At 50.6% G+C, this 57,671-nt stretch carries 30 protein-coding genes (2 of these 30 cut by a window edge); 23 read left to right on the top strand and 7 right to left on the bottom strand.

The window, feature by feature from the left end:
• The 9 genes from VNQ80_RS08220 to VNQ80_RS08180 all read left to right on the top strand — a co-directional run.
• A protein-coding gene (locus tag VNQ80_RS08220; protein WP_325637345.1) for a TonB-dependent receptor crosses the window boundary here: on the top strand, window positions 1-2,359 show its 3' portion. The gene continues 788 nt to the left of window position 1, outside the view; 2,359 of the gene's 3,147 nt are visible here — the last part of the coding sequence; its start codon lies beyond the left edge, outside the window; the stop codon is at window positions 2,357-2,359.
• A 3-nt stretch (window positions 2,360-2,362) separates the two neighbouring features.
• The gene (locus tag VNQ80_RS08215; protein ID WP_325637343.1) at window positions 2,363-4,510 is read left to right on the top strand and encodes a RagB/SusD family nutrient uptake outer membrane protein; all 2,148 of its coding nucleotides are present in this window, start codon (window positions 2,363-2,365) and stop codon (window positions 4,508-4,510) included.
• 35 nt (window positions 4,511-4,545) lie between these two features.
• Entirely contained in the window at window positions 4,546-5,709 is a 1,164-nt protein-coding gene (locus tag VNQ80_RS08210) for a DUF4434 domain-containing protein (protein WP_325637341.1), read from the top strand.
• Window positions 5,666-8,473: a glycoside hydrolase family 78 protein gene (locus VNQ80_RS08205; RefSeq protein WP_325637339.1), complete on the top strand. Its 2,808-nt coding sequence runs from the start codon at window positions 5,666-5,668 to the stop codon at window positions 8,471-8,473. Before VNQ80_RS08210 ends, VNQ80_RS08205 begins: the two co-directional genes overlap by 44 nt.
• A 69-nt stretch (window positions 8,474-8,542) precedes the next feature.
• Window positions 8,543-9,700: a DUF4434 domain-containing protein gene (locus VNQ80_RS08200; RefSeq protein WP_325637337.1), complete on the top strand. Its 1,158-nt coding sequence runs from the start codon at window positions 8,543-8,545 to the stop codon at window positions 9,698-9,700.
• A 7-nt stretch (window positions 9,701-9,707) separates the two neighbouring features.
• Entirely contained in the window at window positions 9,708-11,549 is a 1,842-nt protein-coding gene (locus VNQ80_RS08195) for a hypothetical protein (protein WP_325637335.1), read from the top strand.
• 122 nt (window positions 11,550-11,671) lie between these two features.
• Entirely contained in the window at window positions 11,672-14,350 is a 2,679-nt protein-coding gene (locus tag VNQ80_RS08190) for a PQQ-dependent sugar dehydrogenase (RefSeq protein ID WP_325637333.1), read from the top strand.
• Between the two features lie 11 nt (window positions 14,351-14,361).
• Entirely contained in the window at window positions 14,362-15,570 is a 1,209-nt protein-coding gene (locus VNQ80_RS08185; protein ID WP_325637331.1) for a nucleoside permease, read from the top strand.
• Window positions 15,571-15,620: 50 nt separating this feature from the next.
• Window positions 15,621-16,703 carry a Gfo/Idh/MocA family oxidoreductase gene (locus tag VNQ80_RS08180; RefSeq protein WP_325637329.1) on the top strand — a complete coding sequence of 361 codons (1,083 nt, stop codon included), beginning with the start codon at window positions 15,621-15,623 and terminating at the stop codon, window positions 16,701-16,703.
• 24 nt (window positions 16,704-16,727) lie between these two features.
• Here VNQ80_RS08180 and VNQ80_RS08175 read toward each other — a convergent pair whose 3' ends face one another.
• The 4 genes from VNQ80_RS08175 to VNQ80_RS08160 all read right to left on the bottom strand — a co-directional run bounded on the left by VNQ80_RS08175 (window position 16,728) and on the right by VNQ80_RS08160 (window position 24,126).
• Window positions 16,728-18,860 carry a hypothetical protein gene (locus tag VNQ80_RS08175; RefSeq protein WP_325637327.1) on the bottom strand — a complete coding sequence of 711 codons (2,133 nt, stop codon included), beginning with the start codon at window positions 18,858-18,860 and terminating at the stop codon, window positions 16,728-16,730.
• A 140-nt stretch (window positions 18,861-19,000) separates the two neighbouring features.
• On the bottom strand, window positions 19,001-21,373 hold the full coding sequence (locus VNQ80_RS08170) for an ABC transporter permease (protein WP_325637325.1): 2,373 nt from the start codon (window positions 21,371-21,373) through the stop codon (window positions 19,001-19,003).
• A 32-nt stretch (window positions 21,374-21,405) separates the two neighbouring features.
• A complete protein-coding gene (locus VNQ80_RS08165) occupies window positions 21,406-22,659 on the bottom strand; it encodes an efflux RND transporter periplasmic adaptor subunit (RefSeq protein WP_325637323.1) in 1,254 nt (417 codons plus the stop codon).
• A gap of 162 nt (window positions 22,660-22,821) precedes the next feature.
• Window positions 22,822-24,126, bottom strand: a complete 1,305-nt coding sequence (locus tag VNQ80_RS08160; protein ID WP_325637321.1) for a UDP-N-acetylmuramoyl-tripeptide--D-alanyl-D-alanine ligase — start codon at window positions 24,124-24,126, stop codon at window positions 22,822-22,824.
• Between the two features lie 190 nt (window positions 24,127-24,316).
• Between VNQ80_RS08160 and VNQ80_RS08155 the strand changes: the two genes are divergently transcribed.
• The 14 genes from VNQ80_RS08155 to VNQ80_RS08090 all read left to right on the top strand — a co-directional run bounded on the left by VNQ80_RS08155 (window position 24,317) and on the right by VNQ80_RS08090 (window position 52,246).
• Complete coding sequence (locus VNQ80_RS08155; RefSeq protein WP_325637319.1) at window positions 24,317-26,029, top strand: N-acetylmuramoyl-L-alanine amidase; 1,713 nt, start codon at window positions 24,317-24,319, stop codon at window positions 26,027-26,029.
• A gap of 331 nt (window positions 26,030-26,360) precedes the next feature.
• A complete protein-coding gene (locus VNQ80_RS08150) occupies window positions 26,361-27,608 on the top strand; it encodes a DUF1343 domain-containing protein (RefSeq protein ID WP_325637317.1) in 1,248 nt (415 codons plus the stop codon).
• Between the two features lie 49 nt (window positions 27,609-27,657).
• Window positions 27,658-31,152 (top strand): TonB-dependent receptor, encoded by a 3,495-nt coding sequence (locus VNQ80_RS08145; protein ID WP_325637315.1) that lies wholly within the window; start codon window positions 27,658-27,660, stop codon window positions 31,150-31,152.
• Window positions 31,153-31,157: 5 nt separating this feature from the next.
• A complete protein-coding gene (locus VNQ80_RS08140; RefSeq protein ID WP_325637312.1) occupies window positions 31,158-33,011 on the top strand; it encodes a RagB/SusD family nutrient uptake outer membrane protein in 1,854 nt (617 codons plus the stop codon).
• Between the two features lie 75 nt (window positions 33,012-33,086).
• The gene (locus VNQ80_RS08135; protein WP_325637310.1) at window positions 33,087-36,707 is read left to right on the top strand and encodes a glycoside hydrolase family 9 protein; all 3,621 of its coding nucleotides are present in this window, start codon (window positions 33,087-33,089) and stop codon (window positions 36,705-36,707) included.
• A 164-nt stretch (window positions 36,708-36,871) separates the two neighbouring features.
• Window positions 36,872-37,687 carry an N-acetylmuramic acid 6-phosphate etherase gene (gene murQ / locus VNQ80_RS08130; protein WP_325637308.1) on the top strand — a complete coding sequence of 272 codons (816 nt, stop codon included), beginning with the start codon at window positions 36,872-36,874 and terminating at the stop codon, window positions 37,685-37,687.
• A gap of 421 nt (window positions 37,688-38,108) precedes the next feature.
• Window positions 38,109-41,141, top strand: coding sequence for a TonB-dependent receptor (locus tag VNQ80_RS08125; RefSeq protein WP_325637306.1), 3,033 nt, complete (start codon window positions 38,109-38,111; stop codon window positions 41,139-41,141).
• 18 nt (window positions 41,142-41,159) lie between these two features.
• Window positions 41,160-42,860 carry a RagB/SusD family nutrient uptake outer membrane protein gene (locus tag VNQ80_RS08120; RefSeq protein ID WP_325637304.1) on the top strand — a complete coding sequence of 567 codons (1,701 nt, stop codon included), beginning with the start codon at window positions 41,160-41,162 and terminating at the stop codon, window positions 42,858-42,860.
• 12 nt (window positions 42,861-42,872) lie between these two features.
• The gene (locus VNQ80_RS08115) at window positions 42,873-44,840 is read left to right on the top strand and encodes a hypothetical protein (protein WP_325637302.1); all 1,968 of its coding nucleotides are present in this window, start codon (window positions 42,873-42,875) and stop codon (window positions 44,838-44,840) included.
• Window positions 44,841-44,845: 5 nt separating this feature from the next.
• Window positions 44,846-47,137: a DUF6259 domain-containing protein gene (locus VNQ80_RS08110; protein WP_325637301.1), complete on the top strand. Its 2,292-nt coding sequence runs from the start codon at window positions 44,846-44,848 to the stop codon at window positions 47,135-47,137.
• A 273-nt stretch (window positions 47,138-47,410) separates the two neighbouring features.
• Entirely contained in the window at window positions 47,411-48,637 is a 1,227-nt protein-coding gene (locus tag VNQ80_RS08105; RefSeq protein WP_325637299.1) for a DUF1343 domain-containing protein, read from the top strand.
• Window positions 48,638-48,644: 7 nt separating this feature from the next.
• The gene (locus tag VNQ80_RS08100) at window positions 48,645-49,895 is read left to right on the top strand and encodes a DUF1343 domain-containing protein (RefSeq protein WP_325637297.1); all 1,251 of its coding nucleotides are present in this window, start codon (window positions 48,645-48,647) and stop codon (window positions 49,893-49,895) included.
• Between the two features lie 41 nt (window positions 49,896-49,936).
• Window positions 49,937-50,752, top strand: coding sequence for an N-acetylmuramic acid 6-phosphate etherase (gene murQ / locus VNQ80_RS08095; protein WP_325637295.1), 816 nt, complete (start codon window positions 49,937-49,939; stop codon window positions 50,750-50,752).
• Between the two features lie 12 nt (window positions 50,753-50,764).
• The gene (locus VNQ80_RS08090) at window positions 50,765-52,246 is read left to right on the top strand and encodes a sodium:solute symporter (RefSeq protein WP_325637293.1); all 1,482 of its coding nucleotides are present in this window, start codon (window positions 50,765-50,767) and stop codon (window positions 52,244-52,246) included.
• Window positions 52,247-52,293: 47 nt separating this feature from the next.
• Here VNQ80_RS08090 and VNQ80_RS08085 read toward each other — a convergent pair whose 3' ends face one another.
• The 3 genes from VNQ80_RS08085 to VNQ80_RS08075 form a co-directional block, all read right to left on the bottom strand.
• Window positions 52,294-53,838, bottom strand: coding sequence for a SusD/RagB family nutrient-binding outer membrane lipoprotein (locus VNQ80_RS08085; RefSeq protein ID WP_325637291.1), 1,545 nt, complete (start codon window positions 53,836-53,838; stop codon window positions 52,294-52,296).
• A gap of 20 nt (window positions 53,839-53,858) precedes the next feature.
• On the bottom strand, window positions 53,859-57,053 hold the full coding sequence (locus VNQ80_RS08080) for a SusC/RagA family TonB-linked outer membrane protein (RefSeq protein ID WP_325637289.1): 3,195 nt from the start codon (window positions 57,051-57,053) through the stop codon (window positions 53,859-53,861).
• Window positions 57,054-57,347: 294 nt separating this feature from the next.
• Window positions 57,348-57,671, bottom strand: the 3' portion of a protein-coding gene (locus VNQ80_RS08075) for an Rrf2 family transcriptional regulator (RefSeq protein WP_325637287.1). Its footprint extends 114 nt past the window's final position; only the last 324 of its 438 coding nucleotides appear in the window; its start codon lies off the right edge, out of view; it ends in the stop codon at window positions 57,348-57,350.

The following is a 57,671-nucleotide window of genomic DNA, read 5'->3' as shown; positions in this document are numbered from 1 at the left end:
CAGTTTTACCACCGAGGTAAGCGCGCAGGATTTTCCTCGATTTCCATCGCTCGTCAGTTCATATGATTACGCACGAACTAGAAACTTGATGCAGAGAAACGACGGAATGGGGGATGCCTTTTCCGAAGAAATATTGGAGCACTATCGGTTGGGTGACGATCCAGTCCGCTTCCCAAACACGGACTGGAAAGGTATTTTGTTACGTGACTACTCAACACAGCAACGCTATAACTTCAATGTCTCGGGCGCTGGCCAGCGCGTCAATTATTTCGTGAACGCAGGGTATTTAAACCAGGGTGGGATGTTTAACACCGAAGAAGATTTGAGTTATAATCCTTCATTTAAATTAGACCGGTACAATTTCCGATCGAATGTGGATATCCGATTGACGAAATCGTTGAAGGCCATGTTAAATTTGGGTGGGTATCTGGAAAAGCAGAATATGCCCGCGGGAATCTACAATGACTTAGATTTTCTGTCCGATGTTTCTCCGGCCTTACACATCCTGGCACAACTAACGGTTGACCAAAACGCGACCGTGCCGGGACCGCTTACTCCCGAAGGAGAGGTTGTTACTTGGCAGGGAGGGTTTTATCCACCATATGGTTCACTGAATCGATCGGGGTATGTCCAACAAACCAGAAACAACATCATGGCAACTTTTGGGTTGGAGCAAGATTTGAATTGGTTTGTCGAGGGATTGTCTGCAAAAGCTTGGATGTCTTTTGATTCGAAGACCACAAATAACATGATGGCTAACCGGGAGTATCTGAAATTAGTGCAAATAATTGAGCCTACAGCAGACGGAGGCTATACAGTCCGTTTCCAGAATATGGGTGACAGTAAAACAACGCCGCTATCCCTGTCTGGTGCGCGGTATTTTACAACGTTATCGAATTTTCAGGGTTACCTGAACTATGCTAATTCGGTAGGAAAACATAATTTCACAGGGTTATTGATGTATCAACAGCAAAAAAACATCATCGACGCACAGCTTCCTTATAATCTTCGTGGCATATCCAATCGCATTACGTATGGATATGATTCAAGGTACTTCGCCGAGTTCAATATGGGATATAACGGGTCGGAACAGTTCAAAAAGGGCCGTCGGTTTGGCTTCTTTCCCGCATTCTCCGTAGCATGGATGATTTCAAATGAAAGCTTCATGGATGATGTCTCCTTCTTGAATAACTTGAAAGTCCGTGCTTCCTACGGCCGAGTCGGTAATGACCGGATCGGGTCAAGGCGCTTTCTTTACCTGGATGATGTACAGGTTGGCGGTGGCGGCTATTCATCCAGTCTTGGACTTGGGCAACGTGTCACTACCAGGCTGTTAAAGAATGAGGCACTCCAATGGGAGGTTGCTAACAAGGTGAATGTAGGGGTAGACCTAAAAGTTTTCAATGCCATTGATGTCACGGTTGATGTTTATCAGGAGCGAAGGGATAACATCCTGCGCAACCGGGGAACGATTCCGGTGCTTAACGGGCTGCCTACATCTGTATTGCCTCCAGTTAACATTGGGGTGGTAGAAAATAAAGGATACGAGATTGAATTGAATTATAAAAAGGCAATAAATTCAGATTTATCTATTTTGGGAAAACTGAATTTAAACTACGCCACCAATCGACAGGTTTTCGCCGACGAACCTTTATTGGATGAGTCGTTTGCTTATCAATACCGTCAAACGGGTTTTCGTATCGGTCAGAATTTCGGATACCTTGTCGATCGTTACTTCACTGATGAGGAAGATATAGCGAATTCACCGAAGCAAAATATCTCGGGTCACGAGCCGCGGCCCGGTGATTTTAAGTATGTGGACGTCAATAATGACAACGTAATTGATGAAAAGGATGTTTCCCCAATTGGGTATTCCAGTGTGCCGGAATATCAATTTGGAGTAGCACTGAATGTTGTCTATAAGGCCGTTGATGTAAGTGTGCTGCTTCAAGGCGTTTCTAACGTCTCGCAGTATTACGGGGGCTGGGGTGTCTTTTCTACTGGGCATAATAATTTTCGCGAGCGTCATCTCGAAAGTTGGACGGAAGAACGTGTCGCTAATGGGGATCCAATTCGGTACCCTAGATTAACCACACAAACGAATCCAAACGAAATCCAAAACTCGTTCTTTATTAATGATGGCAGTTATTTGCGCATAAAGAATGTTGAAGTTGGTTATACGTTTCCGCAGCTATGGTCTAAAAAAATCGGAGCGAAGAATTTGCGTCTATATGCCAATGGTTTGAACCTCGTAACGTGGGATCGGTTGCCGGTAAACGACTTTGATCCGGAGGTAACTTCCATATTTACATATCCGATTACTCGAATGTTTAATTTCGGTGTCAACTTTATTTTTTAAATTATGAAAAAGATTATAATTTGGGGATTTTCATGCTTGTTTTTCCTGTCATGTACTAATGATCCCTTGGATATCACTCCCGACGGGAGAATGTCAATCGATGACGTATTCGCAAGTGAAATACAGGCAGAAGCTTATCTAAACACCGTATACTTGTCGGTACCAACCTACTTTGTTCATTACGCTGGTTGGTCGTGGTTAGCTGGTCTTACCGATGAGGCAAGAGACAGTGAAACAGGAAATCAGCCATCTATGGCATCCTCGTGGGTTATTGGTAGTTTGACGCCTAGCTACAACCCTATAGCGCAACCCGGCAGTTCGGGTAGAGGGCAGGATCGGTATACCACGTTTTGGCAAGGAATTAGGGACGCGAATGTGTTTTTATCTTACATAGATGGCGTCAGTTATGCAAATGAGGAAAAAAAGCAGCGACAGGTCAGCGAGGCAAAACTGCTGAGAGCTTTCTTTTACTTTGAACTCATCAAGCAGTTTGGGCCGATGCCTATTGTGACCGAACCCTTCACTCCTGCTTTTGATTATACACAACTGACGCGCCCTAGTTTTCAGCAATGTATAGACTTCATCGTAGACGAATGTAACCAAGTGATAGCTAGCCCGGATCTTCCCATTAGGATTACGATAGGAAACGAGCGGGGGAGGTTTAGTAAGGCTGTGGCGTTTATACTAAAATCACAATCGTTACTGTACAATGCAAGTCCATTGTGGAATCCAGAGAATTCGATAGAAAAATGGAGCGCTGCTGCGTCCGCCGCAAAAGAAGGACTCGACGCTTTACTAGCTGGCGGACAGTATCGTCTTGCTGATGATTACAGTGATTATTTTCTAAATGCGTCCGACATAAACGTATCTCCCCGAGATCGGGAGACGATTTTCGAAATAAAAGACGGTGATATCCCACTTACAACCACCGGACTGCCCAGCAAAGTCGGTTCGTGGATGATCGGTAGTGTTCCATCACAGGAGCTCGTGGATAGTTATGATATGAAAAGCACGGGGATGCCTGCAATATTGGGATATGAGGACGCGGATCACCTTATTCCTAGCGTTAATACTGATTCAGGATATGATGAGGCGAATCCATATGTTGACCGAGACCCTCGGTTTTATGCGACGGTATGGTACAACGGCGCAGCTTATGACAATATCAACGGCAAAGTCCATGTAGTAGAGACCTTTGTCGGAGGTGCGGATCAACTAATCAAGTCAGCTCCAAATCGGATAAACACGCACACCGGTTATTATTTGCGTAAGTTTATCGACCCATCGTTGGCCATTAACCAAATGTCAGCGGCAAAATTCAAGAAGTACCGTTTGGCTGAATTGTATTTGAATTTTGCTGAAGCCGAAAATGAGGTTAACGGGCCGACAAACGAAGTGTATGAAGCCATCAATACCATTCGTAATCGGGCCGATATGCCTGATCTTCCGGCAGCGTTAGACCGTGAATCGATGCGGAACAGAATACGACGGGAAAGACGTGTGGAATTGGTTTGGGAAGAGCACCGATTCTGGGATGTCAGGAGATGGAAGATCCTCGACCAAACCGACAAGCTCGTTACGGGGATGGAAATCAGGCAGACTGGAGCAGGGAAAGTCAATATATCCAACGCTGGGTTCGAAGATGGTAATCAAGGATGGACGCTACAAGGAGAGGCTACTGTACAAACCGATGACAGCTACGCAGGTAGCGCAGCAATAGCAATGCCGAATGGGGGCCATGTTTTTCGGAAAGTGAACGTGACCCCTAATACGGATTATATGCTGAGTGTCTGGGTAAAGGCAACGGCGGAATGGGGGCTTGTGGGCGTTCGGGAGCATGGCGATAGTGAGACAAACGCTTTGCAGTCCGCTGGTGGCGGTTGGGTGCAGAAGACGGTTCGTTTTACGACGGGACCGACTGCCGAAACAGCGACAATTTTCAGTTGGTGGCCGGGAGGGTCTGCCGGGTTTGTTGATGATTTTGAGCTAACGCGCGTTGCTAATGGCGGCGAAACGTCAGAATTCTCCTATAATCGTTTTGTCGTAGAACGAAGGAACGCTTGGCAGGATAAATTTTTAATTTTTCCGATACCTATTACAGATGCGTCTATCATTCCTGATTTCCGACTTAACCAGAATCCAGGGTGGTAATATCATTTGAGTGTTAAACAGAAAAAATAACAATTATGAAAAATGGGCTATCACTTTTTACGAGTATAGGGCTAGTGGCAATGATCGGAATGGTGATCTGTTGCAGCAACAACGTCGTTCCACCAAATACAGTGGATAAAAAAGATGGTGATAAAGAACGGAGTATCGATGTTTTGCGGATGATTTACGCCATAGCGGAAGAAGAGGAAATGAAGGTAATGGCAGATTTGAATATGGGGGGAGGTATGCTTTACAAGAAACATACCGTAGATGATGTTACAGCCCAATACGCCACCTATATCCCTAAATTCCATAAGAGGTATGGTGAGTATGCTTCATTTTGGGGCTGGTATATCAACAATGAGCTCACGTTACAGCCGCCGCTAGAAACTGAAATTTCGGGATTTTGGCGGGCGATATGGAAGTCTGCCGTCGACGAATGTAAGAAAGTAGCACCGGAAAGTGTCGTAACGATATCGCCGTTCTATATCATGGATAGGGATAAGCATCGGGGTTTCGATTTTCTTGAGCCCATTGAATACGAACAATGGTGGGCGAAGACGTTGTCCCATACCGGAATTGATATTCTGATGCTCCAGGACTCGGGCGCGGAACACCTAAGTTTTTTTTCGTTGGAGGATCGGCGACCTTTTTTCCAAGCATTTAAAAACGCCTGTGACCAGGCGGGAAGCGAATTGTGGCTGAACGTGGAAAGTGGTGAAATTGATGCAGATAGCTGGGATGAAGCTGTAACGATGGAGCAAAGCAAAACACAGGAATGGGTGTACACGCCCACTGAGTGGCTCGCTCAGAAGTTGGAATTAGCCGCGGAATACGGAGAGCGCATCATCAATTGGGGGTATTATCCGTTTATGACCCCCACGGCAAGTGCTGGGCCATTCCTATTTAGTGTAGATGGTATTGAAATACCGACTAACTTACGGGCTGAAAGCTATTCGTCTTACCGACAATATTATGAAGGCATCAAAGATCGTGGCATACAACCCGGTTCGCTGACCAAGCCGCTTATGCGGGGTACGCTATGGTGGCTGCCAGTCATGTATGAAGGATGGTCTGAGGAGGCGATTGAGAAAACAATCAGGGAACAGATAGCGGACCAAAAAGCCCTCGGGTTTGATATGTTATGGATTGTAAATGCCCCCGCTAATATGGAGTGGGCCATCGGGAAAGAAAAGTAAACCGTACCATCAAGACATGCAAGTGGCTTATCACAAGATCGCGTTGTGCTTTTTCTTGGCAGTTGCTCACCATATAGCGGTAGCAGCGAGTATCGGCGTTTCGAATTTAACCGTCGAGTCCATGACTACGGCACTCGGCATCGATGCAAAAAAACCCGGTTTGTCGTGGCAAATCACAGGGAATGAACGGGGCATATATCAATCTGCCTATCAAATACTGGTATCGTCATCCCAGGCGTTACTGGACGATAACATAGGCGATTTATGGGATAGTGGCAAGATTGCCTCATCGCAGTCGCTGGATATCCGGTACGAAGGAAAAGAACTAGTCTCCAGGCAACGGTGCTACTGGAAGGTCCGGGTGTGGGATGATAAAGGCCATACAAGTACATACAGTAAGCCGCACACTTGGGAAATCGGGCTGCTCGACGATTCCGATTGGCAGGCCCAATGGATTAGTGCACCTAAGGTCCAAAACTGGGAAGCATTTGCCGGGAATCGCGAGCGAGGTAAGCTGGATACCTTGATGAATGCGGCTCCCATGTTCAGAAAGGAATTTTCAGTGGGCGCGCACGTTGCTCAAGCACGCCTCTACATCAGCGGCATCGGTTATAATGAAACGTATATCAACGGGCAGAAGGTTGGTGACCATGTCCTTGATCCTGCATTCACCCGCTACGACAAAACGGTATTATATCAAACATACGATGTATCCCATTTATTGAACAATGGGAAAAACGCGCTAGGGGCAATACTTGGAAACGGCTGGTATAATATGCCCACGCGGACAATCTGGGCATTTGATCAGGCGGGGTGGCGAGCTCGACCGGCTCTTTTGGCACAGCTAGAAATCACATACCTGGACGGCACGGTGGATGTGATAAAAAGTGACGGAACATGGGAAACGGGCCGGGGGCCAATTTATTTTAACAGCGTTTTTCAAGGGGAGTATTATGATGCCCGCAGTGCGAAGCCTCACTGGAACCGAGTGGGATTTGAGGACGGTGGATGGTCATCCGCTGAATTGGTCGTGGGGCCGCTAGGGAGATTAAAACCCCAGCTGATGCCACCCATAAGAGAGCTGTCCGAAATTAAACCGATAGCGATGACCGAGCCAATACCGGGGCACCGCGTATATGATCTGGGAAAGAATATTTCCGGCTACGTCCGCTTGAAAATCACCGCTCCGGCTGGGACTGAAGTTGCGATAAAATATGGGGAGCGACTTACCCCTGATGGACTCGTTGATCAGGAGCATATCGGAATGTACGCTTACGACGCTCCTTTTCAGACGGATAAATATATCGCCGCAGGTACGGACGAGGACATTTGGAGCCCTCGGTTTACGTATCACGGTTTCCAATATATGGAAGTCACAGGCCTGTCTGAAGGTGTCGCTGACGCCATCATTACCGCGATGGTGGTACACACGGATTTCAGCCCAGTAGGTTCTTTCAACACGTCCAGCCCGTTGCTGAATACCATACATGCGAATACACAGAATTCCTTCCTCACCAATTTCCACGGCTATCCGGAGGATTGTCCCCATCGGGAAAAGAACGGATGGATGGGTGATGCACACCTCGCGGCTGAGATGGCTTTTTATAATTATGATGTGGCCCACGGCTATACAAAGTGGCTTGCAGACATTGCCGATGAACAGCGACCGTCGGGTGAGGTGCCGGGCATTGTCCCCACTGCTGGATGGGGGTACTTCTTCGGCAATGGCCCCGCGTGGGATTGTTCGCTATTTTTAATTCCTTGGTATACTTACTTATATACCGGAGACGTTTCGATCATTGAAAAGCAGTATCCATCAATTCGGCGTTATATCGACTTCCTTGCTACCAAGGCAAATGAGCACCACATCGTAGCTTGGGGGCTGGGCGACTGGTGCCCGGCAAAGACGGAAACCCCCGCTGAGATTACGTCGACAGCATACTATTTCAAAGGTGCCGAAATCCTCTCGAAAATGGCAACATTACTTGGCGACTCCGACGCTGCGACCCAATATGCGCGATTAGCAGCGGACATTAAAACTTCGTTCAATCGGCAATTTTATCGCGGGAATGGGATTTATGGAAATGGGAGTCAAACCGCACTATCTTGTGCCGTGTATCAGGGATTAGCCGGTGAGTACTTGACCGAAACAGTTGATGCATTGGTTAATTTGGTCAAAAACAACAACTATCACTTGGACTGCGGGATTTTGGGTACCAAATACCTTATTAATGCGTTGTTGGATAATGGCCATGCCGATGTTGCATACCGGATTGTAAGTAAGCGGACTTATCCTAGCTGGGGCTATTGGGTAGAACAAGGGGCCACCACTTTATGGGAACGGTGGGACGGGGAAAATTCGAGAAACCATCCGTTTTTTGGCGATGTGGGTGCTTGGTTTTATAAGGCGCTGGGCGGGTTACGTATTGACGAAGACCGCCCGGGTTTCAAGCACGTGAATTTGAACCCTATTTTTCCGGAGGATCTCGATTGGGTAGACGTACATCATGAATCCCGCTATGGAAACATTAAATCGTCTTGGAAGCGGGAGGGAAAGCATATTCACTGGGAAGTGAAAATCCCGAATAATACGACGGCCACGGTTTTCCTGCCTCTGGGCAGACAAGGAGAAGTGCGAGAGGGTGGGAAAGCGATTCGACAAAGCACAGCTCGCATCAACATTATTCGAGAAACTGACGATATGAAAGTAATAGACCTGACGTCGGGGGAGTATACCTTTACCTTCGTCAGCCATCAAGATTGAATAGCAATTCGAGGTAATAGTACCGTGCGCAGTACGAACAAGATAACCCATTAGCAAAAAATCGAAATAATGAAGAGTATTAAATACACCGTCATCTCCCTGATCGTCTTGTCCATATGTGCGTCCTGTATAACTACAGCAGAAAATAACGAGCCGGATATTTTAGAAATAATATATACGGTTGCCGATAAAAAGGGTATGAGGGTAATAAGTGATTTAAATATGTCGGGCGGCGATTGGTATGGAAAGATCAGTGCTGATAGTTTGGTAACGAAAACCAAAAAGTATGTATCGGCGTATCATGAACAATACGGTCAACACCCCTCTTTTTGGGGATGGTATTTGAACAACGAGATCAATCCGATTAAAGTTACTGAAACGGAAAAATCTGTTTTTTGGCGAAAAGTATGGAAGTCTATAGTTGATGAATGCCATCGTGTCCGACCAGGGAGTATGGTCACTATTTCCCCCTTCTTCTTGCTGGATAAAGACGAACTACGTGGGTACGAGTACCTGGAGCCTTTTGAATATGAGCAATGGTGGTCAGCCACGCTCGAAGAGACCGGTATAGATATCCTGATGCTACAGGATTCAGGAGCAGAGCATCTTTCATTTTACACCTTAGCCGAAAGGGAGCCGTTTTTTGCTGCATTCTCAAGAGCTTGCGAAAGTGCAGGAACTAAATTCTGGTTAAATGTAGAGACCGGGCAGGCAGATGTTAACGATTGGTCTGAGGCGCTGGCTATGGAGAAGGAAAAACATCGACCTAAAAAATGGCGGGTATTTACGGAAATAAACTGGTTATCACAGAAGCTTGAGCTTGCTTCAAAGTACGGTGAGAGCATCGTTAACTGGGGCTATTATCCACTTATGAACCCAACTGAAGAAGTAGTGGGTGCATACTTAAATGATGTGGGTGGTTCGCCAATAGATCACAAAGATCGCTTGGAAGCCTATGAGTCATATAAAACGTATTATGAAACAGTCCCTAATGAAATACAACCCGGTCGTAAGACCAGACCAGTTATGCAGGGCACCTTATGGTACATTCCTTTAAATTATTCAGGCTTGTCAAGAAAGCAGTTGGAAAAGGTGATAGAACAACAAATAGAGCAACAACAAGCGATTGGTTTTGATTTGCTATGGTTGTGTAATACCCCTGCTAATATGGAACGGGCGCTAGCACAACAACGTACCGACGGGGTTCAATATTCCCAGATAAAATAATTCGGCTATGATCACAAGAAGAGCGTTCATTCAGCAATCGGCAATGGCTGGCGTCGCCTTAAGCCTACCAGAATCCTTAGCTGTTTTTACAAATAATGACACTTTTGGTTACCGATCCCCATTCTTCAAAATCCAGCTAGAAAAGAACCGACCCGTATTTACTTTTTTCTCGACAGACAGTCTGGGTGGTGGTATGCTATCGGTCAATACCATTTTAGGAACGAATCCGTCTGAGCAGAACGCCTATGAAGGTCGTATCGAACGGGATAGCATTGCCTATTTTTCAAAAACAAAACGGTCGGATATTCCCCTGTGGAAGTGCAGCGCATTGCCACGGTCGTTTTCGCTGCAGACACAATGGAATGAAAACAACGAATATGCTTTACCTTTTACAATCACTTTTGCGCAGAAAGTGAACTATTGTACGGTACTGGGGATAATGGAAGAAAAAAATGTAATGCAATTTCCCTGCGTATTGCATTTTCCAGGTATGGGAAGTTTTCGTGTATACTGTGATAATCCTTCCGTCACATTGTTGTATGATGCCTACAGGTATACCGGTAATCCTTTTGTAAAGCTTTCTTTTCCCGCGGCTGATGAGCGCTATAAAGAAATCACCTATTCGTTTGAATCGGTTGCTATTTATCCCGAGTTGGATATGATCCGCAATGATACCCGGTTTGATGGGTTCAGGCGCAACTTCATTAATATTTTCCAAATGAATCCGCGGATTTATTCCCTGGCAAATAATTCTGCCAGTGACGCGTGTACCTTTACGCTTTATTTATATGCAGAGATGGCACAGCATACTCCGGAGCTGGTGGAAGGGGTGTCTGCGATGGATTTGGTGCGTACTTCGCTGAACCGGTATTTCGGCGGAATGAAAGGATATGGTGAGGTGGGATACATGAATAAGGCAGGAGGATGGCAGAGTGAGTATGATTCCTGCGATTCGGCTCCCGCTGTGATCATGGCTGCCTGCAACTATATTATGCATACGGGGGATTTGGACTGGGGCCGGGCAAATTATAAGCATATCCGGGATTGGGCGACCAAAATGATCGCTACCGATAGAAATAACGATGGAATCATAGAGTATGGATTATCCGGTAATTCGGGCAGTTGGAATGGTATAAAGCGGCCTGCAAACTGGTGGGACACCATTGGTTTCGGACACGATGATGCGTATTCAAATGCCCTCGCATATCGTTCCTGTGTATTGTTGGCAAAACTCGCACATCTGTTAGAAAAGACAGCGGATGATCAGTATTTCAGCGCTTTTGCCGCCAAGCTTAAGGCGAATTATTTTAACAGCTTTTATAACCCGGAAACTGGAGTGCTGGCAGGATGGAGAAGTGAGGATGGCCGCTTGCATGATTATTATTTTGTTTTTGTAAATAGTGTAGCAATCAGCTATGGGCTTATTGAAGAAAAAAAAGGGGTAGAGATCATGAGACGGATACTTGATAAAATGAAAACGGTAGGATTTACAGATTTTGGGTTAGGGCTGCCTGGGAATTTATTGCCCATTCCAAAGGAAGATTATACAGATACCGACAAGAGGTTTGGGTATGGGGCATTTCAGGTTTACGAAAATGGTGGTGCAACAGGGTGCTATGCCTATTATACGATCCATGCTCTTTATAAATTGGGTATGAAAAGGGAGGCAGAGATGATCTTGATGCCTATGTTGGAAAGCTATAAAAAAGGGAATTTCCAGGGACATTGTCCGGGTAGTGACATGACGAAGGACTGGAAATCATGGGATGGGGAGTGCTGGGGATATGAAGGCTTTCTGGTAGATAATTTCCTTACCTTGCTAGCTGTAATTGATCAAAAAAATAGTTGATGATCATGTGTAACTGCCACCAGCCGAACCGGCGATGATCGGGTACGGGAAGGGTTCTTCCACAGGTTTCCGACGGTTGGTCCGCTAACTCACCTAAAGATTAATTTAAGTAAACAAAAATAATGTCGTTCGAGTTTAAAGCTCCTGCCATTCTTCTCTTAGTAGCATCCGTCTTGATGATTGCTCCCTCTTGCAAAAACAATGGAAAAAATGAATCAACAACCGCTCCCGATAGCACCCGCTATACGCGCACGGTGCTTGCCGAAGGGCTCGATGAGCCGATGCAGATGGTCATCCTCCCGGGCAATGACGTGCTGTTCGTGGAGCGCAAGGGCGGGGTGCGATTATACAAAGATGCTACAAAGGAACTCCGCGCCGTGGCCAATTTCGAGGTGTTCAGCGGTATCGAAGACGGACTGCTGGGGGTTGTTGCCGATCCGGATTACGAGAAGAACCACTGGCTGTATTTCTACTACGCGGTGGCGGGTGAGCAGGCAGTGAGCAGGCTATCGCGGATGGAGTTCCGGAACGATAGCCTACTGCGGTCGACGGAAACGGTGATCTTGGAAATCCCCACGCAGCGTATCTACTGCTGCCATTCAGCGGGATACCTCAAGTTTGATCGGGCAGGTAATCTCTACCTGTCCACGGGCGACAATACCAACGCCGAAGAAACAGCGGGGTATACGCCGGTGGATGAGCGCCCGGGGAGGGAGCTTTCAGACGATCAGGCTACAGCCTCCAACACCAATGACCTCAGGGGGAAAATCCTGCGGATCAAGCCTCTCCCCGGCGGGGGATATGCGATACCGGAAGGTAACCTGTTTCCAAAGGGCACGGCGGGCGCGCGACCGGAAATCTATGTGATGGGCGCACGTAACCCTTATCGCTATAGCATTGACGACGAAACGGGCTATCTGTATTTTGGGGATGTCGGTCCGGATACGGAAATGAAGGCTTCTGATGGAGAGCTGATGAGCTTTGACGAGATCAATCAGGTGCGAGAACCGGGATACTACGGCTGGCCATATTTCCTAGGCAACAACCAGATCTTCGGCAAATACGATTACGCGACGGGGGAACTCGGTCCCGGCAAGGATCCATCGAAGCCGATGAACGAATCGCCCAACAACACCGGATTGAAGGAGCTGCCGCCGGCTAAGCCGGCGATGATTTGGTACGGGAAAAATAACTCAACATACTTTCCGCAGGTGGGCAATGGAGGAGCTACGGCAATGGCGGGGCCTGTCTACTACAGCAAACATTTCAAGAAGGCACCATATAAACTTTCCGATTATTACGATGGGAAGCTTTTCATCTACGAATGGATTCGTGGGTGGGTCATGGCGGTAAGTTTTGATGAAAGCGGAAATTTGAAGGGAATGGAGCCGTTTCTGGAACACTGGAACTTTGATGCACCCGTAGACATGCAATTTGCATCGGATGGGGCCATTTATATGCTGGAGTACGGAACGAACTGGTTCTCCAAGAATACCAATGCTCGCTTGGTTCGGATTGAATATGCGGAGGGAAACCGAAGGCCGGTCGCCTCCATTGAGATGGATAAGCAATATGGAGCGGCACCACTGACGGTAAAACTATCGGCCGGTGGATCCATTGACCATGACGAGGGAGACAAGCTGTCTTTCCGTTGGCGTGTGGAAGGCGAAAACAAGCAGGGTGAGACCGTTTCCCATACGTTTACTAAGCCAGGGATTTACGATGTGGAGTTGACCGTAAGCGATGGAGAGGGCGGTGAAGGAACCACTTCCAATCGGATTTACGTAGGCAATACGCCGCCGGAGGTCCACATCCATACTTCAGCCAATCGCAGTTTTTATTGGGATGGCAGTACACTGGATTATGCGGTGGAGGCAAGTGATAGGGAAGACAGTGTATCCGTAGCGGATGTGTCGCTGGCGTTCGGGTATATACCCAATGGTAAAGATGCCGCATTGGTATTAAGTGGCGGACAGGATCCGAGCAGCCTGCGTTACCTGAAAGGGCAGCAGCTGATTGCCAGCCTGGACTGCAAGTCCTGCCATTCCATCGACAAAGAATCGGTAGGCCCCACTTATCAGGCTGTGGCAGCCCGCTATAGGGGTACCCCGGGGGCGGAGGGGCTACTAGTTAACAAAATAATCGATGGCGGTAGCGGCAACTGGGGAGAGCGGGCAATGTCGCCACACCCCGAATTAGCGGAGGAGGATGCACGGGAAATGGTCCGCTATATCCTGTCACTCGGTGCAGGGCAGCAGCAGTTGGCACCCCAAGGCGTATTACGGCTTGATAGCCATAGTGGGAGAGACGCCGATGGCGTGTACCTGTTTAGTGCCCGTTATACGGACCACGGGGCGAACGGAATCCCACCTTTGAACGGACATGATCACATTCTACTGCGCAACCCGTTGCTTCAAGCGGAAGATTTCGATGCTGGCAATGTGCGGATTGCTACAGTTACTACGGCCTTTATGTCGTATGTGTACGGAATCCAGAATGGAAGTTACCTTTCTTTCCGGGACATTGACCTGACGCATGTGCGACGGATCGGCTATCGGGCGCAGGCCAGCGGTGCTGGAGGTACGATTGAGGTGCATCTGGATAGTATCGGCGGACCGGTGGTTTCCCGTTTGGAAATACCTGCAGGTAATTTCAGCGGTGCTGAAAATGGCTGGAAAGAGGTGATGGGATCGGTGGACGAAACCCATGATGTGCACGACCTCTACGTTGTGTTTGTAAATGGTGATGCGGGAGATAAGGCGCTGTTTAGCATCGATTGGCTGAAATTTTATAACCGTTAGACGGGGCCTTTATGTCGATATCGCTGCGAGCCCGCCTCTCACTAGCCATGTTCCTGGAATTTTTTACCTGGGGCGCGTGGTACGTGACGCTGGGAACCTATCTATTCGAACAACTAGGTGCAAGCGCTGTACAGGTGGGCTCAGCTTATGCCAACTTTTCTATTGCCGCGGCGTTGTCTCCAGTATTTGTGGGGCTCGTGGCCGACCGTTATTTCGCAGCACAACGGGTGCTCGGCGTGCTGCATCTGTTGGGAGCGGGGATATTGGTTATGTTGGCGCGGGCTGACGATTATGGTGCGTTCTGGTGGCTGCTGCTATTGTATTCGCTGCTGTACGCACCCACGATGGCCCTGATGAATTCCGTTACGTTCCGGCAACTCAAAGACGCGGGCAGGGAATTTCCGCTTATCCGGGTGTTTGGTACGGCCGGTTGGATCATTGCCGGACTGTTGTTGGGTTATCTCGGTATCGAAAGCAGTGCTTCCCTGTTTTACATGGCTGCTGGCGCGTCGGCGATACTGGGCTTAGTGAGCTTTACACTTCCCGACACACCTCCGGACCGGACAGGGAACGCAAGCTTAGGTTCCGTGTTGGGGAAGGAGGCGCTGGTGCTATTCAAGCAGCGATCCTTTTTGGTCTTCTTTCTTTCATCGCTAGCAATCTGTATTCCGCTATCTTTTTATTATAGTTTTGCCAATCCCTTCTTGAATGATCTGGGTATCTCGAATGCGGCCGGAAAGATGACTTTAGGACAACTTTCGGAATTTCTATTTTTGCTCGTTATACCTTTTGCTTTCAAGCGCTTTGGTATCAAAGTGATTTTAATCATGGGGATTATCGCATGGATTGTCCGCTATATACTGTTTGCGTTTGGTGATGCCGATAGTGGGATGGGATTGTTGTATTTAGGTATCCTGCTGCATGGGATATGCTACGATTTCTTTTTTGTGTCCGGCCAGATCTATGTGGACCGCGTGGCTGGTGACCGGATCCGTAATTCTGCGCAGGGATTGATTACCTTTGCAACGTATGGAATAGGTATGCTGATTGGTTCGTACATCTCGGGATTGATTACCGAATGGTTTATGTTGCCGGAAGGGTCGGCCATGCAGTTCAATTGGCAAGGGGTTTGGCTGGTTCCGGCGGGTATCGCTGCCGTGGTGCTGGTTGTATTCTTGGTCTCGTTCCGAGACCAACCGGTGAAGGAGCGGGAGGGTTAGCAACAGATGTTGCCAAAAAATGCATAAGAAATAAGCAAAGGAAAAAAGAAATGAAACAAACTGGTAGTAAGGTGCGTGTACTGGTCGTAGGTTGTGGCAACATGGGCGCGTCGCACGCGCAGGCCTATCACGATATGGATGGATTTGAGATCTGCGGGCTGGTTGCCAGGGGCGTCAGCAAGGAGCAGTTAAACGAGCGGTTGGGAGGTGGCTATCCATGCTACAGCGACTATACCACGGCGTTGCAGGCTGCCAAGCCTGATGCGGTATGCATCTCGACGTATCCAGACACCCACGAGGAATACGCTATTATGGCGATGGAGCACGGCTGCCATGTATTCATCGAGAAGCCATTGGCAGACACGGTCGAGGGAGCAGAACGGGTGGCTGAAGCCGCGAGGCGTACGGGCAAGAAGTTGGTGGTAGGCTATATCCTACGCTACCACCCATCTTGGCAGCACTTCGTGAAATTGGGCGGACAATTGGGTAAGCCGCTGGTGATGCGGATGAACCTCAACCAGCAGAGCCATGGCCGGATGTGGGATGTGCACCGCAACCTGATGAAAAGCTTGAGCCCCATTGTCGATTGTGGGGTGCACTACATCGATGTGATGTGCCAGATGACCGGGAGCAAACCCGTTCAGGTCAATGCTATCGGTGCCAGACTAACGGACGATATTCCGGAAGACAATTATAACTACGGGCAACTGCAAATCCGATTCGAAGATGGTTCTGTGGGGTGGTACGAGGCTGGGTGGGGACCAATGATCAGTGAAACTGCCTTTTTCATTAAAGATGTGATTGGCCCGAAGGGCTCGGTTTCCATCGTAGCAAAGGAGGCCGGTGCAATAGGCCATTCCGACAATGTCTCGGCCCACACCAAAACAGAGTCGTTGCGGGTACACCATGCGGCAATCGATGGTAACAACGATTTTGTGAAAGCCGATGAGTGGATAGACCTTGCTGATGAACCAGACCACCAGGAACTATGCAACCGTGAACAACGGTTTTTCCTTGAAGCTATACACACGGACCTGGACTTGGAGGAGCTGACCCGACATGCTATCGATAGTCTGCGGATAGCCATAGCCTGCGACGAGTCGGTAAAAACAGGCAAACCGGTATACCTCTGATACCGTGTTTGCCGATTTATAACATCACTTCTTCTGCTGCTCGTCCAATATGGCGTATATATTGACGGCTATCGGGTCGGGCATGATAAACATTCCGCCATAATTTCCCGTGATACTGTTGTGGGTGTCTGGGTACGTGTAGTCAAATGCCCCTTTTTGGTAGTCTTCAAAGGTGGAAGGCACGTTATGTGGCCGCCAGCTGTCGTCGGTATGTACCACCATCCATTCAATAGCGGCCACGGTAATCCCTTTGTGGAATTGCCGCCAATCAATCTCAGGGTCCACATCGCCCCACTGGATCCCGCGCTCGGTGAGGTCACGGAATACGGAGAGCACTTCCCATTGTACGTGGTCGCGAACCCAATTCGCGAAATACCAGTCGCTCGAAGACAGTACCGGCTTCGTATTGTACATCATACTGTGGTGGCTCATCGGTTGCCATAAGTGTGTAAATGGGATGATGGATCGCATCCAATAGATAGCCTTTTCTTTATAACGTTCATCATCAAAAACCTTATACCCCTCATAATAGGCCACCGCGGCATGCCCGGCTGCTAGCAAATTCGCGGCATGCAATGGCGTCTCCCAGAAGTCGCCACCTTCGGGTCGCATCATATCCATGGCATATTCCAGCGCTTTCCGTGCGGCATCCCGATAAACATCGTCGCCGGTCGTTTCGGCGATATCGAGCAGGTTTAAAGCGGGTAAGATGACGATGTCTAAAGCGGTGTCAAATTCCCGTCCCATGGGCTCCACGAAAGACGTCGCCACAATGAAATCGTCTTTTCGATAATGCCGTCCATGGGGATCGAAATAGAACGATCCATCTTCACGTTGGATTTCCAGCAACTCATCGCCATGTTTGCGCTGCGCGTCCAGGCGATCCTGCTCGCTACCCGGCTGCTTACGTTGCTGGTAACACCAATCCATTTTGGCCCGTAGTTCTTTTGCCAATTTACTGCCTTTATGTTGGTTTACATAGCGCTCAAGAAAGCCGGGTACACCCGTGCCGATCTGGTTTTTCTGAGGGATGCCGAAGCCCTTCCCTTCATGCCAGAAATGGGTATTGTATGCATTTGCGATGAGGTCCAAGGTTTCCTCGAAGCCCCACTTTGGTGCGGGTGGTTCGGGAAGCTCATTCCGCTTTACCCAATCGGTCACTACATCCAGGCTGTTTCCCTCACTCAGCCAGATTTCAGCGTCGAAATTAATTTGTTGCCCAACCCGTAACTCAAGCGGTAGCGATGAATACACTTCATTTTCGTGGCCCTCCACGGTCGCGTCCGGTATCATCAAGCCCATCAGGTTGTTGTTCATGCGGTCTACGAAATTGGGTGTCGCAAATACCGGTTGCGGGATGTGGGACCGATAGTTGAACCAACGGGTTACTATTTGAGTCGGTTTCCACGACAATCCAATACCTGTACCTTCATGGCTCAGCGCCATCAAGGGAATGGTTACTTGATTCGGGTGCGGAGCCACGCGAAGGGCCCAGGGGTCCTTGAAATAATCGGTTCCACTGGACCATTCATTATCGATGGTCCACTCCACACCGGGAAATATAGAGTCGTCTTTTTCTATCCCGAAAGATCCTTCACCGACCTTAAGCCATGGCCCACGGATGTATTGTGCGTAGTAATTTCCGGTGGCGGTCAACCTGTGTTTTACCTGCACCACGGGTTTGTCGGCAGCCAATGTAATGGTTACCTCGCCCACCAATGCCGGCTCGGTAAATGGGTATTTCATCCATTCCTCGAACGACGTGCCCTGCAATTTTTCGCGCACTACAATCGATCTCACTTCAAAATGGATGGATTCGCCCTCCGGCCCGGATGTCCGCCGGAAAGTGTCTGCGGTAAGTCGCATGGGGATGTCCTGATCCCGGAGCATGATCTCCCCCAAATGGTCCAGTACAGCCATCGTTTTACCGGATGCGGTTGATAGCTCGCCCCAGGCCCATCCATCTATCCGTTTAAAGATTTTCAACGTGGCGAAAGCGTTTTCCAATACCGTTGATTCGCCGGTATAGCTCGTCCGCTTATAGGTAGGTTCCGCATCATTTTGGGCGGCGGCCTGTTGGGCCTTCAGGGAAAAAACGATGAAAACGAAAAATGCAGCGGCGATGAGTAAGGCGGAATTGCTTGTACCTTTTTCCATGGTTAAATCTTTTAGTGTTTAATCGATAGCATGGAGGTGTCCGATACCTCCGTCTGTTCGAGGAAGCTCAAACTTAGTCCAACAAACGGGTTATGGCAACCTGTACCATCCCGTTTTCGCAGTGGGGAGCACCAAATTCCTTATTCGTTCCGGAGGCTATTTACGGGATTCGCCACCGCGGCTTTTATTGCTTGATAACTGATTGTCAGTAGCGATATGAAAATGGATAACACGCCGGCCAGTACGAATACCCACCATGCGATATCTACGCGATACGTATAGCCGGATAACCATTTGCTCATCGCATACCATGCTATGGGAGACGCAATTAAGAATGAAATCAGCACGAGTTTCAAAAAGTCCTTGGACAATAGGGCTGTTACGTTAAACACCGAAGCACCGAGCACCTTCCGCACCCCTACTTCCTTGATCCGGCTTTCCGCCGTGAAGGTAGCCAGCCCGAACAAGCCCAAGCAGGAAATGAAAATGGTCAAGCCTGCAAACAATGCGGCCAGCGTGCCCACCCGTTGTTCTTCCTGGAATTTGCGGGCATAGACCTCGTCTACAAAATGGTAGCTAAACGGGTATTGCGGGTTATGTGCTTTGAATATCTGCTCGGTCAGCATGAGATTATGCTGCGTAGTGTTGGCCGGGTTTAACCTGAGGTGCATGGTGGTAAACCAAGATGCCGGTCCGAAAACTACTAACTGTTGTACGTTGTCATAGGGCGATTCATAGATAAAATCCTTCACCACGCCCACCACGCGCCAGTCTTCGCCATCGGCCTTCAGGATGGTGTTCAACGGGTCTTCGAGGTGCATCATCTTCACAGCCGTTTCGTTGAGCACAATGGATAACGAGTCGCCAGGGTAGTTGTATATATCGATATCCCTGCCCATCTTTAAGGTGGCGCCCATTGTTTTGACAAAGTTGGCATCAGCGGCCATCCGGATAAAATCGATGCGTTTGTCTTCTTCGGTGCTGCCCGTCCAGCTCCAGCCCCAGCTGTCGCTGTAACGGGTGGTGATGGGGCTCATCGACTTGGTTACTGCTATGACCGCTCCCTTGCTGATCAACTCGTCGCGGATAAGCGGGTACTTGTTTTGGATGTCGCCTTCCATCGCGATGTACACCAGATCATTGCGGTTGTAACCACTGTCTCTCGACTGGGCATGTTTGATTTGCTGCGATACGATAATGGTGCTGATGATGAGAATGGTGGCAAAGCTGAACTGTACCACTACGAGCACCTTGCGGGGGCTTACGGCCGCACCACTACGCTTGAAAAGGCCTTTCAGCACGCTGACGGGTTTGAAAGCCGATAGGTAGAATGCCGGATAGCTGCCAGCAAGAAGGCCGCAGATGGCGATGAAGGCGAGCGACAAAAGCCAGAACACCGGGTTGCCGAAGGCGATATGCAGCGACTTGCCCACGAGGTTGCCAAAGGCGGGCAGGGCCAATACGACGGCAATCAACGCGAAAATGAAAGCAATGCACGCCAAGAGGATACTTTCGCCAAGGAACTGGCCAACCAGCAGTCGCTTTTGTGCGCCGACTACCTTGCGGATGCCCACTTCTTTCGCCCTTTTTTCACTCCGGGCCGTGCTGAGGTTCATGAAATTGATGCAGGCGATGACGAGGATCAATGCGGCGATGACAGCGAACAGTCGAACCATTTCAATGCGCCCACCGGTATAGTGGCCGTTTTCTTGTTTGGAGTATAGCCAGGCTTCCGTAATTGGTTGGGTAAATACCTCACGCTTACTATATAAGGGGTTGTCGGCGAGGTGGTCTTTGGTGATGGTTTTGATTTTTTGGTCAAAAGCGGGATGCGATACGCCCTCTTTCAGCAAAACGTAGGTTTGCAGGGTATTGTTTGACCAGGAGCTATCGCGCCAGCCGAGGTTGACGCTGTAGTTCCACGGCAGCAGGTAATCGAAGTCGAACCGGGTATTGCTGGGTAGGTCGGCCATGACACCCGTTACGGTAAACTGGTCGTTACTGTCTATTTTGATGATTTGGCCCATGGCATCGGCATCGCCGAACAGTGAGGTGGCCAGTTTTTCGGTTAAGATAATGTTGTGGGGTTCATTTAAAGCCGTAATGGGGTCGCCCTGTTTAAGCGGGAAGCTGAACATGGTGAGGAACCCCGGATCGGTAAAGGCACCCGAGTGCTTTTGCTTGTTGTCACCGACGGAAAATAAGAAGGTGTTGCCGGCATCAACCCGTACGGCGTCTTCCACTTCGGGATAGTCTTGCTTGAGGGAGGATGCCATGATATTTGGCGTCCAGTTCCACGCATTGACCATGCCTTCGTTGACATCCCGGTTGTTTGCGATGTAGATGCGATGTTTCTTTTCGTGGAATTGATCATGGCTTACCTCGTTCGCTATCCAGATGAGGATGAGCATGCACGAGGCCATGCCCACGCTCAACCCGAGGATATTGATGAAGGAGTATACTTTGTTCCGTACGAGGTTGCGCCAGGCAATTTTCAGATAGTTCTTTATCATTGTTGCTATCGTTATGGGTGTTGAGCGCGCAATCAGTTGCTTATATTGAGCTCTTGCACCCGATCATACGTTTCATAGCTTGAAGTCACTACTTTATCGCCCGGTTCCAGTCCGCTGATGACTTCATAATAGTCCGGATTTTGGCGGCCGAGCTGTACATCCACGCGGTAGGCTGTTTTTCCATCTTCGGTAAGTTTAAATACCCAGTTGCCCCCGGTTTGCTGATAGAAGCCGCCTTTGGCAAGCAGGATAGCCTTTGTTTCGTCACTGAGGGCGAGACGGATTTGCAGCGTCTGGCCGCGGCGGATGCCTTCGGGTACCTCGTTTATGAACTCCATATCCACCTGGAAGCGCCCGCTAGTCACTTGAGTATACACTTTCTTGATGACGAGTTTATAGCTTTTTCCCGCGAAGGTGAATTCCCCTTCAAGGTCGGGATAGATACGGGAAATATAGTGCTCGTCAATATCGGCCCGCACCTTGAAACCGGTGAGTACATCGATCTGGCCGAGGCGTTCACCAGGGTTTTTACTTTGCCCGATTTCTGCGTCGAACGAAGTGAGCTGCCCCTCAACCGGGGCCCTCAAAATAAGGTCGCCCACCTTACGCCGCATCAATTCGAGTGCAGACATCCCGCTGGCATACAATTGTTTGTTTTGTTCGAGTGTTTGGGCGCTGCGGATAGAGTCCTGTGCAATGTTTTCGCGGGTGAGCTTGATGCGCTCCACCTGATAATCGTAATTGTTTTTCGCCTGCAGGTATTCCTGTTTGCCCACGGCCTTCTTTTTATAGAGGGTTTCATTGAGATCGTAGACCCGCTTAGCTTCTTTCAGCGCATTTTCTGCATCCGCCATCTGGTTGCGGTTAGCGATGGATGTTTGCTGTGCGGCCGTCTGGGCGATCTGCATCTGGGTGAGGTTGTTGTATACCTGCGTTTCCTGCGTAACCAAACTCAATTCGAGGTCTGTATTGGAGAGCCGCATGATGGGGTCTCCCTTTTTGAGCCTGGCACCATCTTCCACAAACTTCTCTTCCACCCGGCCACCAACTGATGCGTCAAGAAAGATGCTGGTGATCGGCAATACGGTGCCATTCACTGGAATAAATTCGCGGAAAGAATCTTCCCTTACTTCGGCTATGGTGATTCGCTCGGCATTCACGTTGAGCCGGGCGTTGCCGGAGGTAAAGTAATAGCTGGCAAATATAAGTGCTAAGATAGCCGCCCCACCGGCTACTAACGTAATACGTTTACTGTTCCATCGTTTTTTGGGTAGTGCTCTATCCATTTTCTTTTCTAGACCATGACTTGCCGCCCACCACTGGGCACTGGCCATTACCTATATAATGACGTGCCAAAAATATAACTGGCTTTTACGCAGGTTTTTGTGATGTATTACAAAATCAAACTGTTCGATATCGAACACTTAATGTGCGGTAGCGGACAGCGTTTACAGTGCATCGACCAGTTTTTCGAAGGCCATCCCACGCGATGCTTTCAAAAGCACCAATGCGTTTTGAATAGGCTGCTGCGTGAGGGCATCCTTCGCCGCCGCAGTGGTTTCATAAAATTCGGCCCCGGCTTGCTGCCGGTGCTCGTAAAACGCTTTCCCCACGAATAGTGTACGAACTGCTTGTACCAAAAGGGCCGCTTCCACCACTTTGCGGTGTTCTTCATGCGTGTCGTCGCCCATTTCAAACATATCGCCGAGTACAACGACTTTCTGGTCTGCATGCAATGTGCGCAGATTTTCAAGTGCGGCCGCCATGCTGCTGGCATTGGCGTTGTAATAATCGCAGATGAGGGTGTTGTGTTCTGTCTTGGTGAGTTGTGACCGGTTGTTGGTGGGTGTGTATTCGCTTATTCCGCGATTGATGTATTCCGGTGGTACGCCAAAATGTCGGGCAATGGAGATGGCCGCAAGGATATTTTCGGTGTTGTAAGCGCCCGTCAGTTGGGTATGGACGGCGTGATGGCCATCACTGTCGGGTGTGGTCCATTGGATATGCAATAATGGGTCCGCTGAAATCAGTTCGCCCGAAACGCTGTTTTCCGGTGAAAAGCCGTAGGTAACCAGTTGTTGCCCCGACCGGGCTGCTGCCATTTCGCGGAGCGTGGGATTGTCATTTTGCAGGAACAGCGTACCCCTTTGTGCCGCTAGGAAATCATACAGTTCACCTTTTGCTTTCTTGACGCCCTCGAAGTTTCCAAACCCTTCCAAATGCGCTCGGCCGACATTCGTGATGAGTCCATGCGTGGGGCGGGCAATCTCGCAGAGGAACGCGATTTCGCCCACATGGTTGGCCCCCATCTCGATAATCGCGATTTCCGTCTGCGGGGAAATTGAAAGGACGGATAATGGCACGCCGATGTGGTTGTTCAGGTTGCCCTTGGTGGCATACGTATGGAATTGCTGCGACAATACGGCCTGGATTAGTTCTTTGGTTGTTGTTTTGCCATTGGTGCCGGTAATGCCAATTACCGGTATCTGGAGCTGGCTGCGATGATAGCGAGCTAACGCTTGGAGCGCAATAAGTACATCGGAGACATACAGATAGCGTTCGTCACCGTCGGCCTGTGGCTCATCGACGATGGCATAGCTGGCGCCCTTTTCGAGCGCTTGCGCTGCAAATCGATTGCCATTGAAGCGCTCGCCTTTCAAGGCAAAAAAGAGACTGTTGGGTTGTATATTGCGGGTATCTGTGCTGATAGCCGGATATTTACGGAAATAAGGATACAATGACGCAGCTTCCATTATGCAAGTTTAGGGAAAAAGTTTGGGTTAAGAAATTCGACTGTTTTGCTTATCCTTGCTTTACTAAAAGTAAACCAACTTAATACAAATGGGAAAGACTACTGGTATGTTAGCTATTTTCGGGTACCCTATACGGTTTAAAAATAGATTGAAGCGATGCGCCGGCGCATTTTGCGTATGCATTTTATTTATGGACAGCATAGGTTTGTCTGCTGCGCATGGGCAACAACAGCCGCGGTTGAAGGTGACTTCGCCAATGAAAGACAGTAGTGTTGTAGCCGATACGCCGGCATATTTCCGTGGAATTGCCGATCCTTCGGGGGCCTTGTTCCTCAATGGTGTCGAAGTGCCGGTTTACAACACAGGCGTGTTTGCTGCGCCATTGCCGTTACAGGAAGGGGCCAACGAATTCCAAGTATGGCATGTGTCGGGTGCCGACACCTTGCGCAAACGGATGGTGGTGGTCTTTGAAAAGCCGGCTCCGCTACAACCTACGGCGGGTTTTTCCATTGAATATGTTCGGATATTGCCCGGGGGAGATTGTTGGTTACAACCCGGCGACCCTTTGCAGGTGGAGATGAAAGCAACGCCGGGCATGGAAGCTACTTTTTACAAAGGTATTCCCCTTTTTGAAGTTGACACAACAGCGGTGGGTGTGGCCGGTATCTACCGTGGCGAATACATCGTCAACCCGTCGGATAGCCTTGCCGATTCATCAGTGTCGTTTTACCTTCGCGACAAATCCAACCAAAAAACGGTTACCGCAGCCAGTACCCAACGGATTACAGTACTGAACCAGCCGCATGTATTAACGGGGCTCACCACGAGCGGCCACGCGCCATTGTACTATGGGCTCGGGTCCGACCGGCTGGGAGGGGCCAAAATGGGCTTTCTTGATAGTTTGGTCAAGCTGGAGATAACCGGCCGGACGAACGACATGTACCGGGTGCGGCTTTCTGAGCAGGCACAGGCTTACATTCCCGTGGATAATGTGCGCCTGCAGCAGGGTGCATATTTCCGCCCTTATTCGCTGACAGGAAGCTGGTCGGTAACGTCAGACAGCACGTTTGACTTTGTGCGCATCGGTTTGGACGAGCGGCTCCCTTACACCCATGTGGTGCAGCAACACCCCACCCGCATTGTGGTCGATATTTACGGGGCCGTTTCAAACAGCAACTGGATCACACAGAAAGAAGGCCTTGTGGCTATCGAGAACGTGTGGTATGAGCAAATAAATAAAGAAGTCTTCCGCGTATTCATCGAATTGAAGGACAAGCAGCTGTGGGGATATCAGGTAGGTTATGAAGGCAACCGACTGGTTATCCGGGTGAAGCCACAGCCCAGTACGCTCGACTTGCAGGGTTTTACCATCGCTGTGGATGCCGGCCACGGGGGCAGCAACCGGGGAGCGTCGGGCATGACGGGTGTGGTGGAGAAAGACCTCAACCTGGCGATGGCGTTGAAGCTGAAAGCCGCGTTTGAACGGGCAGGCAGTGCGGTGATCATGACCCGTACGCGCGACCAGTCGGTCAATAATAGCTACCGGTTGCGCAGGTTCCGGGAATCAGACGCGGATCTGTTGATCAGTATCCATTGCAATTCTTCCCGCAATCCGATGGTACAAGGTGTCTCCACCTACTACCGCCACCATGCTTATCGCCCACTGTCGCAATATATCCTCACAGAAATGCGGAAACTTGGGCTTGCCGATTTCGGCAATGTGGGCGGATTTAATTTCACGCTGAACGCGCCTACTGAATTACCTACGGCACTGGTGGAGGTGGGGTTCCTTTCCAATCCGGCCGATGAAGAGCGGTTGCTTGACCCGCAATTCCACGATGAGGTGGCCGGAAGTATTGTGGATGGCGTGAGCCGATTTCTAAGCGAGGTAAGTAGTCGGTAAACGATGGTGCGCGGTCAGCATCTTTGGTGACAACCTTGGCTGGGTTTGATAATGAAAGCTGGATTAAAGCCTGTATTCCGTATTGGATGCAGGCTTTTTTGTAGTATCTGAAATCTGTATATATGCGCATAAAGTCGCAATTCTACGATTAGTAATAATGTCTTATATTTTTTATTCAGTTGTAAAACAATTGCTTGGAAATAGGTGTTAAACTGTAAATGTTGTCTGTTTGCATGTTTATTTAAAAAAACATGCAAAAACATGCAATTATTTAAAATATATTACTTAACATTGTATATCCAATTTTAGTATAAACCTTATTACGCGGAATATGAATTTTCTTTCGGCTACTGAGAACAGCGTAAAATATTGGCGGTTTTTCGCTTTGGTGTTGCTTCCCCTGGTATCTGCATGGTCATGTGGTGGCAATGCGCAACACCGCGATAGCGATGCTGCTGATAGCATTCAGGAACTCACGATACGTACCGGTGCCGAGCAGCTCGACCGGTATTTGCCTTTGCTTGCCGATAAGAAGGTAGGGATGATGGGCAATCAGACCTCGGTAGTGGGCGGGCGCCACCTTGTGGATGTGCTGCTGGAAGAAGGTGTGGACCTTCAGTTTGCCTTTGCGCCCGAACATGGTTTTCGGGGCGATATTGAACGGGGCGAGAAGGTTGCCAATGACATCGATCAGCAAACGGGCTTGCCATTGCACTCATTATATGGCAAGAATGAAAAGGCTGACTCCATCGTTGCGTCCGTCGATGTGATGTTGTTTGACCTTCAAGATGTGGGAGCGCGGTTTTATACTTACATTACATCGATGCATCGTGTGATGCAGCTGTGCGTGAGCAACGGAACAAAATTGATTGTGTTGGACCGTCCAAATCCCAACGGCGACCAAGTGGATGGACCGGTTCGTAAAGACGATAAATTCAAATCGAATGTAAGCTACCACAAGATCGCAATGATCCATGGACTTACCGTGGGTGAATTGGCCAAAATGATCAATGGCGAAGGGTGGCTCGATGATGGTGCCCAGTGTGACCTGGAGGTCGTCCCCGTGCAAAATTACGACCACAGCACGCCTTATGAGCTGCCGGTTATTCCGTCGCCCAGTCTGCCAAACCAACTATCGGTGCGCCTATATATGTCGTTATGCCTGTTTGAAGGAACAGACATCAGCGTGGGCCGTGGTACGGATTGGCCCTTCCAAGTACTGGGCTACCCCGATCCAGTGTTCGGCGAGTTCACATTCACGCCCGGCACACGCCCCGGCATGGCCGCACATGTAGAGCAGCAGGGCAAGGAATGCTATGGGCTGGACTTTCGCGGGCTAGACCCCCAAGAGCAGATCTTTACGCTCAAGTACCTGATCGATTTCTACGAGAAGGCGCCGTTTAAGGATACGTTTTTCTCGCGTCCGGAGTTTTTCGACAAGTTAGCGGGCACGGACGAACTGCGCAAGCAGATCATTGCTGGGCAAACCGAAACGGAAATCCGGGATTCCTGGGCAGCCGACTTAGCCGCATACAAAGCCATGCGTAAGCACTATTTATTATACCCGGATTTCGAATAACTTTTTCATACCTAATTATATCGCATTAACTAACTAAACGCTTAAGAAAATGAGAAAATCAGTACGATTCTCGATGATGATTGCGTTGAGCGTGATGCTTTGGGCCTTCGGTTCAACCGGAGCGAAAGCGATGCTCGACCGTTCGGGAGCAACGGACGCAATGCCAGCAAGCCCATCTGATGCGGCGATGCAGCAGACGGTTAGGGGAACGGTAACGGGACCGGAAGGGCCGTTGCCGGGTGTCAGTGTTACGGTAGTCGGCAGCCAAGCAGCCACAAGTACCGACGAAAATGGTGATTTTTCGATTTCCGCCGCCATGGGCAGTACACTGCGCTTTTCCATGATTGGCTTTGCATCGCAAGATGTGGAAGTGACTTCCACCGCCATTACGGTGACCCTGCAGGCTGCCGATCGCAGCATTGATGAAGTGGTTGTTGTGGGCTATGGCACACAACGACGGGGCAACCTTACCGGTGCGGTATCCACCATCAGTGCTAAGGAAAACCTGGAGGCGCGTCCGATTGCAGATGTGGGCCGAGCTATCCAAGGAGCAGCGCCGGGATTAAGCATCACGATTCCCAGCGGGGAAGTCGGTTCAGACCCCGTTATCCGCATCCGTGGCCAATTTGCGTCTTTCGAAGGCGGTGCGGCACCTTTAATCCTATTGGATAATGTGGAGATTCCGAGTATCCAAGTGATCAATCCGAATGATGTGGAGTCAATCACTGTGCTAAAGGACGCTGCCGCATCGTCGATCTATGGTGCAAAGGCTGCCTTTGGTGTGATTTTGATTACCACGAAAACAGGTGCCGGAAGCGACCGGATAAACGTCAACTATACGAATAACTTCGCTTTCCAGAATCCGTGGAAGCGGTTTGAGATGGCCGATGTAAATTCCTTGCGGTATACGGTTGAAGCATTTGAACGCGTCGGCGGCCCGCAGTATGCGGGTGCCTTCTATCGGGTGGACCGCGACAGCTACGAAGAAGCGGTCCGATGGAAAGAAAAGTACGGCAACACCATCGGCCCGGGCGATCCCACCGTATTCGGTCGCGACTGGTACGTTGATCCGGGCGACCCGACGTTGAAATACGGTTACCGTACCTATGATCCCTACGAATACATGATCCGTGAGTGGGCACCCACACAGCAACATAACCTGTCGGTGGGTGGAACGACAGGAAAAACGTCGTTCAATATCGGGCTTGCCGCTATCGATCAAAGCGGTATGCTTAAACCCGCGAAGGAAGATAGCTTCAGCCGGTATAACGGGTCGCTGCGGGTCACTAGCGATGTCAGTAAGTATGTCACCGTGAGAGGTGGAGCCATTTTCACACGCCGCAACAAGCAATATCCCTATGCCACCAACTCAACAACGGCCGACCCATGGTTATACCTTTACCGCTGGGCGCCAACGTACCCCTTAGGCAACGACGAATATGGCAACCCCATCCGTAGCCCGGAGAGCGAAGTCCGCGCCGCCAATACGGCGAGCCTGTTGCGCAATTACATCAACCTCAATGCAGGAACGACCGTAAACATCACCGACAATTGGAAAGTTGACCTGGACTACAGTTTCTCCAACGAGGAGTTCCTTTGGAACCGACCGGGCACCAAGTATACAGCCGCAGACTCGTGGTCGGCAGCTGCCCAACGCTTCGATGAAGCAGGCAATCCGGTCTACGTAGATGCCACGGGGGCAGTAGTGCCAGCTACTGCACCAGACGCGATGCTTGCATACGACCTGAATTACCGGCGGTATACCTCCGATGGAAGCAATCCGGATCATTTTAGCCGCGAAGCGGCCAACCAATATAAGCATACAGTCAATGTGGTTACCACATACGACCTGAACCTTGATGGCGGCCACGATTTCGGCTTCCTATTGGGATTAAACCGGGTAACCGACGATATCCAATCACAATGGTCGCACCGCACAAACCTAATTGACATTGTCAATCCACAGTTCGCTTATGCCATCGGTACGCAGACCAGCGGTGGGGATGCCTTTTGGGAAGCCCAGTTGGGTTACTTTGGCCGGGTGAACTATGCCTATAAAAACAGGTACCTGCTGGAAGCAAACCTGCGGTACGATGGTTCTTCGAAATTCCCCACGGATCTGAAGTGGCGTTGGTTTCCCTCGTTTTCTGCGGGATGGGTGCTCAGTGAGGAAGCCTTTATGGAAGGTACGCAGTCCTGGCTCGACCTCGCCAAGTTCCGTGGGTCGTGGGGCTCGATCGGCGATCAGACGGTTCCCAACTCGCTGTACGTTGCGACGATGGATCCAAGCCAAACCACATGGATCGATGCAACCGGGGAGCGCACCTATTTTGTGGGTACTCCGGCAGCAGTTTCGGCATCGATTACTTGGCAGGATATCACCACCCTTAACCTGGGTATAGATACCCGTTTCTTTAGTAATCGATTGGGGTTGACTTTTGACTGGTACCAGCGAGATACCGAAAATATGATTGTTCCCGGTGCCGGGGTACCGACAACCTTCGGCACAGGCGCACCGAAAGGCAACTTCGGGTCCCTGCGCACGCAGGGTTGGGAGCTGGCGGTCGACTTTAACCACCGGTTTGATAACGGATTGGGTGTCAGCTTCAGGGGTAACATATCAGACGCCAAATCCACGATCATGAAGTACGGAACAACGCAAAGTGTAAACAGCTGGTATGTCGGTCGAACCTACGGCGACATTTGGGGTTACCGGACGGATAGGCTGTATCAAGAGGATGACTTCGAATTGGATGAGAATGACAACCTCATTGAGATCACATTGACAGAGGCGGAGAGTGTGCGCAACGCGGGTGAAAAAGCCTGGAAGCTGAAACCGGGGCCAAATGGTGAGAAGCCAGTCTACCAGAATTACTTGGAAAACAGTGCGAATTTCCGGTTTGGCCCAGGCGACGTCAAGTTTGTTGACGTGAACGGCGACGGTGAACTTGATGCAGGGAGCAATCTGATCGACGACCATGGCGACCGCGAAATTATCGGTAATTTCACCCCACGCTATGAATATGGGTTGCGCTTGGGTGCCGATTATAAAGGCGTCGACTTTTCGGTATTCCTACAGGGCGTAGGGAGCCGGCAGATGTGGGGCGATGGTTTTTTGGTCATACCAGGCTACAACTCGTCAGACGGGGCCATGCCCGCCGCGATTGCCGACAATTATTGGAACGAAGACAACCTGAATGCGTTCTATCCACGGGCATACAATAATCTGGGGAGTGGAAACGCAAACAACATGCAAATACAAGACCGCTACCTTTTGGACATGTCGTACCTTCGTGTGAAGAACATCACGCTGGGTTATTCACTGCCAGCGAACTTATTAACCCCGATCCACGTGTCGTCGTTCCGGGTGTATGCATCGCTGGAAAATATCCTTACGTTCGACAACCTGAATGGCTTGCCCATAGACCCCGAGGAGATCTCCGGTTATTCGATATGGAATTCCACGAATTATAATTTGGGCAGGTCCGGCGTGGGGACACCCACATTCAAAAGTGTATCATTTGGTGTACAACTCAACTTTTAGAAAACATGAAACGCAATCTCATTATATCCGGTGCAATTGGTGTGCTAGCAACAGGCCTGTTGGTTTCTTCCTGTAATAAACAAGTCCTGGATCGTCCGCAGCTAACCAGCTTCGTAGACGATGAATTCTGGCGGAATGAGACGGACATCCGTTTGTTTGCCAACGGCTTTTATAGTCATTATTTTGTAGGATACAATAATACCTGGGGCGTTGATTATGCGCCTGTGAGGGGATACACATTTTCGGATGACCTGACCAGCGTAGGCGTTCAGAGCCATTTCGAAAACAGCGTGCCCACGAGCCGCGGTTCAACCAGCGAAAGCACGAACGGTACTTGGATGACGCAGTATGGCGGGCCGACATGGAACTTCGCATGGGTGCGCAAGGCAAATATTTTCATTGACCGGCTGCAGAATGTAGCACAGTCAAATCTTGATCCCGAGGCTTATAACCACTGGCTTGCTGTCGCCCGCTTTTTTCGCGGAAGTGAATACAGCCGATTGGTTAGTGTGTTTGGGGATATTCCGTATTACGACGAGGTCATCAGCGATTCGGACTGGGACCAATTGTATAAGGACCGTGATGACAGGGGGCTCGTGATGGATAATGTGTATGATGATTTCCAGTTTGTATTGAGCAATATCCGTGTAAATGACGGCACGAATGTGCTTGACAGGAATGTTGCCGCCGCATTTATCTCCCGCTTCATGTTGTTTGAGGGGACGTTTCAGCATTACCACGGGTTGGACGCTGCTCGTGCCACAAAGTATTTGGAACTTGCTAGGGATGCCGCAGAGATCGTAATGAACAGCGGAGATTTCAGTTTTTCGAGCGACTTCAAAAGCTTGTTTTCATCGGATGACCTCGCTGGAAACGGAGAAGTCATCATGGCACGGTATTACGACGCAGCGTTGTCCATTACACACCACATCACCTCCTATAACAACGGAACCGAGACGATGCCCGGAAATGCGAACCTGGTGTTGATTAAATCGTTTATCTGTAACGATGGCAACGTGTGGCAGAACTCGTCGGTTGCTGATGCCGATGATTTTTCGGCAAGCCAGCTTGCCATTACCCGCGATCCACGCTTTGAAGCAACATTTGTCGACAGGCCCATGGCCACGTCATCTACCCTGTTGTACAATTTCAAGCATGCACCGCGGGAAGCGTTGGATTACATCGGTAAGGCCTACCCACCTGAATGGGGTAGCAATACCAACACAACCGACGCCCCGGTGATCCGTTTGGCGGAGGTTGTACTGAATTGGGTGGAGGCAAAGGCCGTGCTGGCAGCGCACTTGGGGGGATCGGCGGTTACGCAAGACGACTTGGACCGATCCGTGAACGCCATTCGCAGCCGTCCGCTAGACGATGCTGCCATTGAAAAAGGGGTAAAGAAAACGGCTCCATTGATGTTATCAGCACTTCCCAGCGATCCCGATCGGGATGCCGATGTGCCTGCGCTGATTTGGGAAATCCGCCGCGAGCGACGCATGGAGTTTTTCTCTGAATTTGCACGGCTACACGATATCAAGCGGTGGAAGAAAATAAATTATATGGATTATAGCACAAATCCGGATTATTTCTTGGGAATTTGGGTTAATTTTCCGGCGGAAATGCCAGCCTACTTGAGCGAGGCCCGGGAAGGTACGCTGCAGGTAAAAAAGGAAGATGGTACTATTGTGACCTACAACGGGTCGAACGGCAGTGAAATGGTCGGTTTCTATGTAGTGACCAATGCCTCCAACCGCAATGCATTCACCGATCGGGTATACATGGCTCCTATCGGCGAAACTCAAATCGTTGAGTATGGGGAGCTAGGTTATACCCTGACCCAAACGACAGGTTGGGACTAACACCGGTGCGTCCGTACCGATTTGATTGATATAATTGGGGTCGCCCTGGTAAGGGCGACCTTATTAAACGAGTACATGACGGTTTATAAACGATTTTACCTATTAAAACCAATAGCGCTATTGAAGGTGCTGGTGCTCTTTACGGCATTGGCCATAAATGCCCAGCCCTTTCAATTTGCGCACGTTACCGATACGCACGTGGGCAGCGCAACCGGCGCGGACGACCTGCGGCGCACGGTAGCCGACATCAATGCCAACTCCAACCTCGACTTCGTCATTCTTTCGGGCGATGTCACCGAATTCGGTTCGGATGAGGAGCTGCGGCTGGCCAAGCAAATCTTGGACAGCCTATCCATCCCGTGGTACGTCATTCCGGGCAACCACGATACCAACTGGTCCGAAAGTGGGGGCAATAGCTTCCGTGAGGTGTTCGGTGGCGAAACGTTCGCTTTCGAGCATAAAGGCTATTTCTTCGTGGGTACCAACTCGGGCCCCAATATGCGCATGAGCCCGGGGCAGGTGCCCCGCGAAAATTTGGTGTGGATGGACTCACTCTTTGCCGCACATCCCGACGTCGATATGCCGCTTATTTATGTAAACCATTATCCGCAAGACTCGTCGCTCAACAACTGGTTCGAGGCGCTCGACCGCGTAAAAACGCGCAATGTACAGCTCTTTTTCTGTGGCCACGGCCACCAGAATCAGCAATATGATTTCGAGGGCATCCCCAGTATCATGGGGCGCTCCAACCTGCGGGCCAAAGACCGCGTAGGTGGTTACAACATCGTTACCGTAGGCAACGGCCAAGCCATCTACCAGGAATGCAATCCGGGCGTAGGTACCCAACCCGCATGGGCAACCATTCCCTTGGTAAACCACAATTTTGCCGCGGAGCGCCGCTATTATGACCGGCCCAGTTACGATGTGAATACGCGGCATGCCGCTGTGCGCGAAGTATGGTCGTTCCAAGATGATAGCGATATCGGTGCCGGGCTGGCAGCCTATAGGCAGCTGGTGATTACCGCCAATACCGCTGGTCAGGTATATGCGCTCGATGCACAGACGGGCCGCAAGGTGTGGACTTTCCAAACGGGCGGCAAGGTATACGCTACCCCCGCAGTATGGAAAAACTATGTGGTAGTGGGCTCTACTGACCGCCATATCTATGGCTTGGATGCCAAGACGGGCAAGCAGCGGTGGCGGTATGTCGCCGAAAAAGCCGTGCTGGGCTCCCCGTTGGTACACAAAGGCGTTGCCTACATCGGTGCTTCCGACGGGGTGTTCCGTGCCATCGATATCAAGTCGGGCCAGCTGCGCTGGTCGTTCGATGCCGTCAAAGGCTACGTGTCCGGCAAACCGCTCCTGTATAACAACACCCTGTATTTTGGTTCGTGGGGCAACGGCTTCTACGCGCTCGACCCGGCCAATGGCCAGCTGAAGTGGGCATGGTCTAACGGCGCTTCCAGCCGCATGCTCTCGCCTGCAGCCTGCTATCCCGTGGGGGCCAATGACCGCGTGTTTATCGTGGCGCCCGATCGGTATATGACCGCATTGGATGCGCGCACCGGCGCAGAAGTGTGGCGCAAGAAAATCGACAGCATCCGTGTCCGCGAATCCATGGGCTTATCCGAAGACGGCAAGCTTGTGTATGTGAAAACGATGGACGGCCAGGTTTTGGGCGTATCCACTACGGCCGATACCATGCAGATCGACTGGAGGTCGGCCCTGCAGCTTCCCTACGAGCTTACGCCCTCGGCCATCACGGCCAATGATGGCCAAGTGTTCGTGCCCAGCCATTCCGGCTTGGTGAGTGGCATCGACGCTGCCAGCGGCAAGGTGTCATGGCAGTATAAACTATCCAATGCCATGGTGAACCCCATGCTTTCGCTCAAGCAACAGCGGCTGATGGCCAGCACCATGGACGGCAAGGTGGTCTGCCTAGCGTATGGCGACCCCGAAAGGCGGGCTTGGATCCGTATCAACCAGCTGGGCTATACGCCCCAGGGCATCAAAGTAGCCGTACTGGGAAGCAAGGGCAAGGCCGGCTACCGTAAGTTCTCGGTTGTAGATGCGCAAACCGGCCACCCCGTATTTACCGGACGTACAGGCAAGAACTTCGGGGCCTACGGGCCGTTCCGTACATCCTACCGGCTTGACTTTTCGGCCCACATCGATACGGGTACCTATTACCTTGAGGTGGATGGCGCGCGGTCGCCAAAATTCCGCATTGCGCCCGATGTGTATGATGGCGCGGCCGACTTCGCCCTGCGCTACATGCGGCAGCAACGCACGCTGTTCAATCCGTTCCTACGGGATAGCTGCCATACGCACGACGGGTTCACGCTGTATGCCGCTAGCGCTGGGCTGCCCGATAGTACGCACATCGATGTGGCCGGCGGCTGGCACGATGCGTCCGACTATTTGCAGTATTCCACCACGTCGGCCAATGCGACCTATCACCTGCTGGCGGCGTATCGCGATTTCCCTGATGTATTCCAAGACCTCAAGCAAGCTAACGGCCTGGATGGCAGTAACAACGTGGCCGACGTGCTCGATGAAGCCAAATGGGGGCTGGACTGGCTGCTGAAAATGCATCCTGAACCCCACCTACTATTCAACCAGATTGCCGACGATAGGGACCATGCCGGTATGCGTATGCCAAGCGAAGACGATTTCTACGGCCGTGGTTACGAACGGCCGGTATACTTTGTGAGCGGCGAGCCGCAGCAACGTGGCAAGTTCATGAACAACACCACGGGCACCAGCTCTACCGCAGCCAAGTTCACGAGCGCTTTCAACTTGGGCAGTGTGATTTTCCAGCAGGTGAACCAACCCTACGCACAGCTACTGCGCCGCAAGGCAACCACGGCCTATGATTTTGCGAACATAAAGCCAGGCGTTACGCAGACAGCCTCGGTGAAATCGCCCTACATCTATGCGGAAGACAATTGGGTGGACGACATGGCGCTGGCAGCTGCCACCCAATGGCGGGCTACCGGTGAGGAGCGCTTTCTGGATGAAGCGCTTAACTATGCGAAACAGGAACCCGTAACGCCCTGGATGGCGAATGACACGGCAGCGCATTACCAGTGGTACCCCTTCATCAACTTGGGGCACCGCGAGTTGGCCAAGCACCTGAAGGGTAGCCAGCGCGACGAGTTGGTCGCTTATTACCGCGAAGGCATCGAGCAGGTATGGGCGCGTGCCGGGCGGAATGCGTTCTACCGCGGGGTGCCCTTCATCTGGTGCAGCAACAATCTTACCACGGCATTTGCCATCCAATGCCAATGGTACCGCGAATTGGCACACGATGATACCTACGCGCAATTGGAGCAGGCCAACTTCGACTGGCTCTTCGGTTGTAACCCGTGGGGCACGAGTATGGTGTATGGCCTGCCGGCATGGGGCGATACGCCCACCGATCCACACTCGGCCTTCACCCGCTTGGAAAGTTTTCCCATAGATGGCGGCTTGGTAGATGGCCCGGTTTATGGCAGCATATTCAACAATCTTATCGGCATCCGGCTTACCAAGCCCGATGCGCATGCGCCGTTCCAGTCGGACCTGGCCGTGTACCACGACGACTATGGCGATTACAGTACCAACGAACCCACGATGGATGGTACAGCTTCGCTGATTTACCTGATGGCAGCCAAAGAACAACAGGCGCGTGAGGAGGCGCGATCGAAAAAGTAGGTGTTTAACGGATAGATGAATTATTTCGATAATTTCTAATCGTTTTTCCTTTACTTTAACGGCATTTTAGTCGCCTAAAGCGAAACAACGGACGAAGGCGAGGCAGGTCGGTTTATGGGCCTATGCTACCGGTAGCCGATCACGATAAAAACAATGAGGGTGAGATGACAAATACGACGGAGAAAGAATCGAATTATCAGAATTTAGACCAGATGACGGTAGGTGAGTTGTTGGTCAACATCAACAACGAAGACCAAACGGTGGCGCTGGCTGTACAACGCGCTATCCCTCAGATTGAGCGCCTCATCGAAGCTACCGTGGCTTCCATGAAAGAGGGCGGACGGCTGTTTTACATCGGTGCCGGTACCAGCGGTCGGCTGGGCATCCTCGACGCTTCGGAGTGCCCTCCTACCTTTGGGGTGCCTTACGATTGGATCATCGGCATCATCGCGGGCGGCGACACGGCCATCCGCAAAGCTGTCGAATTTGCAGAGGACGATGTGGACCAAGCCTGGGTTGACCTGCAGGAGCACGGCATCAATAGTAAAGATGTGGTGGTGGGGATTGCCGCATCCGGCGGAACGCCCTATGTACTGGGAGCTATCAAACGAGCGAATGCTGAGGGGCTCGTTACGGGATGTATCGTCTGCAATGCCGGTACGTCTATCGCCGAGGCTGCCACATACCCCATCGAGGTTATCGTGGGGCCCGAGTTTGTGACCGGCTCTACGCGTATGAAAGCCGGCACGGCACAGAAGCTCGTGCTCAACATGGTCAGTACCACGGTGATGATCCAGTTGGGCCGCGTAAAAGGAAACAAAATGGTCGATATGCAATTGACCAACAACAAGCTATTCAGCCGGGGCATCCGTATCATTATGGAAGAAACTGGCATCGACGCGCAGACCGCGTCAGATTTACTCGAAAAACACGGTAGCGTACGCAAAGCGATCGAACATTCGCGCGTTGCTGACCATTAAAGCGAAGACTGCGTGACACCTACCGTCCTCCTTGGGGAATCAGCCTGCCCTTACGTTCATCCGCCACGCCACCATCCCTATTCAAGCCACTAAATTTTTGTCTTTCCAAGCGGGGATCGTTGGATGAAGGGCATTCATTGCTAAAAATCGAGGCCGGATATCCGGCCAAGGGCTTTTGAATACTTATTCTCGTATATAGACGCACAAAGTCGCAAACCGGCACGAAGTGTACATCCTGTAATCTGCATTTTCTTTCAATAATATATTTAAAGCATTATCATGTAAACGTACGAATCGGTTTGTTTTCGTGTTTGTGTAACAAAAATGCATAAACATGCATTTTGTTCAAAAAAACCCCTATTATTGGGCATGTAATTAAATAAGCTAATAACACTAACTAATTAATTAAAAGCTTAAGAAAATGAGAAAAATATTACTATTCTCGATGACGATTGGGCTAAGTGTCCCTCTTTGGACCTTTGGTTTCAATGGAGGCGCAGCGGCACCTGGTTCTTCGGGGGCGATGAGTGCCGTGCAGCAAACGGTGAGTGGGACGGTTACTGGTGCCGCTGGCGAGCCGCTGGCCGGCGCTAGTGTATCCGTTGTTGGCAGCGAGGTTGCCACCAGCACCAACGAAGCTGGTAATTACAGCATTTCTGCGCAGACGGGTGCAACGCTCCGTTTCACGATGATCGGCTATACATCACAAGATGTCGTGGTCAGCGGCACTACCTTGAATGTCGCATTAGAGGCCAGCGACCAGAGCCTGGAGGAAGTGGTGGTGGTAGGGTATGGTACGATGAGGAGGTCTGACCTCACCGGCGCTATTGCCACTGCCGATATCGAGGCATTCCGGGAGGCGCCCAATACCAACATATTGCAGTCTATCAAAGGAACAGTGCCGGGACTGCAAATCGGGCAAACCAATCAGGCTGGAGCGGAACCGGCCATTGAGATTCGGGGCAGAAATACCATCAATGGCAATACCTCCGTGCTGATTGTCTTGGATGGTATCATTTACAATGGAAGGATGGGCGATGTGAATCCTGCAGATATTGAATCGGTAAACATCCTGAAGGACGCCAGCAGCAAAGCCATTTACGGTGCTCAGGCTGCCAATGGGGTCTTGCTGATCACCACCAAGGGCGGAAAAAAGGGCGACCCCGTAATTAGCTATTCAACAAATCTGGCCACCCAGACACCGACTTCCAATATGCGGCTGCGCAACGCCGAAGAGAGGAAGCAGATTATCAGGGATATCTACTATCAAAATTCGTACTTACCCCCTGACTATACCCAACCAAACCCCGATTGGAACTTTTCAAATACCGAACTCGTTCCGGAAAACGTGAGGGGAATAGATGGCGGCACTGACTACGATTGGTGGAGCGCATTGACAAATCCCGGTTTCCTCACTGATCACGCCTTAACAATAGGTGGGGGTACCGAAAAAACATCCTATTACCTGTCGGGCGGATTTACGAAGCAGAAGGGCTTCCTGATGAATGATAACTATAAAAGAAATTCAGTAAGAATCAACCTGAGCACCGATATTTCCGACTGGCTTACCATCGGGGCAAATACGTTTGGTGCTATTACTGACTATTCGGGCATCTATCCCGATATGGGCGCCATGAAATTGACTAGCCCGTTTGTAACGCCCTATGATGAAAACGGGGATTACATCATCTACCCCACGGGGGCGACTAACGTTATCAATCCATTTATCGCATCGGCGGCAGATAATAAGGATAAGAAAACCCGCGTTAACGGCATCTTCTATGGAATCGTAAAAATCCCGCAGATCCCGGGGTTGCAATACCGGGCGAATCTGGGCAATGATTTCCTGCTAGAAAATTATTACTTCAGCAGCCCGTATGCTGCAGACCTGTCCGGGGCGGTATCAAAAAACCACCAGCAGCGGTATGACTTCACGTTTGACAACATCGTTTCCTACGATAACCGATTTGGCAACCATGGCATATCGGCCACCTTCGTTGCGGGTTACCGGAAAAACCAGTTTGAGTCGACGTTAGCCGAGGGAACCAACCTGTCAAACATATCACTCTTGTACAACAGCCTCGAACAGGCAGAAATCCAACGGATAAATTCCGGAGCTTGGAGTGAAACATTCCTGTACCAGATGGGAAGGATCAATTACAATTACCGGGATACCTATATACTCACCGCTACCTTACGGCAAGATGGATACAGTGGGTTTTCCAGAAATAATAAATCCGCCCTGTTCCCCTCTGTGGGTGCGAGCTGGATGCTATCCAATGAGCCGTTCGTAGCTATTGAAGACCTCGACTACCTGAGATTAAGGGGAACCTACGGCGTGAACGGCAATATGACGTCACGGTATAGCTCACTTGCGCGGGTCACAACAGATGATGACTCCAAGTATGTGTTTGGCGACGGGTCTGGTACGGCCATGGGACAGTCAATGGGGTCGCTTTCCAATGACAACCTCAGCTGGGAGAAAACAAAAGGAGTAAATGTGGGCGTGGACTTTAGTCTTTTCAACAATAGGATCAGCGGTAACGTCGACTACTATAATACGGAAACCACCGATTTATTGTGGAATGTAATCATCCCGGAGATTACCGGGTTTTCTGTCATCTCAAGCAATGTTGGCCGGCTTAAAAATCAAGGCGTCGAAGTGATATTATCTACCACCCCGGTAAGAACGGATCATGTTAAATGGGATGTGAATCTGAACTTCGCCCGCAACACCAACAAAATTATGAGTCTTTTGGGTGAAGATAGAGATAACGATGGTAGGGAAGACGATCTGGTGGGCAGTAATCTCTTTATCGGTAAATCGATTGGTACCGTTTATCATTACCAGATTGGCGGCATTTGGCAGGTTGGCGATGAGGTTATGACGGGTTACCAGCCAGGAAATTACCGCATCGTGGATCAGGATGATGACGGGCGGATTACAGCAGACGACGACCGAGTCTTCCTAGGCCAAACCGAACCAGCGTATTTCTTTGGTATACAAAGCGGGTTGACATATAAAAATTTCACGTTCCGCTTTTTCGTCAATACCATTCAGGGTGGAAAGAACGGCTATCTGGGCGCCAATGTTCCCGCCAATACCGCATCAACGGGGACTTTTGCCAATTTGAATACCTTTAACTATGACTTATGGTCGGTGAGCAACCCAACCGGCAAATATGCCTCGGGATGGAATGTGCCGCAAATCAACCCCACCCCGTATTATTCCCGGAGTTTTGTGAGATTGCAAGACATTTCACTCGCTTATCAGTTTGAGAGTTCGCTGATCAGTAAAATTGGGTTTAAAGACCTCAGACTAAGTGTGAGTGGCAAAAACCTCCTCACCTTTACGAAGTGGGATGGATGGGATCCGGAAACCGGGCAGGGTGTCAATAGCGACGCCTATCCGGTCATGAAATCGCTCAATGTAGGTCTCGAGTTGAGTTTATAATTGCTAGAAAATTCAATCATGAAAAAGATATTAGCTTCAATCTCCTGTATTGTTTTCCTTTCAGTAAGCTTTTCCTGCAAGGATGTTCTAGAGGAAAAACCGTTAGATTTTTATAGCCCGGAAAATAGCTTTGTGAGCTATGAAGATTATCAGCGTGGGTTAACTGATTTATATGCCAAAGTGAGGACCATCTGTTATGCTGGCACAGAATACAAGCCGTATCTCACTGCTACTGATATCGCCCAAGACGGAAGGTATCAGCTTACCGCCCGTTTCGGAGGGCATACCAATTACCTAGTTCCCACCAACAGTGATGTGTTATTGCACTGGAGGAGCTGGTATAAGATTGTCACCAATGCCAACACAATCATTAGCAGGGTCAGCAATTCGAGCCTCACCGACGACGAAAAAATACTCGTCGCCGCTGAAGCCAAATTTTTCAGGGCATTTGCATACCGCTTCCTGGTTTATCTATGGGGTGGCGTGCCGTTGGTGACCGAAGAAATCACCGCGCCCAAGACCGATTTCGTACGGGCATCCAAAACGGACGTGCTCGAGCAGATCATTTCCGATGCAACGGAAGCCGCCAACAATTTACCGTCGATCAACCAGGTGACCGATGGTAAAGTATCTAACTTGGTTGCGCAGCAATTGCTAGCAGAAACCTACATCTCATTGGAAAGATACGATGACGCCATCGCCGCGGCTTCGGCGGTTATCGACGACCCCAATACCGATCTGATGCAGAATCGTTTCGGGAGCATGGCGGCACAGAACCCGCAAGACGAGCTTCTGAAATTCACCCAGCCGGGCGACGTCTACTGGGATCTGTTCCGTGTGGGCAACCAAAACCGCAGTAGCGGCAACCGCGAAGCGCTATGGGTCATCCAGTACGAGTTGGATATTCCCGGTGGGGTGCTGGCTTCCGCAGGCGGTTATGCACACGGACACACATTAGAGCGGGTGGCAGGCCCGGCTTCTTGGTTGACACTTCGAGATCCCGATGGAGAAGAAGGCGTCATCGGTGTCCCAATGTCAGACTATAATACCGGCGGAGCAGGCGTTTCACTAATGATGAATACGGATTTTTTCCTCTATGACCTTTGGGAAAGTGATTGGGATAACGATATACGCAATGCACCACATAATATTGTTCGCGATTTAGTCTACACCAATCCGGCCTCTACATGGTATGGCAAAAGTGCTGTGGAGAACCCTGGTTCAACATTGATTGAGCAGCCTTGGAGGTGGTACCCACACCTCTCTAAAGTGACGACCCCCGGACAACACCCTGACGGCGTATATGAAGACAAGGGCTTGGGTATCATCAAAAATACAGCGGGTGCACTTTACCGCGATCGTTACATGATGCGCCTGGCAGAAACCTATCTGTTGCGTGCAGAGGCCTACCTGGGCAAAGGGGACCAGCAAGGTGCAGCCGACAATATCAATGAAGTGCGGCGGAGGGCCGAAGCCACACCAGTGGAACCGGGAGACGTTACCCTGGATTATATCCTCGACGAGCGTGCGAGGGAGTTGGTCTATGAGGAGCCCCGGCGCATCACGCTGCACCGAACGGGGAAACTTGTCGAACGTGTCCGTAAGTACAACGCGGTGAATAAGGATGAAATCCAAGATTTCCACCAGTTGTGGCCTATCCCTTATTCAGAAATCGAAGCGAATAAAGACGCTCTTCTTGAACAAAACCTAGGGTATTAAGACAACATGAAGATGGTTTATCATATTGCCTGGTTATTCATGGGGTTACTTTGTGTGCGGTGTGACGGCGGTGGTGAGCAGTTGCCACGCGCCGAAGTGAAAGAGCGTGAAGGCGTCCCTACCCTGTTTGTCAACGGTACCCCGTATCCGCCCTACGCGTACATGTCATACCTCGGTGAAGCCCAATTCTATCAGGAGATGGAGCAGGTTGGGTTACATTTATACAACATCCCGGCCTATTTGGGCGATCGTGGTATTAACTCCATTTCGGGCATCAAGCCGTTTCGGTCACCGATTTGGTTGGGCGAGGATGAAATGGATTACTCCAGTATCATTGAGGATTTCGATGAGCTGATCGCCGCAGACTCCAACGCATTGGCCATCATACGGATCCACCTCGATGCACCGGTATGGTGGGAGGACTCGCATCCGGAGCACGCAAGCCTGCAGCCCGATGGTTCTACATTCCGGACCAGTATGTATAGCACGCTGTGGCGGGATGAGGCCAGTGAGGTGCTGGCCCAACTGGTGAAATGGCTGGAGCAATCGCCTTATGCCAAGCATCTTATTGGCATCCATGTAGCGGGAGGTTTTACCGAGGAATGGATGTACCATTTCAAAGATGAATTTTACGATAAAAGCCCTGTAAGGCTTGAAGGTTTCAGGGAATGGTTGCGGAAGCACTATGCAGACGATGTGGAGCGGTTGAGGCAATCGTGGAACCGCAATGACGTGACATTTGAGAGCGCCCAGCTGGGCGACATCAGCGGAAAGGCGAGGGCTGATTATTGGCGTCACCCCGATACGGCAGGCCAGATATTCGACACCTTTGTTTTTCACGGAGAGACCACGGCCAATCATATCGCGCACTTCTGCCGTGTCGTGAAAGACGCGAGTGACGGCCGGTTGCTTACGGGTGCTTTTTACGGGTATCATTACTTTGTAAGTGATCTCCGCCGCGGGCACGGTGCATTGGCTAAGTTGCTCCGGTGTCCCGATCTGGACTACCTGTCGAGCCCAAATGATTATCACCGTGTTATCGGCGAGGATTGGGCTCCATTTGCTGCCATCAAATCTGTGCAATTGCATGGCAAGTTGTGGTTGGCGGAAAATGACACGCGCACGTCCATCACCACCATGCTGCGCGACCGGGCACCGCACGTCCAGCCCGAAGGAACCGCCTATACAGACGGCGTATGGCTGGGCCCTGATACGATGGAAGAGTCGGAAGCATTCCTGTGGAAGAACCTCGGGCGTATGCTGGCCTATGGTTACGGCGGGTGGTGGTTTGATATGTGGGGAGGCTGGTTCAGCGATCCAAAATTGATGAATGTGATTGCATCCGGACAGCGTTTTTTCGAGCGCTACCCCGATGAGGCATTCCCCGCGATGGCCCCTCAGGTGGCAGTGGTTGTCGACGAGAAACTTGGCGCCATGGATGCTTCGTTCGGCGGGCTTACAAGCAGACTAACACATAACCGGTACGCGTTGGGAAAAACCGGGGCACCCTACGATTTTTACTTGCGTGAAGACCTGGATGCGGTTAAAGCGGGAGACTATCAGGTGGTGTGGTATTTGGGGCTGTTGGCATTGACAGACGACGAGCAATCTTATTTGGACGCCGCCGCAGAGCAGGATACCTGGGTGGTGTGGACAGACGGTAGTCAGTCTACGATATATCAACCCGATGGGCAGGTGCACCGTAGGGATGCTAAAATCCAGTGGAGTGCGTCGGAGCTCGGTGAGCTGTTTGAACGGGCGGGTGTGCACCGTTATCTGAAAGGCGGACAGGACGTGTTATATGCCGGAAGAGGGTGGATAAGCCTGCACTCGGCGGAGGGTGGCGACAAATTGGTTAAATTGCCGTTCAATGCCACGGTCATCGATCCGCTGGTTGAAACGGTAGTTGCCAACGGGGATGCTTTCGAAGTGACCATGGAAGCGAAATCAACGAGGCTATTCAAGCTCGTACAAGAGTAGTAATTATGAAGTTTTGTTTGTATCTCGACCACCGAGGCAATATGCTGTCTTTTGCCTTTTTACTGGTCGCAATGTTTGCTGGCCTTTGTGAGGGTCACGCACAGGGCGGGGGAAACGTTGAGCGTTTGACAAACGGCAAATTTAAGCTGGCCTTCAATGGCGCTAGCGGCGAGCTTCAGGAAATGACGTCAGTGAAAGAGAATGCATCATTTTTGGTCAGTGACATCCTCTCCGGCGGGTCGCCTTGGGAGATTGCCATCGATGGAACGGAAAAGCCCCGGAAGATTGATGCCCACGCGGCTTCCGATTTCTCGACTTCGCAAACCGCGGACGGCCTGGAACTGATCTGGACCGGGTTTGAAGGGCTTCCGGATGATTTCCGTGTGACGGCTTCCATCGACTTGATTCCAGATTCGGCGATGTCCGTCTGGCGTATCCGGCTTGACGGTACCAACGGATTGTTGATCCGCAAAGTAACGTTTCCACGTGTCGCCGGTTTAGCGGATCTGGGAGATGAAGAACTAGCAGCGCCCGATTGGATGGGCTCCCTGCTCAAATCGCCGCGTGACGTGATGACGCCGGGTGGGAGCGGGTTCGCGTGGGAGTACCCCGGCCACATGTCGATGCAATTTCTCACCCTGTATAATCCCCATGGTGCGGGTATTTACCTAGCCAGTGATGATACGCTGGCCTATAGCAAGACATTTACGTTGTCGACTGACACCACTGGCATGCTGGTCTACGGCGTGGAAAACTACCCGCCCTATGAAGAGCAGCTGTCTTCTTACGAGCCACCCTATGCATTTTTTATCGGTGGCTTCCAGGGAGATTGGTTTACGGCAGCCCGGCTCTACAAGGGTTGGGCCGAAAAACAGCATTGGAGCAGGGATAGCCGCCTTGCCAACGGAAAGGTGCCCGACTGGGTACAGAATACCAGCTATTGGGTATGGAACAGGGGGCATGCGTCAAATGTACTGCCCCCCGCCACAGCGTTGAGCGAGCGGCTCGGTAGCCGCGTCAGTGTATTGTGGCACTGGTGGCATGGCCAATCCTACGACGACTCGTTCCCCGAGTATTTCCCACCGCGGGACGGCGACGAGGTGTTTAAAGCCGCGGTAAGTGAGGCGCAGCGGCGGGGAGTCAATGCACTGGTGTACATGAACGCCCTGAAGTGGGGACCATCAACCCAAAGTTGGGTGGACGAGGGTGCCGAACGCTTTGCCGCTAAAGACATCAATGGCAATATGCTGAGCCATGTTTATAATATTTTCACTAAAAAAGCATTAACCAACATGTGTGAGGCGACGGATTTCTGGAAACAGAAATATGCTTCACTGGTTGATACCGCAGTTAATCAGTATGGATTGGGTGGAATCTATATGGATCAGATATGCCTCAACAGGAGATGCTATGATCCTACGCACGGCCACACCGTAGGCGGGGGAAATTATTGGATGCAGCATGTGGCACAAAAAGATCAGCTGATACGGGCCAATTTTCCGCAGGGCGGTACGCAGGCGCTGGCCGGTGAGGGCGTAGGCGAGAATTGGCTGCCTCATCTGGATTTGTTTTTGGCGTTGCAAGTGAGTAAAGAGCGCTACGCCGGGATACATCATTGGCAAACGATTCCACTCTTCCAAAGTGTTTACCATGAATATGGAATCACCTTCGGGAATTATTCCTCGTTGCTCACACCGCCTTATGACGAGAAGTGGCCCCAGGACCAGGCTCCCGACGATACTGAGACACCGTTGGACCCCGAGTTCAACAGTCAGTTTCTGATGGAGCAGGCCCGCTCGTTTGTTTGGGGCATGCAACCGATGATCGCTAATTACCAGCCCTTCTTGGATACCATCCGGAAAGATGAAATCGATTTCCTTGAGCGGCTGTCCCGTGTCCGCCAAGCCGGATTGGACTATTTTGTTTTCGGCGAATTCCTGCGGCCGCCGCACCTTGACATTCCAACGGAAAACATCGCGGTGTCCCGGCTTTCGATCTATGCCGGCCGCAGCGGCAATGTCACCCGTTTTGAAAGCGATTTCCCCTCGGTGTATGCATCGGCCTGGCGGTCGGAAGCAGGAAACGCGGCAGTGGCATTGGCCAGTATCAGCGGACAAGATTATCATGTCGACTTCGTAATAGATCCGGCCGAGTATGGGATAGGAGATAGCGGTACGATTTATCTACACGATGAAAAAGGAAAGCGTAAGCTTCGGGAATATCGCGGTAGCCAGTCGGCAATTTCGTTTTCTCTACCACCGCGAGGAATTTGTTTCATTGAGTTCGTTTCTGAGTAACCGCAACGACGACATCCAACACCCGGTAATTGTTATAACTAAACAAATAAAAGAATGAAACCATCATGATTTTCAAAATCACACAGTGGAATGACTAAATCATGATAGCTTCATCACCATTAAAACCGCCGAAGGCAGCATGAATGCCTTTAGAAACAAAAAAGCGATGAATAAACAAATTTAGACAGATGAAACCTGCATAAATTGCCATAAACAAAAGGATATGAATAATTTATGTAAGCTTCATTGCCATTAAAAAACAAATTTATTCGAATGAAAAAAATACAGTTTTTAGGATGGGTCACGGCGAGTTTCTTGCTGCTTCCTTCATGTGGGTCTGGCACTGGCGGCCATGGGCGGCAAGCATCAGCAGATTCGGCTGCGGTTGCCGACAATCCCATCGTAACGGGAGCCGACCGTACGGAAGAATACGTACCTTACTTAATGGGTAAACGTGTAGGATTGGCTATCAATAACACATCGGTCATCGGGGATAAGCTAAGTATGGACAGTCTCATCGCATTGGGTGTCAATGTGGTGAAAGGGTTCGGTCCGGAGCATGGGTTCAGAGGTAATGCGAGTGCTGGAGCTAAGATTGTAGACGAAGTGGACGAGAAAACCGACGTGCCGCTGATATCACTTTTTGGCGGTAAATATAAACCCACAGCGGCCGATCTGGACGGTGTGGACGTGATGGTTTTCGATATGCAAGACGTAGGGGTACGTTTTTATACCTATGTTTCCACACTCCATTACATCATGGAAGCGTGCGCAGAAAATGATATTGAGGTGGTTATCCTCGATCGGCCGAATCCCAATGATGGTTATGTGGATGGTCCGGTGTTAGAGAAAGGGTTTGAATCATTTGTGGGAATGCATCCGATTCCCATCGCCCATGGGTTGACATTCGGGGAGTATGCAGGGATGATCAACGGTCAACGGTGGTTGGCAGATGGTGTGCAGTGCAAGATCAAGGTCATCCCGATGTTGAACTATCACCACGGCAAGCCATATACGCTACCCATCCCCCCTTCGCCCAACCTGAATACCCAACAAGCGATTCTGTTATATCCCGCTACCTGCTTATTTGAAGGTACGGAGATTAGCGAGGGCCGGGGTACGATGTTTGCATTTTCTGTTGTTGGCAGCCCAAAGTTGGAAGGCAAGTTCGACTTTTCGTTCACGCCGGTTTCGATCCCGGGCATGAGCGAGAAGCCCAAGCACCTCGGCGAAACCTGCTACGGCCTAGACCTCCGGGAAGTCGATACCGATTCGTTCAAAACCAGTGGGCGTATCAATTTGTCTTGGTTGAGGGAGCTCTACGAGGCCCATCCTGATAAAGACAACTTTTTCAGAGGTTCGTTCAGTAGACTGGCTGGAAACGACAAATTGGAACAGCAAATCAGAAATGGGATTTCCGATGAAGAAATTCATCAAAGTTGGGAGCCGGCATTGGGTGAGTTTAAGCAGATGAGAGAGCAGTATTTGATCTATGATTAATGTGGGTATGAGACGTGTTGGAATTTGCCTGTTCCTGGCCGTGCTATCGATGGCGTGCGGTACCGCTGATGGAGATCACATAGTCACCTGTGGTGCCGATCGATTGTTCCCTGAGTATTTCCACTTAATCGAGGGTAAGCGCGTAGCCCTGGTTGCCAACCACAGCGGGGTGCTGGCCGATGGTACGCACCTGGCCGATGCACTGCACCAGCATCCGGGCGTGACGTTGGAAGTGCTGTTTGGTATGGAATTTAACGTGCGTTCCAACGATTACTCGATCAAGCGGGACGATGAAAAGACCATCGACCCGGAAACTGGAGTGATTAAATACTCGCTGTATGGGGAGACTCACAAACCCACTAAGGAAATGCTCGGGAATGCGGAGGTCGTGATCTTCGATATACAGGAGGTTGGCCTGCGGTTTTACGAACATGTGAATATCCTGGGTTTCGTCATGGAGGCTGCCGGCGAACATGGACTGGAAGTGATTGTGCTGGATAGGCCAAATCCACTGAATGGTGTTGCCGTCGATGGTTTTGTGACGGATGATGATCACCGCTATACCTTCGGGGCCTATGCGAAAATCCCGGTCAGGCATGGCATGACTATGGGCGAGTTGGCGAGGATGTACATTGGCGAAGGCTTCCTTCGGGATGGTGTGGCACCGGTGTTGCACGTGATTGATATGAAGGGCTGGAAGCGAAACATGTGGTTTGATGATACAGGCTTGGACTGGCGGAAGCCATCCCCCAACTTGTTGACATTGAATTCGGTGATTGCCTATGGGGGTACTTGCCTATTTGAAGGACTTAATGTATCGGAAGGACGGGGAACAGACTGTCCGTTTGAATACATTGGAGCGCCATGGCTGGATAGCCACCAGGTGATTAGGTTGCTGTCGGAGTTGGATTTCAAGGGAGTGGATTTTGAGGCCGTGACGTTCGTGCCCGAACAGAAGAGCCACCTTGGCCGGCCTCCCGAGCTCCATGGAGAGACCTGCAATGGCATATTTGTCCATGTCAAAGACCGTAGCCAATACGCATTGTACCGAGCAGGGATTGCGTTGTTGTGGGCAATCCACGAGGTGCATGGCGATCAGCTTGTTTGGAACGAAGCGGTAATCAAACGCCTGACCGGGACTGACCGATTAATCGAGATGATCAGGGCGGGGAAGCGCCCGGAAGCTATTTTTGAATCTTGGGTGGGCGAAGTTACCACCTTTGTTAACAGCAGAGGAGCATATTTGGCTTACCAGTAAGCTGTTTAATACTTACATTTGCAAACCAATCGTGTTTTTAGATGATGAATACTACGGAGAAAGAATCGAATTACCGCAACCTAGATAAAATGTCGGTCGGAGAAGTATTGTTAAATATCAATAACGAAGACCGTACAGTCGCCGTTGCTATAGAAAAATCGATGCCACAGATTGAACGTTTAATAACGGCTACCGTGGCTTCCATGAAAGCAGGGGGGCGATTGTTTTATATCGGTGCAGGAACGAGTGGTAGGCTCGGTATCTTAGATGCATCAGAATGTCCGCCTACATTTGGGGTGCCGTATGACTGGATCATTGGTATCATTGCAGGGGGGGACAAAGCCATCCGCAAGGCCGTGGAATTTGCCGAAGACGATGAAGAACAAGCATGGCTTGACTTGCAGGATTACCACATCAATTCTAAGGATGTGGTGGTCGGCATTGCTGCCTCTGGTAGTACCCCCTACGTGTGTGGTGGGCTACGGGCTGCCAATGAGATGGGACTGGTTACAGGCTGTGTGGTTTGTAATGCTGACACACCCATAGCAAGTGAGTCCAAGTACCCTATAGAAGTCATTGTCGGGCCCGAGTTTGTCACGGGTTCTACCCGCATGAAAGCAGGTACGGCCCAGAAGCTCGTGCTCAATATGATCAGCACTACGGTGATGATCCAATTAGGGCGTGTAAAAGGAAACAAAATGGTAGATATGCAATTAACAAACAACAAGCTATTCAGCCGGGGTATCCGAATTATCATGGAAGAAACCGGTATCGACGCACAGACCGCATCTGATTTACTCGAAAAATATGGCAGTGTACGTAATGCCATTGAATACTCAAGCGTTGCCGACCATTAAAGCAAAGACTGCATGACACCTATTGTCCTCCTCCTTTTTCTGGTGGTTTATTTCACACTGCTGCTTGGCGTAGCGTACTTCACGTCGCGTAAGTCGGCCGACAACTCCACCTTTTTCGTGGCCAACCGTAGCGCCAAGTGGTACATGGTGGCATTCGGGATGATCGGCACCGCCCTGTCGGGTGTAACGTTTATCTCCGTGCCGGGAGCGGTGGGCAACAGCGACTTCGGTTATTTTCAGTTCATCCTCGGCAACGCGGTGGGGTTTATCATCATCGCTTACGTGCTGCTGCCGCTGTACTACCGGATGAACCTCACCTCCATCTACACTTACTTGGAGGAGCGCCTCGGCCACCGGAGTTATAAAACAGGTGCCATGATCTTCCTGGTGTCGCGCACCATCGGGTCGGCCTTCCGCCTCTATCTGGTGGCCATCATTCTGCAGTGGTTTATCTTCGACGCATGGAATGTACCCTTTGCCGTTACCATCGCATTATGCCTGTTGCTTATCTGGCTATACACCAATAAAGGGGGGCTCAAGACCATCATCATCACCGATATGATGCAAACGTTCTTTTTGGTACTGGCAGTTATCTTGTCGATTTACTTTATGGCCGATAGCCTGGGCTTGGGCCTGCTGGAAACCATCGAGACAGTAAAGGAAAGCACGTATTCCAAGGTTTTCTTTTGGGATGACCTTCTGGGTGACCGCATCCACTTTTGGAAGCATTTCCTTGGTGGTATCTTCGTCACGGTGGCCATGACCGGGCTCGACCAAGACCTGATGCAGAAAAACCTGAGCATGAAAACGATTGGGGAGGCGCAAAAGAATATGCTCACCTTTACGGCCATCTTCGTGGTCATCAATCTCTTTTTCCTTTCAGTGGGAGCGTTGCTGTATATCTATGCCGGCCAAAACGGGATAGACGTGGCCAGTATGCCCACGCCGGATTACCTGTATCCAGAGATTGCCCTCCACCATTTGGCCGTTGTGCCCGGTATCGTGTTTATGATGGGCCTCACCGCCGCTACATTCGCTACGACCGACTCGGCACTGACCGCGCTCACCACCTCATTTTGTGTCGACTTCCTCAATTTCAATAAGAAAGCCGACCCCAACGACCGCGCACTGGTGCGCACGCGCAACCGTGTACACTTCGGGTTCTCTATTGTGATGCTGCTGGTCATCCTGGTGTTCCGGATTATCAACGACGATTCGGTGGTTAATGCCATCTTTACCGCGGCTAGTTACACCTACGGGCCGTTGCTGGGACTCTTTGCGTTCGGCATCCTCACCAAGCTGCCGGTAGCCGACCGGCTGGTGCCGTATATCTGCGTGCTGTCACCACTGCTGTGCTATGTAATCAACACGTATGTGGTGGTGCCATACACGGCCTATGTGGTCGGTTTCGAACTAATTATCTACAACGGATTGCTCACTTATTTGATGTTGTGGGCTAGCTCTTTCGGGATTGCCAAACCGGCAAAGGCCTAAAAGCTACCCGGATTCCGGATAGCTTTTAGGTTCAGATGTAAGGTAACTCACTTATTCCACCACACCTTCGTAGTGATGACATCGTCGCCCTGGTTGGCCAGCGCTTCTTGGTAATTCGCACGGTTTACACTCTGCTCTTTTGCGGGATAGAATAGCCGCTGTGGGATGCCATTGCCAAAAATCGGTTCAAAGCGGTAGGTTGTTGTCCCGTTGGAGGTGGTCCGTTGCCACACAACGTCGCCCGGTTCTACCAGAAACGTCGGGTACCCTGTTCTTCTGATTTCAGCCCATGATTCCAATCCCTGCGTGAAGAGTGCAAAATATTTTTGTGTGAGTACGGTCTCGCGGCTTGCTCCAGGCAGGCCGTCGGCATAGGCTTTGGCCGTAGTGGGGTCGATACCCCATTTTTCGAGTGATGCCTGTACGCCACTGCGGTATGGGGCATCGTTCCAGTTCTCATACTCTGAGATGAGGAAAGCCACTTCTGCATATTCCTGCAGCGTCTCGGCAAAATTGGCAGCGTTTACCACGATGCCCGGCAGGCTGATGTCGGTAGGCCCGTTGATTCCTCCCGCTTCCAGCGGCAGTCCGTATGGTTGGCCAATATACGCGCCATCTTCATTGGGCAGTGCATACACGGTCAGTCGTGGGTCCTCGCTTTCGAAGGGGCCGAGCTCGCCTTTCAGTGCATTTACCAGTACATGGGATATGGCGAAGTCTTTCCGGTTTGCGGTTACCGTGGCACGGTACAGCGGCGCTTCATTGGGTGCACTGGCGGCATACCGGAAAACGGCATTGTGCGCGTTCGAGGTGAACACACCTTGCGCGATGGCCGCCTCGATATGCTGGATGGCCAGCGCGGGTTCTTTCGCCCGTATGCGTGTGGCTAAGCGCAACCGCAACGAATTGGCAAACCGGGCCCATAGCGCATTATCGCCTTTGTAAATGATGTCCGACGCACCAAAGGTGTTTAAGTCTTTGTATTTCCATAATGTATCCGCTGCCTGCTCCAGCTCGTTGAGCAAATCGGTATAGATTTTTTGCTGGGTGGCATATTTGGGCGTATAATTGTCTGGCTCCTGCTGCAGCGCTTCGAAATCCGGATCGTCATTGCCGTAAGATTCATACGGAATGTCGCCAAACACATCCGTGAGCGAGTGGAACGTAAACGCCTTCAGTACACGGCTGATGGCAATCTGATTGGCATTTGTGCCTGCCGTGCCGGCTGAAGCGGTAGCTTTGGTGTCCTCATCGGTGTTGAGCTGTATCACCTTATTCAGGTTATTGAGCGCTTTATACGCGTTAGCCCAATACGTATCCGCATAGCTACGGGGGATATCGTAACGCGACTGGTCGGTGTAGATGTTCTGGCTGTAATATTGCGCGAACAGCAGGGCGCCCCGTAGCGAGAAGTTCTCGTTCCGGATGTTATCCACCAGCTGCTTCTGGGCAGCCAGGATGATGCTTGGCGTGGGCACATTCGCCGGCCGGTTCGGATCGGTGTTGAGCTTCTCAAACTCGCTGTCGCTGCACGCACCCAATGTGACTACTAGAACAGCGGTGTAAAGGATATATTTAATAACGGTATTCATGACCATGTGTATTTATCGGGTTAAAAATTTACAGTAACATTCAGTCCATAGGTAGCCGGTATCGGGATGTTCCCGCCCTCTATGCCTTGCACGTTTCCGCCGCTGTTGGTAAACTCAGGGTCGATGTACTTACTTTTCGTATAGATATTCCAGAGGTTTCTACCGTAAAGGGCAACATCGAGCCCGGAGATACCGATGTTGTTTTTGATGCTGAACTGATAGCCAAGCGTCACCTCCCTGAGTTTGAAAAATGTTGCATCGAAAATGCTGAACGTTGTAGGGCCGTTGTATTCGTTTCGGGCCCAGTCCTGTGCGGATATCCGCGTATCGTTCGGTCGGATGTTGGATGTGGTATACGTACCGTCGGGATGGAAGACCACGTCGGCCTGTACGCCGTCTACGATTACCCCGTTTTCACGTATGCCATTTGCTGCGGTGCGGTCGAGGATACCCGAATACATGCCCACTTTATAGGTTTGTGAAAAGAAGCTTCCCCCCACGCGGCCATCGATGAGGAAGCCGAATGTCAGGTTTTTGAACCGGAATTGGTTTTGGAGCCCCACGAGGTAGTCTGGTAGCACACTCCCCAGCGGCACCAGCTGCGTCGTCTTGAGGTAGGTGCCGTCTTCCTGCACCACCCGCTGCCCGTCTGGCGCATATACAAAATCGTATCCCAACAGTTGGCCGTACGGTTGCCCCTCGCGGGCTACAAGTGTTACCAGCGAGTTGCTCAGCTCAAGCGTATTCACGCCCTCGTCGAGTTTCTCCACGCGGTTCTGGTTTTTGGACCAATTGATGGTTCCGTTCCATTCAAATGCCGCGGTTTTAACGGGCGTGCCGGTGAGCGTCACCTCCACGCCCTTGTTGGTTACACGCCCGGCGTTGAGGATTTTGGCATCGTAGCCGAATGCAGCCGATACGGGTACGGGTAAGATTTGGTTCCTGCTGATGTTGTCGTAATACGTCGCATCCAATCCCAGGCGGTTATTGAAAAACACCAGGTTCAATCCGGCTTCCCATGAACTGGTAATCTCGGGTTTGAGCAACGCGTTGTTCAACGTGCTCGTGAGGCTATAGTTGGCGTTGCCATTGAACGCCGGCAGCGCTTCGAAAACCTGCTGCAGTTGGTACGGATCGGTGTCATTGCCCACCTGCGCCCATCCAGCACGGACTTTACCAAAGGTAAGGAACGGAATGTTTTTCAAGGCCGGGAGTTCACTGAAGACAAAGCTTCCGGTTATCGATGGGTAGAGAAATGAGTTGTTGGCCGTGGGCAAGGTCGATGACCAGTCGTTGCGAATGGTTCCATCCACATAAAGCAGGTCGTTCCATCCCGCAGAGAAGCTGCCGAATAGTGAATATACCCGTTTGTGGTAGAAGGCATTGTTGTTCAGTACCGAGGGCGCATTTTTCAAGTTGTAATACAGCGGCACAATCAATCCGCCTTGCGTGAGGCCATCGGTGATGCGGCGTTGCTGATCGCGGATGTTGCCGCCTACGTTGCCCTGTAGCGAAAAGCGTGTCCACCGCTTGTCTGCGGCAGCGATGAACTCGTAGTTGTACTCATTGAAATGGTTGCCGTACTCCTGGTATTGCGACTGCGAGCGGGAATAGACGGCGATACGGTCCTGGAATTGGTGTGCATATACGTCGCCATGTACACGTCCGGACAGGTCGAGCCAGTCTGTTGCCTCAAAGGTTAGTCCGATGTTACCATAGAGGCGGTCGCGCTTTTCTTCGAGGTAGCTTTCGTAGGCAGACCAGTAGGGGTTATCGATAAATCGTGTGGCTTGGGCCGCGGGTGTATCTTCATATCCGGTACGGTTCCACGCCCGCGGTGTGCCATCCGGCCGTTTATAATCGGCGAGCCGCTTGTAATCCACCTGCACGCCGCCCCATTGGAAGGCTTCGAGCATGATATTGCGGTTTGAGGCACCGGCCCAGGGCCTTCCCAGTGTATTGTTGTGCGTATAATTGAGGTTGCTTGATACTTTCAGCCGGCCAAACTCCGTGGATCCGGCAAAATTCAGTGTGTTTCTACCCATGCTTGAATTGGGTACCGTACCCCTTACGTTCCGGTTGGTGTAGGACAACCGGTATGCCGTGTTGCCGGAAGAACCCGATATGGCCAGGTTGTTGGTGTTTGATACACCGGTCCGGAAGAAATAAGATACGTCGTTTTCCGGATATAGCCACGGTTCGGGGTTCAGGTAGTCTGCGGGGTATTCGGGGTCGAGGTTGTACCAGTGCAGCACTGGTGTGCCATCCAACCGGGGCCCCCAGCTTTCGTCCGATGCATAATCGACGATGTTGTATTCCTGGCCGTTGATGGTCGCTGTACCAAATGACGTGCTGTAGCCTTGTCCATACAGTTGCTGGCGTTTGGGTAGCCGCACGATGTTTTCCAGCTCGATCCCGGTGTTGAGGGAGATGTTGAATTTGTCTTGCCCTTCACCTTTTTTGGTGGTGATGAGAATGACGCCATTGGCGGCCCGTGACCCATAGAGCGCCGCTGCCGAGGGTCCCTTCAATACGGAGATATTGGCAATGTCATCCGGGTTAAGGTCCTGGATAAGGTTTCCGAAATCTTTTCCGGCACTGCCGTTGATCATCGACGAGCTGTTGAGGTCCGCATTGTCTATCGGTGTACCGTCGATGATGTACAGCGGTTGGTTGTTGCCGCTGATGGAGTTGATACCGCGCAGTAACACACGGGTGGAGCCACCAATGTTACCGCCCGATGGGATGATTTGCAGGCCCGCTACCTTACCGGATATCGCGCCAAGCGCGTTCGCTGGCCGGGTCGACAATTCCTGGGCGTTGACGTCCTGCACGGCATAACCCAATGCCTTCTTTGCCCTCGACACACCGAAAGCCGTCACCACAACTTCGTCGAGGCTTTCGCTGCTGCTCGTCAGTTCCGCGCGCAGTGGACCCGTTTGCTGCCCTACGGCGATTTCCTGCCGATCAAACCCTACAAAAGAAAAGATCAAGATATCAGCTGGCGATACACCTTGGAGTGTAAAGAGGCCCTGCTCGTCTGTTTGGGTTGAAAGCGGTTTCCCCTTTACCGATACGGATACACCTGATAAGGGGTTTTTTGACAGCGCATCGATAACACTGCCCGTAATGTCGATTTGTTGGCCAAACACCACCGTGGGTGCCAACAAGTATAAGAGGTATATAAGAATACCTGCACAAGTTTTCTTGTTCATGGAAAAATGCTTGAAGATTAATGAAAAGGAAAAAAATACAAATGCTCGCTGCAGGGATTAGCAGCACATTCGCATTCGATGCGGTAGGGTGTGGATGTGGTAATTACGTTTAACGCGGTAGCGACTTCGAGTAAAAACAATCTTCATTATCAATGTCTATTAATTCAGTAGACAAAAATAGTTATTAACTGATAAGTCGCCTATTCTTTTTCGACAAATGACAAAAAAAATACAATTACTCAACAGGTGAATTGTTGGAGTAAGTTTGTATCTAATTGATGTACAGGGTTGAGTTTAGTCGTCGAGTGCTAGTGTTTTTTCTTTGTTGATAATGTCTGCGATGCTGGTGTCATTCAAAATCTGGAGCATGGCATCGCGCACGTCGGTAAAGGTATCCCGGATTCCACATACGCCTTCTTCTACGCATTCGTCACATTTCCGATAGAAGTTGAGGCTTACGCAAGGCAGTAGGGCGATAGGTCCGTCAATGAGGCGCATTACCTGCGATAACCGGATGTCCTCTGGTGCTTTATTGAGGCTGTAACCTCCGCCGGCGCCCTTTTTGCTATATAAGATACCCGCGTTTCGCATTTCCAGCAGGATCTGTTCGAGGAATTT

The sequence above is a fragment of the Parapedobacter sp. genome, assembly GCF_035556095.1.
Taxonomy (GTDB): Bacteria; Bacteroidota; Bacteroidia; order Sphingobacteriales; family Sphingobacteriaceae; genus Parapedobacter.
Note: the sequence above shows the minus strand (reverse complement) of the source record. Positions and strands in the feature narration are given on the sequence as shown.

Bases quoted from the DNA above. Each gene is read 5' to 3' on its own strand.
- VNQ80_RS08215 (WP_325637343.1), top strand. From the start codon at position 2,363: ATGAAAAAGATTATAATTTGGGGATTTTCATGCTTGTTTTTCCTGTCA.
- VNQ80_RS08210 (WP_325637341.1), top strand. From the start codon at position 4,546: ATGAAAAATGGGCTATCACTTTTTACGAGTATAGGGCTAGTGGCAATG.
- VNQ80_RS08205 (WP_325637339.1), top strand. From the start codon at position 5,666: ATGCCCCCGCTAATATGGAGTGGGCCATCGGGAAAGAAAAGTAAACCG.
- VNQ80_RS08200 (WP_325637337.1), top strand. From the start codon at position 8,543: ATGAAGAGTATTAAATACACCGTCATCTCCCTGATCGTCTTGTCCATA.
- VNQ80_RS08195 (WP_325637335.1), top strand. From the start codon at position 9,708: ATGATCACAAGAAGAGCGTTCATTCAGCAATCGGCAATGGCTGGCGTC.
- VNQ80_RS08190 (WP_325637333.1), top strand. From the start codon at position 11,672: ATGTCGTTCGAGTTTAAAGCTCCTGCCATTCTTCTCTTAGTAGCATCC.
- VNQ80_RS08185 (WP_325637331.1), top strand. From the start codon at position 14,362: ATGTCGATATCGCTGCGAGCCCGCCTCTCACTAGCCATGTTCCTGGAA.
- VNQ80_RS08180 (WP_325637329.1), top strand. From the start codon at position 15,621: ATGAAACAAACTGGTAGTAAGGTGCGTGTACTGGTCGTAGGTTGTGGC.
- VNQ80_RS08175 (WP_325637327.1), bottom strand. From the start codon at position 18,860: ATGGAAAAAGGTACAAGCAATTCCGCCTTACTCATCGCCGCTGCATTT.
- VNQ80_RS08170 (WP_325637325.1), bottom strand. From the start codon at position 21,373: ATGATAAAGAACTATCTGAAAATTGCCTGGCGCAACCTCGTACGGAAC.
- VNQ80_RS08165 (WP_325637323.1), bottom strand. From the start codon at position 22,659: ATGGATAGAGCACTACCCAAAAAACGATGGAACAGTAAACGTATTACG.
- VNQ80_RS08160 (WP_325637321.1), bottom strand. From the start codon at position 24,126: ATGGAAGCTGCGTCATTGTATCCTTATTTCCGTAAATATCCGGCTATC.
- VNQ80_RS08155 (WP_325637319.1), top strand. From the start codon at position 24,317: ATGGACAGCATAGGTTTGTCTGCTGCGCATGGGCAACAACAGCCGCGG.
- VNQ80_RS08150 (WP_325637317.1), top strand. From the start codon at position 26,361: ATGAATTTTCTTTCGGCTACTGAGAACAGCGTAAAATATTGGCGGTTT.
- VNQ80_RS08145 (WP_325637315.1), top strand. From the start codon at position 27,658: ATGAGAAAATCAGTACGATTCTCGATGATGATTGCGTTGAGCGTGATG.
- VNQ80_RS08140 (WP_325637312.1), top strand. From the start codon at position 31,158: ATGAAACGCAATCTCATTATATCCGGTGCAATTGGTGTGCTAGCAACA.
- VNQ80_RS08135 (WP_325637310.1), top strand. From the start codon at position 33,087: ATGACGGTTTATAAACGATTTTACCTATTAAAACCAATAGCGCTATTG.
- murQ (WP_325637308.1), top strand. From the start codon at position 36,872: ATGACAAATACGACGGAGAAAGAATCGAATTATCAGAATTTAGACCAG.
- VNQ80_RS08125 (WP_325637306.1), top strand. From the start codon at position 38,109: ATGAGAAAAATATTACTATTCTCGATGACGATTGGGCTAAGTGTCCCT.
- VNQ80_RS08120 (WP_325637304.1), top strand. From the start codon at position 41,160: ATGAAAAAGATATTAGCTTCAATCTCCTGTATTGTTTTCCTTTCAGTA.
- VNQ80_RS08115 (WP_325637302.1), top strand. From the start codon at position 42,873: ATGGTTTATCATATTGCCTGGTTATTCATGGGGTTACTTTGTGTGCGG.
- VNQ80_RS08110 (WP_325637301.1), top strand. From the start codon at position 44,846: ATGAAGTTTTGTTTGTATCTCGACCACCGAGGCAATATGCTGTCTTTT.
- VNQ80_RS08105 (WP_325637299.1), top strand. From the start codon at position 47,411: ATGAAAAAAATACAGTTTTTAGGATGGGTCACGGCGAGTTTCTTGCTG.
- VNQ80_RS08100 (WP_325637297.1), top strand. From the start codon at position 48,645: ATGAGACGTGTTGGAATTTGCCTGTTCCTGGCCGTGCTATCGATGGCG.
- murQ (WP_325637295.1), top strand. From the start codon at position 49,937: ATGATGAATACTACGGAGAAAGAATCGAATTACCGCAACCTAGATAAA.
- VNQ80_RS08090 (WP_325637293.1), top strand. From the start codon at position 50,765: ATGACACCTATTGTCCTCCTCCTTTTTCTGGTGGTTTATTTCACACTG.
- VNQ80_RS08085 (WP_325637291.1), bottom strand. From the start codon at position 53,838: ATGAATACCGTTATTAAATATATCCTTTACACCGCTGTTCTAGTAGTC.
- VNQ80_RS08080 (WP_325637289.1), bottom strand. From the start codon at position 57,053: ATGAACAAGAAAACTTGTGCAGGTATTCTTATATACCTCTTATACTTG.